Here is a 57,514-nt window from a genome sequence, read left to right as displayed (position 1 = left end):
ATGCGCCGCCCGCGCTTGCTCGAGGAAGTAGCCGAACAGCCGCTCGCCCTCCTCCGGCGGCGCTGCGGTGCCGAAACTGGGCCGGGTGCCCTTCCCGGTGTCCGCGGCCAACGTGAACTGCGGAACCAACAGCAGGCCGCCGCCAGTGTGGCGCAGCGAGCGATTCATGCGGCCCTCCTCGTCGGGAAAGACCCGGTAGCCCAGCAGGCGTTCAAGCAGGCGATCGGCCTGGGCCGAGCCGTCACCCTTCTCCACCCCCACGAGCACCGCGAGGCCGGGCCCGACGGCCCCCGCTACTCCGCCGTCGATGACCACCTCCGCCGCCGTTACGCGCTGCAGTAGTCCAATCACTGGCGGCACCCTTCAACGGTTATACGGGGAAGACATTGTCCGACTTTGTCTACAACGTCTGTCGTTCCCCTTTCGCAGTACGCCATCGTTGTTGTTGCCTCACCCATATTGCCTAGACAGGATTGCAGAAAACTTGTCCTGCAATTCGGCCTCCCGCTTGGACAGAAATCCGTATCCGCACAAGGCGCAATGCGGACGGCTGGACAGAAGGGGACTCCATGGCACGCTTCCGTTTCCGTCTGCGGCTTCCGGACTACCGCATGCTCACCAGACTGGGCCTGGGCGCCAAGCTGGCCCTGATTCCCGCTCTCGCCGTCATCGCGCTGATCGGCGTCTATGCCATCACCCGCCTGAATCTGGCCGAATACCAGGACCGCGTCGACCAGGCCGAGGCCTCGGGCCGCCTGGAAGCCCTGGCCCTGCAGGCCCGCGTCGCGGGGCTGAGCTACGTGCGCTGGGACCAGGCAGGCAAGGCCGACAAACGGCAGGCCGCCCTGGAAACCTTCCAGAAGGCCACCGGGCGGATCGGGACCCTGGCCGGCGAGAAGGTACAGGCCCTGGAAGGGGAGCAAAGGCTCCATGAACAGGCCCGGAAGATCCTGGCGGCCAATCGCCGCTACACCGAGGCCTTCGACAACCTGGTCGCCCGCCGCCGAGCCCTGGCCAAGGCCTCGCGTGCCATGGGCAAGGCCGCCACCGGCATGCAAAAAGGCGCGGCCACGCTGGACAAGACCCAGCAGGGCCGCTTCGAGGTGCTGCTGCAGAGCGGCGAGAAGCCGGAAACCCTGATCAAGCGCATGAACCAGATGGGCTCCGGACAGCATACCATCGCGCTGGTGCGCAAGGCCCGCATGGCGGCCAAGGAGTACATGCTCCAGGGCAATCCAGCGAATCTGAAGACAGCCCGGCAGTCCATCCTGGAGGTCAAGGAGATCACCGAGAAGACCAAGGGGCAGCTTAGCCGGATCAAGGACCGCTGGCGGATGGATTCGGTCCTGGAGGCCGCGGACGCCTACCTAGCCCGGCTGAAGGATTACGCTGCCGCCCGCCGGGAAGGCGAGGCGCAGATCGCGGTCATGGTCGAGGCCGCACGATCCCTGGAGAAAACGGCGGCGGAGCTCGGCAGGCGGGAGCACACGGCGCAGCTGGCCGTTCGGGACACCCTGAAGAGCAGCATCCTGTCGGTGAACCTTGTGGCCATCCTGCTCACCTCGCTGCTGGCGTTCCTGATCACGCGCAACATCCGCAAGCCCATTCGCGCGGTGAGCGCTGCGGTCCAGCACATCCAGGCAAATAACGATTTCACCCGGCGGGCGGAGGTCCACGGGAACGACGAGATCAGCGGCATGGCACGCTCCTTCAACACCATGGTGGACCACCAGAGCGGCCTGCTCGCCGGCATCCAGGAGCAGGCGGCGCAGGTGGCCACCTCCAGCGAGGAGCTAACCGCCACGGCGGACGAGATCAGCCATAGTGCCCGGACGTCGAGCCAGCGCGTGGAGGAGGTGAGCGGATCGGCGAATGAGGTGAACAATGTGGTGCAGGAGGTGGCCTCCAACATCAACGAGGTTTCCACCACAGCCACGGAGGCCACCCGGATCGCGCGGGAGGGCATCAATACCGTGGAGGATGCCTCCGGCAAGATCGACGGCCTGAAGCAGGCCAGCGACCGGGTGGAGGAGATCATGGAGACCATCCAGGCCATCGCCAAGAAGACCGACCTGCTGGCCCTCAACGCCGCCATCGAGGCGGCCAACGCTGGCGAGCACGGCAAGGGCTTCGCCGTGGTGGCCGACGAGGTCCGCAAGCTCGCCGAGCAGACCTCCGAGGCCACCTACCAGGTGAACCAGATCATCTCCGACCTGCAGGGACAATCCGAGGCCTCGGTGCGGGCCATGGGCGAGGTCCAGGAGCGGATGAACCGGGTCCTCAGCCATATCCAGCGGAACGACGAGACCGCCAACCAGATCGCCGCCTCGGCGGAGGAGCTGGCCGCCACCATGAGCGAGACCACGGAGAACATGACCCATATCAGCGGCAACGTGGAGCAGGTGACGGGGAGCGTCACCCAGATCGAGAGCGCCGCCCAGCAGCTGGGCGAGCTGGCCGCCTCCCTGCGCGCCTCGGTGGACCAGTTCCGGATCCGGGCCGAATAGGGAGAGGGGAGCTCACACCAGCGGCAGGACCGCCCGTCCGCCCTCCCGGGCATCGCCGCTGAAAAGCCAGCCGCTCTGTCCCAGCCGGGCCCAGTCGGGGTCGCCCAGGCACAGGCTGCCGGCGGTGCCCGGCGCCAGCCGGAACACCAGCTCGCACTCCAGCGGCGCCTTCAGGTAGGCGCGCACCAGACGCACCATACGCCGCCATTCCACCCGGTCATTCACCCACCGTGCGAACGTGCCGGCGTCCACCGGTCCCACCTCCACCTGCAGCTTGCCCTTGCGCTCGCGAATCTCGTCGCCCACCACGGTGGTCTGCCCCAGACGGTTCGCCTGCCGACCCAGGGAGAGGCGCTGGCTGGCGGGCACCCGAACCCTGCGCGGCACGCACTCGCGGACGCGGAATTCAACGCCCGGGAAGGCGTCGCGCAGGAGGGCGGCAAGCCCCTGGGCGGAGCGCTGCCGGGGGCCCAGGAGCTTCACGTAGCGCAGTGACTCGCGGGCCGGCAGGCTGTCCGACCGCTCCCCCTCCGCCTCGAAGCCCACCAGGGCGGCCACCAGCCCGCTGAAGCGCCGGTCCCCTTCCTCCGCGGCAACCGCCGGCCGTCCGTGCAGCCGGGCCCGGTACCAGAGGTGGTAGAGCCGCGCGTGCAGCGCGTCCAGCAGCAGCCGTGGCGCCGGCTGATCCTCCTGGTTGGCGGCCAGCAGGTCCTCGGTATAGAACCGGGGCAGGGGGGAGCGCGCCCCGTAGAGTCCGGGCAGGTTAACGGTCACCCAGTAGGTCCCGTCGGCGTCGCGCTCCACCGCTTCCACCGCACGGGCGGGACGTGCCTGGGACAGGTCCGGCCGGATGCGGATGCACTGCTCGGGATCGCGGCCCTCACGGCGCAGCGCCCGGCGCAGGATCCGCAGGGCCTGGAGGAAGCCGAAGCTGCCGGGGGAATTCTCGAGCTGCGCGATCATAGCAGGGGCTCGGTGCCGAGGTGGGCCGGCCAATGGGTGCGCTCGCCCGTATTGGGATCGCGGAAGCTGAGCGCCACGAAGGAGTTGGCCTCACACACCCCGCCGAAGAAGGCATCCAGCAGGCAGCCGAAGAGGTACTGGTCGCCGCGGCTCAGGAAATGGTCCTGCCGGACCTCGCCTTGGAGGGCGGTGCCGCGCACGAAGTAGCCCCCGAACAGGCGCTCCTCCCGGTGACCGGTCAGCGTCTGCAATCCGTTCACCCGCTTCTGGTTCAGGCCCTCCTGGTCGGCGTTACGGCGGGCCATGCGCACGTTGTGGGTCAGGAAGGTGCGCAGGTTCTCGGCGTCGGCGAAGGACAGGTAATTGAAGGAGAGGTCGGAAAGGAGGTGCCAGAGGGGCTCCTCGTCCAGGTGCAGGGCAGTCCCCGGCTGCGGGCTGTCCAGATTCCGGAAGCTCACCAGCTCGGGGACCTCTCCGGTGGGAATACGGATCTCGCCGGGCGCCAGGCGCTCGGCGCCCTGCCCCTGGGTGCAGGTGAGCCGCGCCACCAGCACCTCGTCCCCCGGCGTGGGTCCGCCTTGCGGATAAGCCACGGAGAGGGCGGGCCGCGCCTCCCCGGAGCGCGGCTCGGGACGCAGGTGCACCTGGTATGTCGGGCTCTCCGCGTCCCCTTCCATGGCGCTGAAGGCCTTGTAGCGCCGCCGCGTCCCCTCCGCCCGTGAGACCCCCTCAAGACCGTCCACGGAATAGACCGCAGGCCTGGGGTCGGCCTCCCGCGGCCGGAGCGGCAGCTCCGTGGCCGTGTGGTCCACGGTGACCGGATCCGACTCGGCCTCGAACAGGTTCACGGCGGGGGTGGCGTGGAGGGCGAAATGCTCGGGCTGGAGATCCGGCACCGGAAAGGCGGGCTGCTCGCACAGGAACCGCACTTCCAGCTCGGTGGCCCCCGGCTCGGGCATCCAGCCCGTCAGGTCCACATCGAGGTAGAGGTGCTTCCTGGGGTAGAGGAAATACTCGTGCGCCACCCGGAACGCGGGGAGCAGGTTGCCCGGCTGCGGCAGAAGCGCCTCCTCCGCGTCGAAGCCCACCGCGCGGACGGCTTCCGGCCCTCCGTCGTGCCGGCTGCCGCCGCCCTCGATGGCGACCCCTCGGAGGTAATGCCGCAGGAAGAAATAGCGGTCCGCGGCCTCGGCGTACTCGCCCGCGAAATGCAGTCGGATGCGGTCCAGGGCCAGCTCCGAAAGGGGCACGCCGCCGGTGGAAAAACGGAAGGCTACCGGGAGGGAACGGCCGCCGTCGGGGGTTCCGACGGCCTCCCCCACCGCCACGGTGGAGAGCTGCAGGGGCTGCACCCGCACGTCGAAGCAGGTCCGGAACCGGAACTGTCCCGCGCCGTTCGTCTCGGAATCCAGATGGGTGCCGGCGGGCACCGTCAGGGGCTCGCGCAGTCCCGCCGCCGGCTGGAAGGCGATGGTGGTGGTGGCCGGTATGGGCCGCAGGAAGTGCGGCGAGACAATCTGGAGCAGCTCCTGGACCAGGTCCGGGAACCGGCCGTCGAGATCCCGGCGGATGTCGCCGGCCAGGAAGGCGGTTCCCTCCAGGAGCCGCTCCACGTCGGGGTCCGTGGATCCCTCCCGGAGCAGCCCGGCCAGGGTGGGGTTATCCCGTCCGAAGTCCGCCGCGACCCGGCGGAGAAGGTCCAGTTCCTGGCGATAGTATTGATCGATCACCGCTGTTATACCGTTTGGTCGTGGAAAGCCCCGTGGGGCTGCATTTGCGTGCGCATCCGGAAAGGAACCGACCGGCCGTCCACCTCCAGCGTGCCGGTAATCCGGAACATCAGCCCCAGCAGGTCCGGATCGGCGCCGCCGAACTCCACGGATACGCCCACCAGGCGCGGCTCGTACCGTTCCAGGTATGCGCGGATGGCCGCTGCCAGCGCCTCGCCCTCGGGCGCGCTCACGCTACCCGCCAGGTGCGACCAGTCCGGGACCCCCATTTCCGGGTCGGTAGCCACCGTGCCCCGCCGGGTGTTCAGGAGGCGTCCGAGGTGCGCAGTAACCGAGCGGCGCAGGCCGTGCTCCGGATCGGGCCGCCCCCAGGCCGCCGGCAGCTCCGACTCGGTCAGTCGCTCGAACAGGCGTTTCTCCCGCATGGCCGCTACCCCCCCTCTCCGCTCCGCCAGGTGTCCTCGAACTCCACCTCGCCGCCGGGACCCCAGCTCCAGATGATCTTTTCGTAGGCGAAGGAAACGGCCTCCATGTGCCAGGCGTGGTCCGAATGCGGGTCGAAGGTTTCGGGCATCCAGGGCTGCATGCGGGTGATGCGGCCGTTCTCCAGCCGTACCGTGTAGAGCACCTCCTCCTGGCCCGAGGCGTTGAAGTGGTACCAGGTGAACAGCGCCTCCGCCAGCGGCTCCTCCTCCAGCAGCGCCTGATACAGCCGGGGGGTGGCCCGGTCGAGCCATTTCTTGATCCGGACCTGGCCATGCACCGGCTTGCCGTAGGGCACCCCGGAGCCCCGTCGCGGCGGGATCTCCACCACGTGCTCGAAGGCCAGGACCTCGACCTGGCCCTCCCGGTCGGTAACCGTGCTGGAGCCCTCGATGGCCCCCTGGCTCTGGCCGCTCAGGCTGAGGAAGACGGGTGTGGGCATTAGCGCGGCCCCAGGGAGGAGTGGAGGGTCAGGGCGAACCGGGAGCTCAGGTACTTCAGGTGCGGCACCAGGCGGAGGGTCATATCGAACCGGCCGTCGGCCCCGGCGCCGTCGGCCACCTCCACCCGGGCCTCGCGAAAGGGACGGCGGGCGCGCACCCCTTCGCTGGGATTCTCCACGTCGGAAACATAGCCGCTCAGCCAGCTGTTCAGCTCGGACTGCACCTCCACCGGGCTCTTGAGGGTGCCCAGATTGTCGCGCTGGATAACCTTCAGGAAATGCCCGACCCGGCAGACCAGGAACTGATACGGCAGCTGGGCCGCCACCTGCTCGTCCATGCCTTCCCCTTCGGCGCCCGGCGCCCGCCCGCGCCGGGCGCCCCAGGCCAGGGAGGGGGCGGCGTGCACCACCACCTGGCCGGGCACTTCCCGGCTGGCGCTCAGCGGGATAAACCCCAGTTCCGCGAGATCGCGCTCCCGGGTCTCCGAGATCTGCACCGGGGTGGCCATGCCCGTGTCCATCCAGTCCAGGTCCCGCCCGGGGGCCAGCCCCCGAACCGCCCCCCCGGGCTCGCCGGCAATGTCGCTGCACAGTCGATATCGCTCGAAGCTCTCCAGCAGATTGGCGCCGAAGGCGAAGGCGGCGCTGCCCGTCAAAGGCCCGTGATCCGCGGTGGCCCTGCCCTCCCGGTAGGCCACGAGCGGGATGTCGTCCCGGAGGTAGTCATACCGGCCGCGCAGCACGATCTCCGGAAAGCCGAGCCCCAGGAACCGGGCTTCCGGACTGGCCGCGAGATCGCGCCAGGCGCGGCCCACGGCGCCGGCATGGGCTTCCCGCAGGTCCGGGATCTCGGCCACCTCGGCCGCTTCCACCGCACCGAGCACGGCGCATCCCGCCTGACCGATCACCGGGCACTGGCAGGCGGCCCCGACCCGGGCGAGGCTCCGCAGCAGCCCGGCATCCTCGCTACCGGGCCCGAAGGCATAGGTGGTGATCAGCGCACCGAAGGGCACGCCCCCGTATTGGCCGAGCTCGCGGACGTACATGCGATCGAAGAGGACCGATTCAGCCAGCTCCGGCTGGCCCCGGAAATCCTCGTGCAGGGTCTCCCGGTCCATGTCCAGGAGCACCACCTGGGCATTACTCTCCGGGTGGATATGCCCCAGGAGGAAATGGACCCCCAGCCAGTTGGCCTCCAGGGTCCGGAATTCGGGATGGTGCAGGATCCGGTCGAGCTGACGCTCCAGCCGGCCGGAGAGCTCGGCGAAGGCGACCCGGCGGTCACCGCCCGCCGCGCGCAGCACCTCCTCCCGGAGGGCCGTCTTCCGCGCTTCCTCGCCCTCCGTCGCGGGCCCGTCCTCCCCGGCCAAGCCCGCCAGCACTTCCCACGCCGCGCGCAGCTGGGGCACGCCCTCCAGCAGGCCGCGGGGCGTGAAGCCGGCAGCCCCGTCGATGGGGACCTCCAGCGCCTCGGTCTCCTCTCCCGTGCCTCCCAGGCAGTTCTCCACGGTCAGCTGCAGGCGGATGCCGCGCGCGCGAAGCACCTCTTCGAAATTGGCCGGGTTCACGGCCACCGGCTCGCGCTCGCCCGCCGGAGTCCTGCGGTCGCCGAAATCCCCCAGCACCAGCAGGCGAAACGGCAGCTCGCGGCCCGAGCCCCCCTCGCGCAGGGACTGGAAGGTGAGCGCCAACGGATCCCAGGGGGTTTGCTGCAGGAAGAGATCGGCCACGGATGTTCCCCCGTTCAGGCCTGCGACCAGCAGCCGACGATATTGGTGGGCGGGGTCAGGGTCGCCTTGTCCTGCGAAGCCAGCGCCGCCTTGTGTCCGTCCATCCGGAACCGCACCTGTAGGTACTTCACGCCCATGTCACGCAGTTCCTTGCGGTGCTCCGGGAAGTCCGCCGGCGTGAAGCGATGAGCGCCGGAACGGAAGGTTTTCAGGAGTTCGAGGAAGCCCTTGGGGCCCTCGAAACGGTGCTCCACGCGCAAGCCGTTGATTTGCATTGCGATCAGGGCGTCCCCGCAGTCGGGGCTCCACTTGAAGGTCTTCTCTGCGGGGAAGTTGTAGTTGACCAGCCGCTGGGTTGCGGTGGGACATTGCAGCTCCGTCACCGTCTTCCCGGGTGGGTAGGCGGCGCCGGAATTGGCGTCCGTGGGCAGGGCCTGGAGCTTGACCTTATAGGCGTCCCGGCGGGCCTGGGAGGTATCCCAGCCGCGCGACAGGAAAGCCAGGAACTCCTCGCGGAAGGGGATCTTCAGACCCTCGGCCTTCACCGGAACGTAGCCCGCGCGGTACTGCTTCTTTACGAAGGGCGCCAGCTCACCGTCCAGAAACTTCCATAGCTCCCCGCCCTCGCCGTAGATCATCTTCGGCAGCTTGTACTCCGGCACCCCCTCCAGGGCCGCCAGGAACCGGTCCGTCCACCGCTGCTGGAGGACGCAGCCGGCCTCCCGCTTCATGAAGCGCTTGGCCAGGGTGACCGGGCCGTTATAGATCTTCCAGAACGCCCGATTATCCCGGTTGGGAAGCCCGGCGAACTGCTGCATCTCCTTCACCGCCGAGACCGCCTGGGACAGCGGTCCCTTCCCCTGGCCCACGGCATGCGGATCGTTGAAGTACCCTTTCATGGCCTTGAGGGACACCGAGCGTACCTCCGCGTTGACCACGATCTCCTTCATGGCCTTGCGGTACTTGTCCAGGAGCTTTCCCGCCTCCTCCAGGGCCTTCACCCGGTCGCTGGGGCCCTCCGACCCGCCCTTGTCCAGCTTCCGCTGGGTCTTCATGGCCTTCTTGCCGGTCTTCGCCAGCTTCTTGGCCCCGAGCTTCTTCATCACCTTCAGGCCCAGCTTGCTCAGGACCTTGGAATTGCCGCCCCCGCTCTCCTGCGCGGGCGCGAAGGTGCTGACGTCCTGGTAGTAGGTCACCAGCCGGGCCCAGGCCGGGGGTGCCTCGTTTCCCAGGACGGGCGCGAGCTGCGCGTTCATGCGGTCGAGAAGCTGGAAGTACTTGTTGCGCGGCGTGGCCAGATTCTGGAGGGAGAAGATCCATTCCTCCCGGGTCTGGAGGGTCCGGGCGCCCTGCTGAAAGTCGGCGGCGAACCGTCGCCAGGCAGCCAGATAGCGCTCCCGATAGCTGCCGCGGAAACGCTTCACCAGCTGGCGGATCACCTCCGAATCCGGGGCCACATCCTCCAGCTGGCCGAGGAAGCCCTGGATCCGCTCGCGGCCCGCCAGGGTGAAGGCCGGGGGCACCCCGATCCCGCCGGGCGCGCGCCCGGAGCCCTGCCAGAAATCCTTCAGGCCCACCCCCTGCTCCGGCAGCATGCTGTTGGCCCAGGACACCACCCAGTCCAGGTTGTCCGACTCCTCCCGGAGCAGGCCCAGCAGCATCTCCTGGAGCCGGTCCCGCTCGCTCATCAGGACCTCCCGGTCCTGGATCCAGGCCACCCGGGTGCGGTAGAGATCGTTGAATTGAGCCACCCGCTCCGCGGACATCTCCTCGGGGAAGAACAGCGCCGGCCGCGCAAAGGGCTCGGGCAGCCCCCCGAGACCCCTCTCCCCCATGCCGTCCAGGCGTGCGTTGAGCACGTTCAGGCGAAATACCAGGCTCAGCAGGAAATCCGATAGACCGGGCTCGCTGTCGCTGCCGGCCCCGCTACCGGGGCTCAGCGCCTCCATCTCTGCATTGAAGCGCTTGTCCACGGGCTCCAGGAGATCGGAGCGGAAGCGGGCCGTGAAGATGTTCTTGAGCTTGCCCACCGTGGGCGCCGGGCCCAGCGCGTTGTGCCAGGGAATCCACGTGGCGGCGGTCTCCACCTGCAGCTCGCGGGCCATGCTCCGCATCTTCATGAGCACCCCCACCCGCTCGGAGAGGGTCCCGGGCCGGACGAGCTCACCGGAATAGCGCTGCTGCAGACCTTCCAGGGAAGCCTTGTGGGTGTAGTAGCTGACGCCCATGCCCACGAAGGCGACGGTAGCGACCAGGGTGAGCACGGCGGCCCAGGCGCGCTGGTACCGGCCGCGGGAGCGCTGAGCGGAGGCCAGGTCCCGGACCGCGTCGCGGTCGCCGGGCAGGATCTCCGTGAAGAACTGGTGGGAGAAAACGCCCGTACCGGCCACGTCCCGGTCCGCCTCCTCGCGCTCCTCGCAGTCGGGACCGGCGAAATAGAGGCCGCGTATGAGCGGGGTCTCCTGGTAGACGTCCGCCTGGAAAAGGCCGTCCAGGAAGCCGCGCAGCGGGCGGCCGAGCTCCTGCAGCCGGCTGGGGAACCGGACCAGCTCCGGGGAGGCCTGCCCCTGGTGGAGCGCTGGCATCATCAGGTCCTTGACGCGCTCGCCGATGCTGCGCACCGCGTCCAGGGCGAACTGCCGGGGATCGGACTGATCGCTGCAGCCATAGCCCATGGCCTGGAAACGCTCCTCCCGGGGCACCGTCCGCACCCATTCGGCGAAGCCTTCCAGGCGGTCGGACTGGGTAACCAGAACGTATACGGGCACCCGGACCCCCAGCCGCTCCATGGCCTCGTCCACCCGCTTCCGGTTCTGCTGGCCCTCCTCGAACAGCTCCTCCAGATCCGCCTCCACCAGACGCTGGGCGGAGACGGTAACCACCACGCCGTTGATGGGCTCCCGGGAGCGGTAGCGGCCGAGGCCCTGGAGCAGCCGGCGCCACTCCGTGCTCGGACCGGGCTTCTCCTTCTCGTAATACTCCCCGGGCGTGTCCATGACGATGGCCTGGTGATATAGCCACCAATCGCAGCTCCTGCCGCCGGAGCTGAAGGCGCTCTGGTCCAGGGAGGGAATCGGTAGCCGGGCCTGGTGCAGGACGGAGGTCTTGCCGCTTGCCGGCCGCCCCAATAGCAGATACCAGGGCAGGACATACAGGGGATCGCCCTTGCGACGAAGATCGCTTTTCCGCAGGAAACGGACCACGGAGCGGAACCGCTCCGGAAGCGGTGAGCCGGCACCGCTCTCCCCCGGCGCTTCGCCACTCCCCTCCGGTTCCGCAACGTTCACCAGCCGCTCCGTGCGGCGCTTGGCCCGCTGCCTCCGGATGAGCTTCCGCACTCCGAGGAAGAGGAGCCACAGCGCCAGCAGGACCCCGGCGAGCTGTAGGCCCGCAAGCGGGGAATAGCCCAGCATCACGGCACCGGCCACGGCCAGCGCGGCGATGGCGACCCAGATGCCGGTTATGAGTAGAAATTTCAGAAATTTCTTCACGGTACGCACCGCTTCCTACGGAATGTCCCAAGATCGGATCCCGGGCCCGGAGGCTCCGGAACCCCGGCGGCTAGACCGTCCTGAGCAGCGATTCGGCCGTTTGAACCAGGTCCATACGGAAGAAAATATAGGCGCCGATCAGCAACAGCAGGGGGATGCCCACATACACGGGAAGCCACGAGGCGGAGGCATGGACCCCGGGGCTGTCCATGGGGGCCGGATCGGCCCCGGGGAACAGCCGATCCCCGTCCTCGGTCCCGCTTTCCGTCCGCCTGGCCAGGGACTCGAATAGCCCGGAGCGCAGCTCGGCGAGCTTGGCCTTCCCCCCCGAGTATTCGTACCGCCCCGTGAAGCCCAGGCTCAGGCAGTAGAAGTAGACTTCCCGGATGTCGTTCTCGGCGGGGTTGAAGGGGTTGAGGGCATCCAGGCGCGCAAACAGCTCCTCGCCGGCATTCGCCGTGCCGAAATGGGCCCGCTGCAAGGGGGACCGGGCCCATTGCTCCTGACCGGGCCAATCGGCGCTCAGGAGCACCTCGTCGATGAACGCCACCACGGCGAATTTGGCCGCCTCGAACTGCTCGGGGCTGAACTTGCCCCCCGAGCAGGTGGCCGAGGCCTCCGCGAGGAGCTGCTCCACCTGGCTGCGGACTTCGTCGTAGCCCGGGCCTGCGCCAGCCTCGAGCCCATTCCTCGTCTCCAGCGCGAACCCGAGCAGGTCGGCGAAGCAGTCGGTAAGTCGCATGGTCAGCCCCTCACTACCAGCAGCTCGATGCTCAGGTCCGCGGGCGCCTCATCCCAGAGCAGGTCCAGCTCGCCGCGCCGCTCCACGGCGGACCAAGCCTCGCCGCCGCGGTCCACCCGGAAATAGGTGGCGTTGGGCCGGTAGGGAAGCCCCTCGGGGCGGACCTGGACGTGCTGGAGGCCGACCCCCGGAAGGGCCCGTCGGGCGAAGAGCTCCACCTCGTCGCCGGCGCCGAGCTTGGCGAAGCGCAGGAACGGCTCCAGGTGGTCCTCGAAGTCTTCTTCGGTGCGCAGCACCAGGTACAGCGTGTTGCGGCGGTCCAGGAAATCCTCGGGGATGTCGCCGTGGAAGCGCCCCTCCCCAACGGGCTCGAAGTGGATCAGCTCCTCGGGGCCCACGGTGATCTCATTCATCGCCCGCTGGAGGATCCGTATGGCCGCCGAGAAGGAGGCGCCGGGGTCAGCGTGGGAATAGACCGGCAGGCCGTCGCTCCGGTCCGGACTGGCCCCGGTTACGTCCACCTGGGTGGAGTAGATGCTCAGCTCCCCTACCAGCTGGCGGAGGGTCCGGTAAGCCTCCCAGGGGTGAACCGCGGGCTCTTCCAGATAGTGCACGAGCGTCGGAACATGGCGTCCGAAGGCCTGCAGGGCGAGCAGATAGCGCATATAGCGGGGACTGGAATCGGAGCTGACCGCGTCGCTGGAGACTTTGTAGGCCTCCAGCTGGTGCGCCCGGCCCACGAGGTCGTCACGCACCCCCCGCAAGAGCCGCATCAGGCCCGCCGAGGCGCCGATACTGAGGCAGGGCGGCGAGAACGCGGGGTCCACCCGGATCATATCGCCGTCCGAGATCAGCTGGGCCAGCGGAATCAGGTGATAGCGCCCCTCTCCGCCTTCCTCCTGGACCTCCGTATCCCAGAGGATCCGGAGGACGTGGTCCAGGGTCTGCACTTCGCCGCGTGGACCCTCCTGGTACAGGTCCGGCATGCCGTCGGTGTTCTCCGCCGCGGCGACGAAGCGGGTCCCGCCGCCCTGCCCGTCGCTTCCCACGGCCACGTTGGCGTCCGCCGCCGAGAGCTTGGGGAGGCCGAGGAAGACCCGGAAGGGCCGGTTCCGGTCCGTCCACGCCTGCTCGAAGCTCCGCGATTCCAGGACCGCGCTCTCCGGATGGAACACATGGGTGCCGTCCTGGAAGAGGAAGTTGCCCGAATGAACCTCGAATACGCCGTTCTCCAGGGCCTCCTCGTTCACCTCCAGGGCCCCGACCCCCCACAGATGCGGGGCCAGCTGGCGATGAAGGTCATAGGACAGCTGCCGGGCCCGCATGTCCCCGTACTGGAGGTGCTGCGGCTGTAGGAACAGGCCCTGTTGCCAAAAAATCGGTTTCCGAAAGTTCAATCTTGACGCTCCGGTGTGCGGCCGCGTGTGAGAACAGGTTTCCGGGCTAGTGGGCGCGCACCTCCACCCCGTCTATGGCGGTGGAGCCCAGCTTCACCCAGCCCTTGAGATGGGCCGGACGGGGACGGGGCGGCGGACCCGTGAAGGGCACGTAGGGTCGGACGGCACCCACCGCCTTCTGGAACAGGCTTTTGCGATCGTGCATGGGCGGAATGGGGATAAGCCGCGTGACCTTCCCGGCATCCAGGTCGTAGTAGCCGGCCACGATCCCCAGGAATCGGGCCTGCTCCGCCCGGTCCAGGGTCAGGGCCTGCCCTTCCCCCGGGTAGAGGGTCACGGTCTCCCTGGAGAGCACCGCTCCCAGCTCTTCGTCGGTGAGCAGGCGGCCCAGCCCCGTGGGCGTGCCGCGAAGCTCGTTGAACTTGGCCGGCTTGGCCAGCTGGATCAACGTAACCCGCAGGGAGTGAGACCGGCCGCGGTACGCGTTCAGGGTCTCGGCACCCTCCAGATGGAAGGCCAGCGCCTTGTCCTCGTACACCCAGTCCCCCTGGGGAACGACGGCCTTGTTCTTGTCTCCCTTCCAGGCGGCGGGGAGCCGCCATTTCTCCCGTCCGTCATTCCAGACGGGGTACTCGCCCCCTTCCGCCCGAAGACCGGGCTCCGGGCCGATCAGCCCGGTCCATTTGGGCTGCGGGGAAGCACAGCCCCCGAGGGCCAGAGCAGCGAGCCCCAGACAGAAAGCCGCTGCCGGACCCGCCAGCCTCCTTGCTGGAGACTGGTCGGCCATCACTCACCGGACCAGGTGTCGCTCGCGTTGGTGGAGCCCACCTCGTGCACCCAGTCGATGCCGCCGTAGAGGAAAGTCACCACCTCGTAGGGCATGAAGTCGTCGTTGCGCGGATCCAGCAGGTTGGGCGAAGTGGTCTCGATGCTGACGATCTTCGCCTTCTCCAGGGTGATGGTGTAGTAGTGCTGCGGCTCGCCCTCCCCGCCGGCGTCGGAGGGCCGGAAGAATTCCAGCTCACAGTCCAGCTTGGTGGGGTTCACGAGCTTGGCGTGAAGCAGCGGCGAGCTCTTGTCGATCAGCTTGGTGATGGTGAGGTACTCGTGCCGCCGATTGCCCACCACGCCACCCGTCTTGCGGTCCGTGGGCAGGGACAGGCGCTGCTGGAAGCCGAGCACGTAGATCTTGTCCTCGTGCTGGGCCTTGCTGAACGCACCGATGCTGTCCTCGCTGGAAGCGCCCTCGCTGAGAGTCTCGCCTTCCTCCGTAGCTTCCACCGTCATAAAGATGTCATGGGGCATCTCACTTCTCCTTATTCATTCCCGGATCACTCGTGGGGCAGGGCTCCCCCCTTACACCCGCTCCAGCATGCCGCTGAGGGACAAGGTGAAGTTGACCCCCATGAATTTGAAATGCGGCGTCACATCCATGGAAACCTTGTACCAGCCGCCCTCGCCGGCCACCTCGTCGACCTTGATATTGGCCCGGCGCAGGGGCCGCTGGCTGCGCGTGGCCGGCGCGGGATTCTCCTGGTCGGCCACGTACTGGCGGAGCCAGCGATTGAGCTCGTTCTCCAGCTCCGCCCGCCCCTTCCAGCTGCCGAGATTCTCCCGCTGCAGCACCTTCAGGTAATGGGCGAGCCGGCTGACGATGAACAGGTAGGGCAGCTGCGTGCCGAGGCGGTAGTTGAGCTCGGCCTGCTTGCTCTCCTCGTCGGCGCCGAAGTATTTGGGCTTCTGCACGGAGTTGGCGGAGAAGAAGGCCGCGTTGTCGCTTCCCTTGCGCAGGGTCAGCGGGATGAAGCCCAGTTCGGAGAGCTCGAACTCCTGCCGATCGGAGATGGGCACCTCCACGGGGCCGAACAGCAGCTCCTGGCCCTCCTTCACCACCGTGTCCACCGGCATGTCCTTCATGGCGCCGCCGGAGGTGGGCCCGATGATGTTGGGGCACCAGCGGTAATTGGCGAAGCTCTCGGTCACCCGGGTGGCGAAGGCGTACGAGGCGCTCCCCCAGAGGTAGTTCTCGTTGTGCCCCTCGGTGGCCTCCGAGTAATTGAAGCGCCGGATGGGGCTGTCCTCCCCATAGGGGGTGCGGAGCATGAACCGCGGCAGGGTCAGACCGATGTTGTTGGCGTCCGGCGAGTTCCGGAGGGTGTTCCACTTGGCGTAGCGGGGCCCCTCGAAAATGGACTCCAGGTCCTTGAGCTGCGGAAGCTCCTCGAAGCTCTCCAAGCGAAAGAACTCCTCACCAGCGTTGCCGATGAAGGGAGCGTGGAGCATGGTGCCGAGGCTGCCCAGCTCCTGCAGGAGGCGGATGTCCGCGCCGGCGGGCGTGAAGCTGTAGTCACCGACCATCACGCCGACGGGCTCGCCGCCGAACTGCCCGAAGCCGTTGGTGTAGGCATGGCGGTAGAGCCCGGAGCTGGTGTTCTCCCCGGCCTCCTCGAAGTCCTCCAGGAGATCCTGCTTGGAGGCGTTCATCACCTCGATCCGGATGTTCTCCTTGAAGTCCGTGCGGTCCACGAGGAAGCGGAGGCCGCGCCAGGTGCTCTCCATCTCCTGGAAATCGGGATGATGGAGGATCTCGTCCATCTGGGCCCCCAGCCGGCGGTCCAGCTCGTCGATCATTTCGTCCAGCACCCGCTTGTCGACGCGCTCCTCCTCCACCTCGCCGCCGAGCAAACGCAGCAGCAGGGCCTGCACCCCCTCGCGGGCGAGCTGGTAGCCCTCCTCGTCCGGGGCGAAGCGTGTCTGGTCCAGAATCTGCCCCACCAGGGGCATCTCCGCGGTATCCGTCCCTTCGGCCATTCCATGCACCTCGCAAAAAAACCGCGGCTACGGGCCGCGGCCTTTCGTGGTTACTTGATGCCCAGCTCACTCTCCAGCTGGGAACGGGTCTCTTCGTCCTGCAGGAGGCGCTGGATGGTGCGGCGGACCTCCGGGATGTTCCCAATGGGCCCCTTCAGGGCCTTGAGGGCCTCGCGCACCGCCAGCGTCTTCTGCATCTCCGGGACCGCTTCGAGGATCCGATCGGGGTGGAAGTCCGCCAGCTCCTTGGGGTTCAGCTTCACCTCCACCTCTTTTTGTCCCTGCTCGGTGAGCCGGTTGGGGACGGAGAAGGAGAGCTCCAGGTCCATGCTCTCCATGACCTCGTCGAAATTGTCCGGGCCCACCTGGACCGGCTCCCGCTCCTCGATGGAGCGGTCGTCGGCCCGCTTGGTGAAATCCCCCAGGACCAGCGCCCTCAAGGGCAGCTCCACCCGCTCCGTGGCTTCGCCGGTAGCCGGCTTGTAGACGATATTCACCCGTTCCTTCGGGGCGACGGATCCCTGCGTTGGCTTCGCCATGACCTAACTCCTGTTGCCGGCTGGCACCGGGCGCCGCGGCGATTAACAGTTCGATAACGGAACCATGTTTATACTTAGCCTCGAAAATCGGCGGGGATCAGGCCCCTCCGTCCGGTTTTTGAACCTTACGCATTGGGTCCCCCCCAGTAAATATGAACTTCCATCTATGCAGGGCCTGCTATTTCCATCCGTCTGTGAAGTCGGGGGATATGATGAAAATACTATTAGTGGACGACCATCTGCTGTTCCGGGAGGGGATGCGCCATCTTCTCCTGGATTTGGAGGAGCGTCCGGAAATTCTCGAGGCTTCGAGCTGCGAGGAGGCGCTGGAGTATATTGCCCTGCATCCGGACATCGACATCGGCCTGCTGGCCCCGGATCTGCCCTGCGGCGACAACGACCAGGCGCTGCGGTATCTGGCGGGCGCCGCCCCGACCATTCCGTGGCTGGGGATCTGCGGCGCCGAGGACCAGGCCTTGATGACGCGGATGTTCGAGGCCGGCGCGCGCGGCTACGTCCCCAAGACATCCAGCCGGAGACAGATGATCCAGGCCATCGAGCAGGTGCATGCGGGCGGCTTCTATTCGCCGCCGGCCCTGGCCGGCCCCGTGCTGCTCGGAGAGCTGGCCGAGGAGGAGGCCCCGCGGACCAGGGAAGAGGCCCAGCACCTCCTGAGCCCGCGTCAGCGCGAGGTCCTCAACTTGGTGGCGCGCGGCCTCCCCAACCGGCTGATCGCCGATGAGCTGGGGGTGGCGGAAGGCACCATCCGCATCCACGTCAGCGCCATCCTGAAGGCCATGAAAGTACGGACCCGGGGCGAGGCGGTCTTCCTGGCCCTGCAGAAGGGATGGGTAGCCTCCTGAGCGGCGCCCTTCGCGCCGCTCAGGTACCGTAGCCGCCCGTTCCGGAGCCCTGACCCTGCGCCTGCTGCTGGGCCTGGAGGCTCTGCTGCAGCTGTAGCTGGGCTTCGTGGAGGGCCTGCTGCAGCTTCTGCTGCAGGTGGTAAGCATTGGGGATCGAAAGGACGATGCGGTTGCCGATGGTCACGTGGCCGGGCATGCCGCGATGGTGGTTGGCGAGCTCCAGCACCACGTCCCCCCGCCCCACGAACACCTCGAAGGCATCCCGGTACACGTAATCCAGGTCCGGGGGCACGTGCACCTGAACACCCCCGTCCTGCTCCTCCTGCTGCGCTTCTTCGGACTTTTCCGCCAATACGGGCTCCTGTCAGGCGAGAATGAGGGATTTGAACTGTCCGGGCACGAGCGTGAGGCCGAAGGCCCCGGGCGACAGGCCGTCCTGGCCGGTGTTGTCGAGCATCCGGGTAGCCGGCAGGCCGCCCGAGAACACCTTGGTGCTGCACCGGAAGTGGCGGTAGGGACCCATGAACATGCCGGATATCGGGTTGAGCCAGACGCCCCCCTGGTCCCCCATGCTGATTGTCCCCATGGTCATCATGTTATGCAGCGGCATGCCCAGATTGAGGAGCTTGAACTGCGAGGGCACGGCCGTGGCCGACATGGCGATGTTGGGATAGGGCACGGGAACCGCGAAGGGCGGCGTCAGGCATACGTCCGGGATCGCGAAGTTCATGCCGGGCATCTGCGTATTCTGGAACATGGCCGCTCCTTGGGGCCCTTCAGCCCATGTGGATGTGCTCGCCGTCGATGCTCAGGTCCTTGCTGGTGCGCAGGACGCCCCAGCGGGCCCGCAGGTTGAGCTGCTCGCGCACGGTCTGGACGAGGCTGCCCACGTGCAGCGTCTCCACCTGCTCCACCTGACGCACCACCGCTTCGGCGCGCTGGAAGACCCGACCGATTACCGTATTGCTGCGCTTGGCGGTCACGCTCACCTCTGTGGCCTGCGCCTGGAGGGCACCACCACGCGCCGACAGATGCTCGGCGTAGACGTCCATCTCCCGGGACAGCATGCGGGTCCGCTGGGCCGTCACCCGCGCCTCCGAGCCCGTGAGGTCCACCTCCCGGTCCGAAGTGAGGCGCAGGTCGCCGTTGGGCGCCTGCATATCCACGTTCCCCGGGAAGCTCAGGCGCGTGTCCTGGGCGCCCTGGCGCTCCAGAACCGCGAGGATGTAGGCCGCGCCGGCCAGCTCCGCCACCAGGACGCGGTCGCCCCACCGGGGCTCCACCAGGCAGCTGAAGGCCTTTTCGGCCCGAATCTTTCCGGTATCCAGCGCCACGCTCCAGCCGCCCTGCGCGGCGGATTCCACCACCCCGGCCCGCAGCTCCTGTGCGGGCGGTACCTGCGTTCCTTCCACGGTGCTTCCTTCTTGCATGGCCGGTGCCTCCGATCGACCCATTTCAGCCCTTTCCCGCCGGACGGAAATCCTCCGCCTCGGCGCGCTTTTCGTCGGTCTCCTTCGCCTGGTCCCGCGAGGAGCCGTCCCAGATGGTCTTTTCCTCCCGAATGCGATGCAGCTTCGCCTGGTAGAGCTCCGCGCGGCTCAGGTCGGCGCCCGTGAGGTCGGCCTGGGACAGGTCCGCGTAGCGGAGCCGGGCGCCGACGAAGCCCGCCTCGGGACAGCGGGCCTCGCGCAGCATGGCCATCTCCAGGTCCGCCCCCGCGAGCTCGGCTCCGGCAAGGTTCGCGCCGATCAGCAGGGCCTGCTGGAGGCCGGCACCCCGCAGGCTGGCCCGGGAAAGATCCGCTTCGAGGAACATGGCATACCGGGTAACCGTCCGGTCGAAGCGCGCGCCGGTCAGCTCCGCCCCCTTGAACCCGCACTGTCCCAGATCCAGTCCGCTGAAATCCGCGCCGGGCAGGGAGGCCTCCAGGAACTGGCAGTCCGAAAGCGCCATATCGCGGAAGTCATAGTCCTCCAGGGCCAGGTCCTGGAAAGTGCCGCGCTCGATGGCGGCCCCGGACAGGCGCAGCCCCCGCATCCCCGTGCTGGCGGCCAGGTTGGGCTCCACGAGCCGGGCGCCGGAGAGGTCAACGTCGTCCAGGCGGCAACCGGCCAGGACCATCTTCTCCGCCCGGATTCCCGTGAAGCGCGCCCCGGTAAGGTCTCCGCCGCCGAGCACGCCGTTGTCCATGCAGGCCTCCGTCCAGACGCTTCCGGCGCCCTCCGTTTCCGCCAGCACCAGGGACTCCGCAGCGCAGCCGGAGCAGTCCGCCTCCCCGATGGTGCCCTGCATGAGCTTGGTTCGGCTCAGGTCCGCCCCCCGCAGATCGGCGCCGGTGAAATCGCAGTCCATGAACAGGGACTCCCGCAGATCGGCGCCGCGCAGCACCGCGCCCCGGAAGGCGGTGCTGTAGAAGATGCCCCCCTGGAGCTGCGCGCCGGCCAGCTCCACGCCGGAGAAATCCCGGCTTTCGATGACGGGATGCTCGCCCTCCCGCCCCTGGATGCGCGCCTCCAGCTCCCGGCGATTCATTGGTCCGGCACCCAGTCCTGCAGGATGGTGCCCGCGAGATTGGCGCCCGCCGTCTCCGTGGCCCCCATGGTGATGTAATAGAGGTTGGCGCCGTAGAGGCTGGCGCCGGACAGATCCGTGCCCCGCAGGGTGGCCTCCTGCAGCCAGGCCTCCATGAAATCGGCCCCCCGGGCGCTGCAGCGGTCCAGGTTGGCGCGGTGGAGCATGGCCTGCCGCAGCCGCGCCCGGTCCAGGCGGGCCCCTTCGAGCCGGGCCCCGCCGAAATCCGCTTGGTCCAGGAGCGCCTCGCCGAAATCCGCCCCGGTCAGATCCGCCTCCCGGAAACCGCCCATGCTGCAACCGGCCCCGGAGAAGTCCGCGCCGGGAAGTGCACAGCCGCCGAGGAAGCGGCCATTGGCCAGGGCGGCGCCGTGGAAGCTCGCTCCTTCGCCGCTGGCCTGGAGGAAATTGGCGCCCTCCAGGGTCGCGCGGTCGAAGCGGGTCCCCGCCAGCCCGCATTGCAGGAACTGACATCCCGCCAGATTGGCTTCGGTGAGGTTCACGGCGGCGAAATCCAGCTCCTGGAAAACCCCGCCGGCCAGATCGGCGCCGGTAAAGTCCGCGCCGCGCAGGACCACCTCCCGCATGGGCTCGGCCGGCTCCTTGAGCACGGCGTTGCGGAGTGTCGCCTCCACCAGGGAGGCCCGGGGCAGAAGCGCACCGGTGGCGTCGCAACCGGTCAGATTCGCCCGGTCCAGGCAGGCGCCGCCGAGGTTCGCCTCGCGCAGGCCGGCCCCCTCCAGATTGGCCCCCTCCAGGTTCGCGAACACGAGGATGGCCCGGTCCAATCGGGCACCCCGCAGATCGGCGCCGCGCAGGTCGGCGTGCTCCAGGAACGCCCCGCTGAAATCCGCCCCCGTCAAGGCGCACCCGGACAGATCCGTGAAGGCGAAATCCCCGCCGGCAGGCTGGATTCCCGCGGCCAGGTTCCGCTTCAGCCGCTCGACGATGGCCGCCTCCTCCCCCGGATGCGGCGAGGAGGCCGCCGACTGGTGATGGGCGGACTGCCGATAGCCCCCGATCGCCGCGTCGAGGGCCTTCCGCAGCTCCTCCTCCAGGGCGTCGAGGTGCTCCTTGGCCTTCACCAGCTCCTCGGCACCCAGGCCCAGGGCATGCAGATTGTGGATCCGGATCCGCAATTGCTCCCGTTGGGCGTCGTACTGCTCCCGGACGTGCCCGAAGCGGGGCAGCGGCGCCGCTTCCTCGCCGCGCAGGAGCCGGATCTGGCGCTCGATCCGCGCCAACGGCGCCTCCTGCTCCTGGGCGGGCAGACGACTCCGGATCTCTTCCTTCTGCGCCTCCAGCTTCTGGACGGCCCCCTCCAGCTGGTCGTCGGCCACCTGCTGGCCCAGCTCCATCAGCTCATCCAGGGCCGCGAGATCGAGCCGCGCGGGATCCACCGCCCCGGAGCCGTCCGCCTTCTTCGGCAGGGCCCGGTCCAGGATCTCCTGGACCTTGCCCTCCGAGAGCGGGGACACCTGCTCCGCGGCCTCTTCGGTTTGACCGTGGACCCCCTGAATGCGCACGCGGGGGGCGTCCGGGCTGGCCGCCAGCCGATCCTCCGCCCGCGCCTCGGCCTCCTTGACCTGCTGCTCCACCTCCTCCCGCTTGCGGTCCCCCAGGGCCTGCAGGTTCCCGGTTAGGGCCGATTCATCGGTATCGGGCTGCCGTTCCTGGAGCACCTCGAATTCCGTGGCGAACCCTTCCGGTATGAGGGGGCCGGTATCCAGCTGGTAGCGGAAGCTTTGCTCCGGGTCGCTCACCCCGCGGTAGAATTCCCGATAGTGCGCCTTGGAGCGCCGCGGCTCCGAGTCCGCCTCGTGGGCCACCAGGATCCCCAGCACATCGTCCTCGTCGCGCTCCACCCCTTCCAGCAGCCCCCGGTGCACCACCACGCCCATTTCCCGGTCCGGAAACAGCAGCACGGTGTCCAGCCTCGCCGGCAGCTCCACCAGCTCCTCGCCATTACCCCTTTCCCGCAGGACGAAGATCCGCGCCCGGATGCCGGGCAGCGCCGTTCGCAGCTCCCCGCGCTCCGGGTGCATATTGACGAGGCGGATCCGCTCGGCGCCCTGGAAATACCCGGGAAGCCACTGGTCCCGCGCCGCCTGCATGAAATACGACCAGTCCAGGTCGGGCGGGAAGCCGGGCATCCATTTCTCGATGTAGGTGCTGTCATAGGTTCCGGCCAGCTTGCGCCGTGACTCCCAGTCCACGCCGGTCTGGCCGAAGGCAACCGGCGTGGCGCCCGTCGCGCCGGGGGCCGACTCCTGGACGGCCAGGAGATTGGGAAGGGGCAGGTGGCGCTCGCCCTCCCCGCCGTAGACTTCCGCCGCGCCCTTGCCCACCGGGTTGTCCGCGAAGCCCTCGCCGCCGTAGGCGTGCGTGTATCCGAGGGGCATTTCCCGGAAGGGCGCCGGCCCCTCCAGGCCACCACCCCGCCGGAACCGATCCCCCCACACCTCCACCACCTTCCGGACCCCGGCCACCTCCGCCTCGGCCCGGCACTGCACCGCCTTTCCGCCCGGCGGGTGGCAGCTGCCCATCACCAGGAACTCTCCCTGCGGCTTGGGGTAGCCGGTGTCCACAGGCAGGTAGGCGCCGTCGTCCGCACCGGCCATGGCGGGCAGGAAATCGGTTTCCAGCAGGGGCCGATCCCCGCACAGGTCGAAGGGCCAGAGTGCGGAGACGGTCAGGAAGGTCCGGTCCTGCCACAGGAGGTTGCTCTTCAGCAGGGAGGCCCTGAGCGATTTTACGAAGCGCATGGCGCCCCGCCGGGCAAGCGCCCCGCTCCCCGCCGCACGTACCGGGTTGCCGGATCAGCTAGCAAGGTGGATCCCGCTGAAGGTTTTCAGATTGAATCCGGCGAGCTTCAGGTCCAGGTGGCCCTGCTCCGTGTCGATGGCCAGGAACGGGGTTCGCATCTTGAAGTGGCCGTTTTCCATGTACAGGTGGGCAGCATAGCCCGCGACCTCGAGCTCCCCGTTGGCGGCGTTCAGGTCGATCTCCAGGGCCTTCGCGGAAATATTCAGGGCCACCGCCGCGTTGAATTCCATCGCCAGCTTCGCGGCGACCTGGAGGTCCACCTCCAGGCCCGCGGAAGCGTGGACACTGATCTCGCTGGTGGCTCCGGCGAAAACGTTCAGCGTATTGGAATTGGCCGCGTAGATATTCGTCGAGCTCATGGACGACAGACTCATGTTGAGGCTCATGGAGGCCATGTTGCTCCACTCGAACCAGTCGTCCATGCCGCCCCAGCAGTAGCCCTTCTTGAAGTGGTAGGCCACGCCGTTGCCGTCCCACTTCTGCTCCTCGTAGTCCGTTCCTTCCTTCCAGGCCTGGCTGCGCAGGGTGCCTTCCTTGTCGTAGGCCAGCTCGTAGGAATGGCCCTGGCGGTGCTCCTCGCCCGCCCCCCGGTGGACGGCGATCACGTCCGCCTGGACGAAGTCGAACACCCCGCCCACCTTGGTGCCGGTCCCCGCTCCGCCGCCCGTGGCCTCCGGGTCCACGGTCTTGGAGATGGCCGCCTTCCCGCCGTCGAGGGCGATGTGCTTGCCGGTTACGTCGTTGCCGGGACCGGGCTCCGCCTGGAAATCGGGAAGATCCCCCTTGCTGATCTTCCCGGGGTCCTCGTTCACCCAATCCACGTTCAGGGGCCAGCTGCCCTCGACGGCGCCGAGCAGGGCCTCCTCGTAGCCGTTCCCCAGGGCGTAGTCGCCGTTGCCGCCGTAGTCGTACACGTTGCCGTCCACGGCCTTGATGGTGTCGTAGGCGCCCAGGTGCACGTTGGCGTGCCGCTTGACCTCGGCCCAGTCCTCGCCGGCGTTCATGGCCCCGCGGACGCCCGGACCGCCGTCCTTGCCACTTTCGAGGATGGACAGCCCCTCGAAATCCGCGATCAGGGAGGCCGCGGGCCAGCCCCCTCCGGCGGGGCCTTGCTTGTAGTGGGACTCGTTGGCCACATGCACCGTGAACGAGCGCCCATAGCGGAAATCCCGGTTGTCCGGACCTCCCCAGGTATAGCTGTCCCCCACCAGATGGCAGTAGAGATCGGCGTTCCTGCGGACGAACCGGTAGCGGACCTTGGTATCCCCGGATGCCGCGGTATAGGCGGCAGGGCTGTCGGTATAGCCCGTGGGCTGGACGGGCTCCGGATAGCCGTTCGCCCCGATGTCCCGGGCATCGTCGCCGTAGCAGGCCGAGCTCAGGCTGCCCGCGTGGTCCCGGGGCCGGAAGGGCTCGGTGTTGGGCGGCCGGCTCACCGCCCCGGAGCCGGCGTCCGCGTCATAGGCGGTGGTATTGACGTCGGAGGTGAACTTTCCGGAATCCCCCACCTGCGTCTGCCAGCTCGCCCAGAGCAGGGTGTCCATGCCCTTCTCTTCCTCCGAATCCGTGAACCGGATGGCCACCTCTCCGGGGGTCTGCAGCCAGTGCTTGGTGCGGTCCCCCTCCACCTGGCTGGCGGTCTGCTCGCGGTTGGTGGCCACGCCGGATATCACCGGCCGGTCCGGATCCCCCTCCAGGAAGGTCAGCAGCACCTCGGTCCCGGCCCGCAACCGGAAGTGCAGACCCTCCTCTCTACCGCCGTAAGGGGTGGCGGTCCGTACCCAGTGGGAGGCCTTGCCCGATGGCCGGTCTCCGCCTTTGCGGTCGAAGGGCAGGCGCACCTTGTAGCGCCCCTGGTCGTCCACGAAGGCATACTTGGCGTCCTCCTCCTCGGACTCCACCCATGCCGTCATGGCCCCGTGGAAGCGGGGCTTGTCGTGACTCCGCTCCGGGCGGTACTGGACGTCCCCGGGCACGGCCGTGAGACTGCATGCATAGGGCGGCTCCCCGGCCGGCTCCGACTCTACCACCAGCAGGCTCGGCTCGTGACCGCTGTGCTCCAGCTCCGTCACCAGGAATTCGCGATTGAAGCGCTCGCGGAAATGCCCCTCCAGGGCGAAGCGCGCCCCGGCCAGCAGCCCCACCGCGCTGCCCTCGCCGAAGAAGCGCCGGCGCCGGCACTGCAGCGCCTCGGCCCGCACGCGGCCGAGGCGCTCGCCTTCCTCCGGGTCCAGCACGCTGTCACCGTACTCATACACGGAGCCGCCGCTGCCCCCCGCCACCATGCCTTCACCGCGCGCCCCAACGGCGGGCTGGTCGGGGTTGTGGTCCTGCACCACCACATTCGCCGGCACCGGATTGTGGTGGGAAACCAGCGAGCGCAGGATACGCCCGTAGCCGTCCACCTCCTGCCCACGGTCGGGGGCGAAGGTAACCGCCGACTCGGGCACCCGGGGCTGACGGCCCCGATGGTCAGTGATCACCAGCTTCTCGTGGCTGCCTTCCGGATCGTGCTCGAAAAAGAAGCAGATTCCCTCCCGCTCGAGCAGCCGCACCAGGAAGTGGAACGGACTTTCCCCGAACTGGCAGCGGTAGGGCCATTGGCGGTAGTCCGTCTGGAGGTCGAGCTCGTAGTCCTCCCGGGTGAGACCCGCGTCCTCCTCCAGCAGGTCATGCACCGTTTCCGCCACGGTCTGGTGAAGGTAGACGCCGCTGGTGGGGCCCTGGTCGGCGCGCCACAGGCGCGGCACCAGGGTGACCCGATAGAGCGCGTCGGGGCCCGCCATCCCCAGCTCCTCGAACCCCCAGGCGATGCCGTGGACCACCCGCTGCTCGCCGCCCACGTTCATCTCCAGGGTCCAGGGCTTGTCCAGGACCTCCTCCGGCGCCAGATCGGGGTCCGCCGAGCGGAGCTCCACGCGGAACCGGTAGAGCCGCGATATGCCCTCGGTGCCGGAGAAGCGCACCACCTGAAGGGGCTCCCCGTCGAAGCGTCCTCGGCAATGGAAGCGATAGCTAACTTTTTCACTCATGCACAATGCTCAAACCAATTAACTCAAACTTTAATTTCCATGGCGGAGGGCATCTCTATATTTACCCCCAAGACCTTGATGGATCTCTCAAACATATTGGAATTCAGCTCCAGTCCCGGGGCCTTCAAATATACACCACCAGTGATCGCCTCCGTATCAATCTCCACCCCTGGCCCCTCCACTCCGATCTGCATATTTATAAGGTCGAGCGCGACATCCAGAGAGGCAACAAAAATATTTATATTCGCGGCGGCATTGAAATTTAGGTCCAAATTGACCGCTGCATTGGCTGTAAGCGAGAACCCGGCAGAGGCTTTTACGGTTATTTCACTCTCCGCACCCGCAAAGACATTCAAAGTATTGGAATTGGCCGCGTAGATATTCGTCGAGCTCATGGACGACAGGCTCATGTTGAGGCTCATGGAGGCCATGTTGCTCCACTCGAACCAGTCGTCCATGCCGCCCCAGCAGTAGCCCTTCTTGAAGTGGTAGGCCACGCCGTTGGGGTCCCACTTCTGCTCCTCGTAGTCCGTCCCTTCCTTCCAGGCCTGGCTACGCAGGGTCCCCCCGCCGTCGTAGGCCAGCTCGTAGCTGGATCCCTGGCGATGCTCCTCGCTCTTGCCGCGATGCACCTCGATCACGTCGGCCTGGGTATAGTCGAAGACCCCGCCCGCCTCCGACGGATCCACGGTCCTGGAGACCAGCGTCTTGCCGCCGTCCAGATTGAGGAATTTACCGTTGACGTCGTTCCCCGGACCGATGGTGCTTTGGAAGGCGGGCATTTCGGTTCCCGCCTTGCCCAGCCAATCCGCATTCAGCGGCCACTCCCCGGAGCCGTCCCGGGCCAACAGGGCCTCCTCGTAGCCGTTGCCCATGGCGTATTCCCAATAGCCGCCGAAATCGTAGACGCTGCCCTCCACATAGTTGATCTGGTCATAGGCGCCGAGATTCACGTTGGCCAGCTTCTTCACCTCCGCCCAGTCGGCATCCGTACCCAGATTGCGCTTGTCCACGATCCCGCCGGATTTGACGGACTGCCCCGCCAGCGTATCGATCAGGTACTCCGTGGGCGCCGCTTTTTCGTGGTTCCCCTCGCTGGCCACGCTAATCTGGTATTGCCGCCCGAACAGGAAGTCCCGGCTCTCGTTGTCCCCGTCTCCCCAGGTGAAGCTGTCCCCGACCTGGAAGTGGTACTCGTCGGCGTTGCGCCGCACGAAACGGTAACGGACCTTGGCGCCGCCGCCGTCCTGGGCCTCGAACTGCGCCGGGCTCTCCGTGTAATCCTGTGGACTCCAGGGATCCGACTTCTGGTCATCCTGGAGCCCGCCCTTATGATTGCGGGGCAGGAAGGGGTCGGTATTCGGCGGACGGGTCGGGTCGCTGGTCCGCCCGTCCGGCGAATAGGCCTGGGTATTGATATCGGAGGTGAACTTTCCGGAGTCCCCCACCTGGGTCTGCCAGCTCGCCCAGAGCAGGGTGTCCATGCCCTTTTCTTCCTCCGAATCCGTGAGCCGGATTCCCACTCCGCCCGGCGTCTGCAGCCAGTGCTTGGTGCGATCCGACTCCAGCAAACTGGCACTCTGGTCCCGGTTGGAGGAGACCCCCGAGATCACCGGCCGGTCCGGGTCCCCTTCCAGGAAGGTCAGCAGCACCTCGGTATTCGGCCGAAGCCGGAAGTGCAGGCCCTCCTCCTTGCCGCCGTACGGGGTGGCGGTCCGCACCCAGTGGGAGGCCTTGCCCGATGGCCGATCTCCCCCTTTACGGTCAAAGGGCAGGCGGATCTTGTACCGGCCCTGATCGTCGATGAAGGCGTACTTCTCGCTGCTTTCCTCCGACTCCACCCGCGCCGTCATGGACCCGTGGAAGCGGGGCTTGTCGTGACTCCGCTCCGGACGGAACTGGACATCCCCGGGCAGGGCCGTGAGGCTGCACGCGTAGGGCGGCTCCCCGGCCGGCTCCGAATCCGCCACCAGCAGGCTCGGCTCGTGGCCGCTGTGCTCCAGCTCGGTCACCAGGAATTCGCGATTGAAGCGCTCGCGGAAATGCCCCTCCAGGGCGAAGCGCGCCCCGGCCAGCAGCCCCACCGCGCTGCCCTCGCCGAAGAAGCGCCGGCGCCGGCACTGCAGCTCCTCGGTACGCACGCGCCCGAGGCGCTCGCCCTCTTCCGGATCCAGGATGCTGTCGCCGTATTCGTACACCACCTGGCCGCCCCCGCCTTCCACCTCACCTTCCCCCTGGGGATCCGCAGCGGGCTGATCGGGGTTGTGGTCCTGGACCACCACCTGCCCCGGGACGTGGTCATGGCGGGAAACGAAGGCGCGCAGCAGGCGTCCGAAGCCGTCCACCTCCTGCCCCCGGTCCGGGGCATAGGTCAACGGCTCTTCCGGGGCTTCGGGCTGACGGCCGCGGTGGTCGGTGACGACCAGCTTTTCGTGCTTGCCGTCGGGGGGATGCTCGAAGAAGAAATAGATCCCCTCCCGCTCCATCAGGCGAGCCAGGAACCTGAACGGTGTTTCACCGAACTGGCAGCGGTAGTCCCATTTGCGGTAATCCGTCTGCAGGTCGAGCTCGTAGTCCTCCGTGGTGAGTCCGGCATCCCCTTCGAGGACCTCCCGGATAATCTCCTCCACGGTCTGATCCAGGTATGCGCCGCTGGTGGGATTCCGGGTCGCCCGCCAAAGCCGCGGCACCAGAACCACCCGGTACAGCGCATCGGGACCCGCCTGCCCGAGCTCCTCGAAGCCCATGGCCAGCCCGTGGACCACCCGCTGCTCGCCACCCACGTTCATCTCCAGGGTCCAGGGCTTGTCCAGGACCTCCGCGGGGTCGACGTCGGGGTCCTCCCAGCGCAGCTCGACGACGAACCGGTACAGCCGGGAGATGCCCTCCGTGCCCGTGAACCGGACCACCTTGGGCGCTTCCCCCGAAAAGCTCCCCCGACAGCGGAAGCTGTAGCTCACCCCTTCGCTCATGGCGATCACCCCGCCGCTTTGGTCGATACACTCAAGGACGGACGGCTTTCAGGCGACTAGTAGAAGACGAAGAAGCCGAGCCCGGCCGTAGTAATGGTGTCCGCGCCTTTCGCCCTGGGCTCGGTGACCTCGTAGCCCGCCTTGATGTTGGCGCGGCTGCCCTTGATGAAATAGGTGAGGCCGTAGCGGTAACTGGTAAAGCTCCCCGCATCGCCGTCCGCCTCGCTCGTCCACTCCTCGTATAGGGCCCAGGGCTGCCAGCCGCGGCTTTCCCGGTCGCCCTGCTGCACGAAATATCCGGCCTGGACGTAGAAGCCCTCCCCCGCGGCCTGCTCGGCGGTGACGGCGTCGTCGTCCAGGCGCACCTGGGGCAGGCCGTCGTCTGCCTCCCACAGAAAACCGGTGGTGCCGTCCAGCTCCATGCTCTGCCAGGCGGTCTCCGCGCTCAGGCTGCCCGGCCCCAGCGGCTGCTCCAAAAACAGGTCCACGGTATACGCGGCGTAGTCCACCGGATCCCCGGCGGCATCGGCGGCCACGCCCCGCTGGCGGTCGAAGGCCGCCCCCAGCGCCACCGTCCGCTTGCGGCCCAGGTAGGTGGAGCCTTCGTAATAACCCGGCTCGGGGTCCCCGAGATTCACCTGGACCCGCCCCGAGAACCGTTCCTCGTCCTCGACGCGGTACTTGGAGCCCTCGTAGGCGCCCAGGTAATACTTGGCGGACAGCGCCCCGATCAGCGGGCCGCTGCCGAACAGGGTTACGCCCTTGTCACGAACCCCGGCACTGGTGCCGAGCCCCGCGTCCGTTCCGGGCAGGGTACTGTTCTGGAGCGCCGTTTTCGCCTTGGAGCCCCAGGCGAGCTCCTTGTTGATGATGGCGGGGCGGTCGAAGGCCAGCATGCTGCCGTGGCCGGTGAGATGCTGGCGGGTCGTGGGAGCCATGTTCTCGCCCACGTAGAACCGCGCCCAGGGATGCGGTGTGTACCGTATGAAGGCGTCGATGAGGCGCATCTCCGCGCCCACGCCGCCCTCGGTGGTGCCGTATTCCGTTTGCAGGAAGGCGCCGACCTCCTCCGTGACCTGCATCCCCAGGCGGAACCGGGCCCGCCGGACGGTGAACCGGTTTTCGTTGGCGGGATCCGCTTCCAGGTCGGAATCGTTACGGAGGTAATGGGCCTGCAGGGAGAGCCCCAGATTCAGCCTGCTCTCCCCGTCGATGTCGATTGCGCCGCCCGCCATGGCGGGCGCGGCGACGAGGCCCGGCAGGAGGGCAGCCCCCTGCAGAATCCGTTTCTTCTTCATGCGAATCCCTTTTCCATCATCCGTGAAAATTCCGGTTCTCGCCCGGGCCGGAGGCCGTCGGCCCGTGACGGTTCATTGCTGGACCACCTTGGCGAACTCCAGAACCGGAACCGGGGGGAAGTAATCCAGCTTCCGGGCCGTTCGCATATTGACCAGGATCGTGTAGCGCTCGAGGGTCTCGATGGGGATGGAGGCCGGGTCCTTGCCGTCCACCAGGATCCGCGCGGCCTTGTGTCCGGCGAACTTCCCCACGTTGAAGTACAGGCTCACGATGCCCACGAACGCCCCGGCGTCGCTGATGGGCCCCTCCGTGGCCGAGAACGTGATCATGCCCCGGTCATGGATGGCCTGGACGACCGCCTCGGCGTTGGAGATCAGGAAGGAGTCCGAGGGCAGATAGACGAAGCGCACGCCCTTCTCCGCCAGCGCGGCCACCTTGTGGGAGATGGAGGAGCGCTGGGGCTTGGCGTCGCGCACCCGTACGTTCACGGAATGGAATTCCATCCCCCGCTCCCGGGCCAGCCGCGCCAGCTCCTGAACCGCCAGCGCCGAATTGCGCTCCAGGGGGTTGTAGAGCGCGCCCAGCTTCTCCACCGGCTCGATGCGCCGCAGGGTCTTTAGCTGGCTGGAAAGGGGAACGGAATGGGAGGTCCCGGTGAGGTTGCGTCCGGTGCGCTCCAGGGAGCGGGTCAGTCCGGCCCCCAGGGGGTCGGCGACGATGTTGAAGACCACCGGGATGTCCGTCACGTACTTGTCCGCATGCTCCCGCCTGGCCGTACCCGCTATGCGGGAAGTGACGGTGGTCCCGAAGGTGTATACCAAGTCGGGGCGGACCCGTTTGATCTCCTCCCGGATGCCCTCCAGCCGGTCCAGGTCCTTTGCGGCGTTCCGCACGATGTACTTCACGGGGATGTCGTTCTCCCGGAAATAGGCCTGGAAGCCCCGTTCCGCATCGGTCATGCCCCGCCAGAGGACCATGAAGATGGTGGGCGGCTTTTCCCCGGTTGCCGCCGGGGCGGCGGGCGGGGCGGCGAGCCCGCCCACCCCCAGGGCCACGGCCGCGAGCCATCCCCGAATCCGTGCGCTCCAGCCGTGCCGCCTCATACGGCGTGCACCTCCATCCGTCGGCGGTCCTGGATCTGGAAGAGCAGGTACAGGAGGCTGAACAGCAGGGCGCTGCCCAGGATCAGCCCGCCGAAGCCCATGAATACCCCCCGGAATCCGAAGGCCGCGCTCAGCCCCCCGGCCAGCAGGGGCCCGGTGATGTTCCCGATCCGCTCGGTAAGCCGAAAGATGCCGATGGTCTTGCCCGTGGAGAGGCCTTCCCGCGCCCCGGGCGCCAGCTCGGTGATGAGCGAGAGCTGGGGCGAAACGCCGATGGCGTGGGCCACCCCCAGCAGCACCACCGCCGAGAGCATCCCCCAAACCCCCGGGATGAGCAGGGTCATGAGCAGGGAAGTCCCGCCCAGCAGGCCGCCGGCGATTATGAAGGGGGGCTTCCTGCCCACCCGGTCCACCACCCAGGCGCTCAGGGGGGACAGGAAGATGATGGCCAGACCGTAGGCCATCAGGATCCGGCCGGTGGCGGACTGCGTGGCGCCCAGCTCTTCCAGGTAGAGCGGCCCCGTGTAGTAGAGGATGCCCGTGAGCGCGGTCTTGGCGGGTATGGCGGACAGGAAGGTGATGATCAGGAAATACTTGTTGGTCAGCAGGGTCTGGAAATCCTTCACCCTGAGCTTGGGACGCACCGTGCCTTCCTCTTCCTCCCGCCGGTCCACCAGGAAGCGATAGACGAACAGGGCCGCGGCGATGCCCAGCACCGCGGAGACCAGGAAGGTCGGCCGGTAGCCGATGCGGTCGGCCAGCATGCCACCGATGGCCGCCCCGCACAGGGAGCCGGCGAAGAATCCGGACAGGAACAGCGCCATGCCCTTGGTGCGGTTCTCCGGAGTGGTGTTGTCGGAGATGTAGCCCTGGGCGCTGATGAACACCATCCCGTAGCCCACGGCGGTGAGGGAGCGGAACAGCAGGAGCTGCCAGAGGTCCTGCGACAGGCTGGTGAGCACCAGGCCCAGGGAGGTGACCACCGCCCCCAGCATGAAGGCGGTGCGGCGTCCCCGCCGGTCCGACCACTGTCCGGCGAAGGGCAGGGAAACCGCCCACACCAGCATGAAGATGGAGATCGGCAGGCCGATGACCAGACTCTTGGAAACGCCGGCCATGGGGGTGTAGAGCTGGTCCACGAAAATGGGGAAGAAGGACAGGCTCATGGACTCGGCGAAGATGAGCAGGAACAGCGGCGGGCGGATGTAGCTGATACGGGCCGTGCGCACCGGCTTCGGGTCCCGGGTGCCGAAGCGGTATTTCTCCGCCATGGCCTCCTGGGTCTCCTCACCCAGCTGCTGCAGCCGGCCATTCACCCGCCTTACCAGCCGGTTCACCAGCGACGCCAGCCGGTTCACCTCATGGGCCCCGGTGAGCGGGGCCACCCGGTAGAAGTCCCCGGCCCGCACTGACCGGAGGACGTCACGGACGGTATTCAGCGGCGAGGCCAGGGTAAAGGTGGTCAGGAAAAGCAGCAGCTCGAAGGTCATGAGCCCGGAAACCACCAGCACGGTGAGGATATCCACCCGGATGGCGTCGAGCTTCTGGCTCATGTAGCCCCGGTCGGCGCCGATAACCACCTCCCCGACGACCCCGCCCTGATGGCGCACCGGCACCCGGGAAAGGTAGAACCGCTCCTTCAATGATTCCGGGGCGGACGCCGATTCGGCGAAGTGCCGGTACAGCACCTCGCCGCTGTCGTCGCGGATGCTGATGAAGCCGATGTCCGGATTGTTGGCCGTCACCGACCGGAAGATTTCCTCGATGTCGCGCAGGCGGTCCAGGGGGACGCCGTAGTCGAGCATCTTCATGGTGAGCCCGGAGAGCGACTCGCCCACCACCTCCGCCTTGCGCTCCATGGCGGGCCGCAGGGTCTCCTGGAAGGTCTGCAGGGAAAGCACCGAGATCGCCAGGGTGGCGCTGAGGAGGATAGTCAGCGCGATTCCCATGACGAACGCCTGAAAGCCCTTGTCGCCGGAAATCTTCACCGGGCCGTCTCCTCTGTCCGCTCCTCCGCGGGGATATCGGCCTCCACCGCCTGGACATCCCGCTGGAACCGGTCGAAATCCGCTTCCAGGCCCATCCAACGTCCCTTCGACAGGGGGTGCATCCGTCCGGTCCGTTGGAATTCGTCGAGGCCCCGGGAGATGCGGGAAAGGCGCCGCACGAAGCCGCCGAGCGCCAGCCAGATGACCAGCGCCCCCACCAGGCCCGACACCACGAGCACGCCGAGGGCCTGCAGCATCAGCCGGCTCCGCACCTTTCCGACCACCCCGGAGACCGCGTCCCGGGAATAGGAAAGGGCCAGGGTGCCTTCATACTGATTGAAGGGATTGAACAGGGGGTAGCCGAGGACGAAGGCCCGGTCCTGCTCCCGGCTCCAGAGGCTTTCGCGCCGGTCCCCCGAGCTGCCGGGCCAGGTGGACGGCACCCGGCCCCGGTCTTCGCCCGCCTTGCTCGAGAAGAGAATGTTCCCCTCGTCGTCGTAGACCAGCACGCTGCGGATGTAGGGATCCTCGGCGGCGGACTCCCGGATCAGGGCCCCTATGTTCTTGGCCTCGCCGAGGCTCAGCCCCAGGCCCAGGCTCAGCTCGATGCTGCGGCCCATGTCCTTGAGGCTGTACTCGTAGCGGGAGGCCACCAGCTCCTCGTAGCTCTTCTCGAAGCTGAACTCGTTGAGCAGGGCGCTGAGCCCCACCGCGAAAGTGACGATGAAGAGCACCACGCCCGTGAACGTGGCCACCAGGGATAGCCCCTTCCTCGGCTCCTCCAAGCGGTTATCCCTCCGTACCCGTGCGGGCCTCCTCGGGCCGCTCCCTGTACACGGCGCTTCCATGCTCCATGCGCCACTGAAGCTGGCTGATCACGTTGCCACACTCCTGCAGGAAGACGTGGAACAGGGTGGTCTCCTGCACCCCGGTATGGGCGGTCTCCTCCAGGCCCCGGTATTTCACCTCGAAGGCCTCGTCGTAGTAGCGCTGCAGGGCACGCAGATCCTTGGTCTCCTTCTGCGAGCGCTCCAGCCAGGCGAGCTGGGCCATGAGCCGCTCCACGGACTCCCGGCCCTTGCGGAGCTTTTCCCGGGCCTTCTGCTGGCTTTTCTTGCGCCACTCGTAGAGGAAGACACCGATGCCGATGAGGCCCAGCAGGATCATCTCCTTGAACCGGTCCACATAGGCGATCAGGTTCGAGAACACGCCCAGGCCGGAGTAGGGCTCGTAGAAGCTCTTGGCCGCGGCATGGAGATTGAGGAAATCCTCGAAGCTGTCGGTTACCGGGTTGCGGTCCGTCAGATGGGGGGCCTCGGAGCGCAGCTCCCCCGAGTAGAGGACATTCATGACGGTCTCCACCATGCGGTCGGGGACCTGGCTGGTGCTGGCGAGCACCGCCTCGGTGGCGATGGTATCGGTGGGCTCGGCGGGCCGGGGGATGCCGCTGGTGGCGTACACGCCGCGCGGGATTGCCACGGTGCGGAAGTAGATGTTGTGGAAGGCCACGCCCTCCAGCGCCGGCAGCGACAGCAGACGGAAGCGGCCGCTGGCCATGACGTCCTGCAGGTCCGGGTTCATCAGGCTGGTGGTGACGATGGCCCCCTGGAGGGAATCGTTGGTCAGCAGCTCCTTGAAATAGGCGGTGTTGTCCGCCACGTCCGCGGGCTCGATGCCGTAATGGCTCAGGATGAACTGCGAGCTGGCCCGATAACCGGAGCCTTCCGGACCCAGCACGAAGGGCTTGCCGGAGATGTCCGCGGGGCTGGCGATCCCCGATCCGTCGCGGACGATGAAGTGGATGTAGTCGTTCCAGAGGGGCGCCACCACCCGCAGATTCTCCATGGACACCGCCGAGGTCTGCAGGATCGCCATGTCCGCCTGACCCTTGAGAAGCTTGGACCGGTTGTCCACGGACCCCTTGGTCTCGAGGAGCTCCACCTGGTATTCCGTGGCCTTTTCCACATGGCGCTTGAGGATGGTGCCGAACTGGTAGTAGTAACCGCCCTTTCCCGCCGTGGCCACCTGTACCACGCGGTCCTGGTTGGCCCGCATGTAGCCCCAGGTGAGCAGGCTCAATGCGGAGACCGCCACGATGGCCCAGCCGATCCACGAGCGGACATCCTTCATCCGTTCCCAGAGATCCATGATCCAGCCCAATTTCTGTCCCTCCGGCTCGGTCCAGGCAGCGGTCGCTATACCCGGTGTTTGTTGAATTCCCGTCCCATCGATCCCCGCCGTGGCCCAGGTCCGCCGCTCAGTACCTGCGCACGAAACCGGTCTGGAAGGTGAAGGCGTCGCCCCCGAAGCCGGCTCCCGAATAGCTGGAATAGCGAACACCGATATCCAGCTGGAAATCCCGGCGCTCGCCCACGCCAAACCCCAGACTGATGCCGCGCTCCGTGGGCCAGAAGGGGTAGCTCGACCCCTGGAAGGGGCGCGAGCGCCACACCCCGGCGCGGTAGCTGAGCTCCAGCGGCACCGTGGCGCGGAAGTCCTTGACGTGGGCGTATTCCACGCCCGCCTTCAGGGTCCGGTAACCCGCCTTGGCGCCCCAGGCGGCGTTCGTCGCCCACTGGTGGATGTCGAGCTGAAGGCTGGCGGTAAAATGCCGCAGCGCGCTCAGGTACTCCTCCCAGGCCACACCCAGACCCAGGCTCTTGGGCCGGTTGCGCAGAACCTCCTTGACCGCCTTCTCGCTCGGATGGAGACGGCCCCGGCTCGTGGCGCTGGTGCGCAGGACCCCGCCCAACCGCACCGTCCGCTCCCGCATGGGCCCCCGGTAGAGGTCCCAGAGAAGCCCGAGGGAGCCGGCCAGGCCGATCTTTTCCGTGGTGCTCCTGGGAAACGTCCGTAGGTCATTGCCGGCGGTCCGGTAAGCGAGGTCGTTACCGGCCACCGAAACCCGCGTGATGTCCGCCGTAAGACCCAGCTTCAGGCCATACGAATGAAGGTTGACGGCGTAGGGCACGCTGAGCTGGTCGAAGGTCTGCGACACCTTTCCCGAGGCCGTGCCCGACCTTCCGGCATCCGCCAGCGTGTAATCCACGCGGTACGGACGGATATAGAACAACCCCGAGCTCATGGACTGCGTGCTGCCGCTGCCCCCCACCAGGAGCCCATTGCCGGCCGACCGGGCCTTTCCCTTGGGGCCAAACCCCACGCCCCGGCTCCAGTCGACCGCCAGCTCCGCCTTTTCCCGGCCCACCAGACCGGCGGGGTTGTGCCACACCGCCGAGGCATCGTCGGCGACGGCCAGAAAGGCGCCGCCCATGGCCGCGGAGCGCGCCCCGGGCTCGTTGACGAAAGGAGTCGCCGTTCCCCTTCCCGCCGCCAGGCTCAGCGCGAGGACCAGCACGCCGGTCAGGCTGTGGCGCTTCCCTTTCCGCATCCAATCCTCATGGTGATTCGCCGGATTCCAAGGACACGCCCGCAGCCATAGCGAGATTGCCGATTCCTGGTGACGGCTCTGTCTTGCCGAGGCCCTTGCCCCGGGACTATGCAATAGCGGCGACGCGCGAATGCCGGATCCGAAATTGCTGGGCGACTATGCAACAAACGGCCGGGGAATGCCCCGCAGTCTCCTACCAATCAGGAAAGAACGGCTCGGCCGCGACCGAATACCCGGAAAACAAAAAACAAAAAGCCTGCATATTTGAAAAATGCGCTTTTATGCTATAAACACTGATGCAATACACGCACCGCAGAGCACAGACCCGGACCGCTTCCAAAAGCGGGGAATACCACGTTTCCCTGGAGCCGATCCGCTCCGGCCACCGCCCCCACCGGAACCAGCCCGTCAAATCTAGGCAACCCCCCGCGGGGTGTAAATATGCATTTCCTTCTATTACATATGTTTAATTTCCGCTTTCACGCTCTTTCGTGATTTCATTCCGGGAAACTTCGGAGAAAAACATGCAGGATTTTGATCCGGCCAGGCTGGAGATTCTTCAGATCATCACTGCGGAGGGTTGGCTGGCCAAACATCGCGACGGCAACGGCCGGCTCTTCCTGACGCCCGTGTCCTGCTGGGCATTGGCCCGCGACCCCGACACCGCGTCCACGGGCGTCATGGGGCTGGGCCATGCGGCCTCCGAGCCGCACGGCCGGCCCGGCCACTGGGGCTTCCTGGAGAACCTTCCGGGGTTCGAGGGATACGGCTACGATCCGGAGCGTGCACGCGAGCCGCACCTTGCCGACGAGGCCTTCGCCAATCCCTATTATCGGTAAGTCCGGCGGACACACCCCCGGCACCGGCAGCCCGGAAACTGAAAAGCCCCGGCCGTAGGGGCCGGGGCTTGGGGGGATGCAGCGCTGGGACCATGCACCGTTGTTGCGATTGCCGGCGCGGCTATTCCTCGCCCACCGCCTGGGTCGGGTCTCGCCGACCCTGGGCCCTGCCGAGAAGCCAGCCGCCCGCGGCCGTGGCCGTTGCGAGACCGAGCCAGGCTACCGCCAGCAGCCCCCAGGGGAAGGTCACGGGCAGACTCCAGAGGAAGGACTGGTCGTTGACCACCTTCACCAGGAGCCACGCCACCGCCGCGCCCACCGCCATTCCGAGGATGCCGCCGAAAGCCCCGGTCAGGCCGGCCTCGTAGGCCTGGGCACGGGCCACGTCCGCCACCCGGAAGCCGAGGAAGCGCAGCATGGCCAGCTCGCCGCGGCGCTCGATGGCCTGCACCGCCAAGGACTGCAGGGTACCCACCAGCCCCACACCCACCGCCACCACCACCAGCACATAGGTCACCGCGAAGCTACGGTCGAAGATCTCCAGGCTGGTGCCGCGAATCTCCCCGGCGTCGGCGATCTCCAGGGCCGGGGCGTCCGCGAAGGTCTCCTCCAGCCGCTTACGCACCGCTTCCTTGTCCGCCCGGGGGGCGAGGTACAGGGCGATCTGGTCCACCCGCCGGTCCCCGGCGAGCGCCGCATAGGTGGCGCGCTCCATGAGCAGATGCCCCCACTGGTAGGAGTAGTCCCGCCATACCCCGGCCACCTCCAGGCGCCGTAGCTCCCCGCCCAGGGGCACGCGCAGGACATCCCCCACCTCCGTTCCGTACTTGCGGGCGAAGACCTCGGATACCAGTACCGCCCGGTCCTCGCCGGGCTGCGGCCAGCGTCCGCGCATCACCTCGATGGCGTTCCGGGTCTCCGCCAGATCCAGACGCCGGGCGGTGATCTCCACCGGTGCATCGGGTCCCGAGGCTCCGCCCGGCGCCCAATCCAGCTCGGCCCGCCGGAAGGGGTCTAGGTGGCGGACGTCCCGCCAGCCCGCGATGGCCTTCCAGGTCGCCTTTGAGATGTAGGTGGTCTGCCCGCCCGGCCCGCTGCGCACGTAGAGGTCGGCGGCCAGGATCTGGTCCAGCCACGCCACCACGCTGCCCCGGAAGGAGTGGATCATGGTGGACATGGCCACCAGCAGGGCGAAGCTCACCAGCGCGGCGCTCACCGCCAGTGCGGCCCGGCGTGGCGCGCCGAGAAGCTGTGAGCGTGCCACCAAGGCGGCCACGGCGCGCCGACTCACCGGCAGCCCCCGCGCGAACAGGCGCAAGGCCGGGGGCGCCAACAGCAGTCCGGCCCCCAGCACCAGCAGGATGGCCACGTAGCCGGCCACCGGCAGGCCGTTCCAGGCCGGGAACCGGGAGAGCGCGCCCGCGGTAGTCAGGGCCAGGGCCGCCAGCCCGAGGCGTATCACCGGTCCCGGGCCACGCCGCTCCTCCGCGCCGCCCCGGCGCATGGCCGCCTCCCCGGCACCCCGGACATTGTCCACCACCGGGGCCAGCGTCCCCAGCACCGCGGCCAGCACGCCCAGGGCCCCGAGCCCGAGCATGTCCCACCACTGGGTATGGAGCCGGGCCCGGATGTCGCTGAAATAGCCCGCCCCCAGATCGCCGCCCAGGGCCTCCACCCCGATCCAGGCCAGGGTCAGGCCCAGCACCAGGCCCAGCAGGCCGCCCAGCAGCCCCAGCACCAGCCCCTCGCCCAGCAGCCACCCGGCCAGTCGGCCGCGCTCCATGCCTAGCACCCGCAGCACCGCGAACTGGGTGCGGCGGCGGCGCATGGACAGCGTTAGCAGGCTGTACACTAGGAACGCGGCGGTTAGCAGCCCCACCAGGGCCAGGACGTTGAGGTTGGTGCGGTAGGCGCGGGTCATGGCGTCGAGCCGGTGCGCCTCCAGGCCGGGCCGGGAAAGGCGCACGCCCTCCCCCGCCACCCGTTCCAGGCGCTCGGCGAAGGCCGCCCGCAGGTCAGGACTGCGGAGGACCACGTCGATGCGGTCCAGCTCGCCGAGGCGATTGAAGGTCCACTGGGCGGTGGCGATGTCCATGACCGCGCCGTCGGACCAGAACGCCTCGTCGGGAAGCAGGCCCGCCACGCGCAGCACCACCGGCTCCGTGCCGATCTGCACCCGGAGGCTGTCTCCGGGCCCCTTGTCCAGCCGCCGGGCCGCCTCCCGGCCCAGGAGCACGGCCCCCTTGCCCAGCAGGTCGTCGAATTCGATCCCCGTGCCGCCCAGGTCGGGGAGATAGCTGCCGCGAACGGCGGCATCGCGCAGCAGATCCACCCCCAGCACGGGCAGCGCCCGCTCGGGACCCGTGGGTACCTCCATGCGCAGTGCCGGGAAGGCGGCGGCCACCTCCGGCATGGCGCGGATGCGCGGCAGCAGGCCCTGGTCCAGGGCGCGGCTGGTGGGCTGGACCGTGGTTCCGGCCCGGCCGGAAAGCGCGGAGATGCCCTGTTGGAAGCTGTACAGGGCCGAGGCGTTGACCCAGTGGATGGCCGCCACCATGGCCACGCCCAGGGCGATGGCCAGGACCATGCCGACGGCCTGCATGGGGCGCCCGGAAAGCGGGCCCCAGACCAGCGCCCGGAACAGCAGGCGGACGGGGCTCACGGCTCGCGGTGCAGGCGGTGGTGGGAGAGGCGGTAGCGGGTATGGGAGCGGGAAGCCACCTCCGGGGCGTGGGTCACCACCAGGGTCGTGGTGCCCAGCTCCTCCACCGCCTCCACCAGCAGATCCATGACCGCCACCGCCGTCTCCTCGTCCAGATTGCCGGTGAGCTCATCGGCCAGCAGCACGGGCGGCCGGTGGATGAGCGCACGGGCGATGGCGGCGCGCTGGGCCTGACCGCCGGAGAGGTGGCGCGGATAGGAGGCGGCCTGCTCTCCCAAGCCGAGGCGCTCCAGAAAGGACCGCACGGCCTCCTCCTCCCAGCGCTGCCCGTTCAGGGCCAGGGGCAGGGCCACGTTCTCCGACACCGTCAGGTAGGGAAGCAGATGGAACTGCTGGAATACGAAGCCGAGGCTGCCGCGCCGCCAGCGGGCGGCCTTCGACTCGTTCAGTCCGGTGACCTCGGTGCCGAGCACCTCCACCCGCCCGGCACGCGGAACCGCCAGGCCCGCCACGAGATTGAGCAGGGTGGACTTGCCCACCCCGCTGGGGCCCAGCACCGCGGCCAGCTCTCCCCGCTCCAGGGCAAGGTCCAGCCCCGCCAGCAGGGGCCGGTCCGCCCCGGGATAGGCAAATTCCACCCCCTGGATGCGGACGGCACGGGAATCTTCTGCGGCTTCGGGCACGGATCGCTCCTGTGCGGGCGTGGAGAGACTCGGGCCGTTCCGGCAAGGCGAAGCACGGCCGCCGCGACGGATCGCCTTCGCCGGACGCCTCGGTCGGGGGAAATCACGCTACCGGGGGGCCGTCCGGGTTGCAAGGCCGGGGGCCCGGGCGGAATCTGGAAGAAAGGTGCCCATGCAGCCAACGGAGGACAGGGAGCGGTCCATGAGCGAATTCCCTCCGCATTACCGACACATCAAGAAAGAGTTTCCCGGCTACCTGGAGGCCCTGGAGGACCTGGGCAAAACCACGCGGGGCGTGGGCCCCCTGGAGGAGCGCACGACCAACCTGGTACAGCTGGCCGCCGCCGCGACCCTGTGCTCGCAGGGAGCGGTGCACAGCCACACCCGGCGCGCCCTGGAGGCCGGAGCCACCCCGCAGGAGGTCCGGCACACCATTGTCCTGCTGACCAGCACCATCGGCTTCCCCCTCACCTCCGCCGCCCTGAGCTGGGTGGAGGATGTACTCGGCGAGGGATGAGCGCCGCACATAAAAACGCCGGGGCTCACGCCCCGGCGTCCGGCCGTGGGGGGAATGCGGCCTGAAAGGGATCAGGCGGCGTTGCCGCGACCACACTGCTTGTTGGCGGGAACGGCCTCGTCGATCCGCTTGGGATAGGGCAGATCGAGGTTGGCCATGATTTCCAGGAAATCCGCCCGGTCGTTGCTCAGGCCGAGGCGCGGGTTGCGCTCCTTCTCCTGGCCGATGGTGGAGACATGGCGGAAGTTGTAGTCGTGGCCCGGATAGACCAGGGTCTGCTCCGGGAGCGTGAACAGCTTGTTCCGCACCGATTCGAACAGGTCCCCGGCACTGCCGTTCTGGAAGTCGGTGCGGCCGCATCCATCGATGAGCAGCGTATCACCGGTGAGCACCCGGTCTCCCACCACGTAGCAGTGGCTGTCATCGGTATGGCCGGGCGTGTACAGCGGCTCGATACGGATTCCGCCCACCTCGACGGGCTCGCCCTCGCGGACCTTGAAATCCGAGCAGTCCACGCCGCTCTGCTCGGGGACGCCGACCCGGCAGCCGGTCCGCTCCCGGAGCGTATTGTCGCCGGCCACGTGGTCGGCGTGGACGTGGGTCTCCAGCACATATTTCAGGGTGAGGCCGTGCTCCTCCAGGACCTCCAGGTCCCGATCAACCATGGCCGCCACCGGGTCGATGAGGACCGCCTCGCGGGTCTCCTCGTCGCCCAGCAGATAGGTATAGGTGGAAGTCTCGGACTCGAAGAGCTGACGGAAGATCATGGCTGCCCCCTCGTGGCTTTCCGGCTCGTTGCTTTCCAGTCTGTTCCAGCGCTGAACCGGCTTCAATATTAGTGAATCAGCGTGTACGAATATTAGATAGCTGATCGGGCCCTTTGTTCCCGCCCCGCGGAGCCCCTTTCAACCGTCCCGATCCGCACCGGGCTAGGGGAAGCGGTAGCCCATGAAGAGCCGGAAGGCCTTGATATCCCGATCCGCGTCGGGCTGCGGCCCCACGTCCAGATTCTTGCCGTGATCGATCTGCACCATGACATAGGTACCTTCCGCGAGACCGGCCCCCAGGGAGGCGCTGGGCTTGGTGCCCAGACTGAGCCCCCAGCCGAACCCGCCGCCCTTGCGGGTCGCGTCGCTGTAGCTCACCTCCTGGACATAGTAGCCGCCGTGCAGGCCCATGAAGAAGCTCCGGTACCAGACCCGACCCTCCAGGGCCGCGACGCCGTTGTTCACCGAGGCCCGGGAGCTCGCCGCGTTGTCCGAGTTCTCCAGGGAAAGGGCCGTGAAAGGCACGATGGAGAAGACCGCGCTCTGCGGAATCTGATAGTCGAGGCCGAAGCTGAGGCCCGTGCTGCCGTAGGAATCCCCGGACCGGTTGCCGGAAGGCTCGGTATGGTGAAAGGAGAGGCCACCATAGACGCTAGGCCCGAGCGCGGGCTCCGCCACGGCCGCGACCGGGATCGCCAGGGACACCGTTGTCAGCGTAATGCGCAGGGCCCGGGAGACACCCATAGCCGCTCCTTGCATGGGAATTCCTGCCAGTCGGCGCGCAGTCCGGACGGACTGCGCCGCTCTCGTCCCCCCCTCACCGGACCGACCTGCCGGACCGGCGGACAGAGGATTTTGTGATTCAGGACAGTAGGCCATTTCCTCCTTTGCCGCAACGACCTCTTGTCCCGCGCCGCATAACCCCGTATCTTGGGCCTATGCTCCGGCTCACCCCCCAAATCTTGGGGTGACGCAAGAGGGAACCCGGTGCGATTCCGGGACTGACGCGCAGCGGTATTGGGGAGCGAAAGCCGCATGGGCCGCCGAACCGGGCGGCCCGGGCACTGCCCTTGGGGGTGGGAAGCCGCGGCCGTAGATGGCCCCTGAGTCCGAAGACCTGCCGGAGGGCCTCCGTCCACGTGATGGAGGAGAACCCGCGAGCCTTCGCGTCGCAGTCCGGTTTTCCGGACCAGGGCTCCGGGATCGGCGGGCCGCCGCATCCCCCGTTATCCCGGCTCCTCCGCGTTGGCTCCAATCGACCGAAACGCGCTACCGCGGCGATTGGAGATCCCCATGAGCACTCCCCCTTCCCGGCCGGCCTCCGGCTTCGGCCCTCTCTGCTCCCGAGCTTCCGATTCCGCCACCCTGCACTGGGCCGCCCAGCATCTGGGCCGCGTCCTGCGAATTCACGAAGGCTCCGGACCGGCTGCCGACCAGCGCATCCGGACCCGGGTCCGATGCCTTCTGGACCGGGTGCGCGCCGAGCTACCGTCCGGGACCGCACAGCCCGGAGAGCTCACCGACCACCTGTGGTCCGCCCTGCTTCGGAACGGCCAGACGGAAGCCGCCCGCTTCTTCCTTCCCTATCAGGCGAGCAGGGGCCCGGTACTCTGGATCTACCGCGGGGAGGCGGGCGCGGACCCGCTGGCCCGGAATCGCGTGGAGCGATTGCTGGACCGTCGCTGTCTGGAGCTGACCGACCCGGACCTGGACACGGCGCGCATCCAGCGCCACTGCCGCGCCCGGCTGCGCAACGGCATGGAGGAGCGCGAGCTGATCCGTGTGCTCTCCCTCACCAGTCCGGCCGAGGCGGCGATCCTGGACCGCCTGGAGACGGCGGCCTAGGGCCCTGTCCCAGACAGGACATTAGAACCCCGCCAGCCGGGCGGCAACCTCGGCGCGCACCAGAGCGACGGCCCGGCCCACCGTCTCCTGCCGGGGCTCGGAGCCCGGGTCCGCCTCGACTCCGATGACCACCCACTCGGGGAGCTGTCCCAGCCGTTCGGCGAGGGCCAGCCCCTCGGCCAGCCCGAAGCCGTGGGAGGACAGGGCATCCGTAACGGGCAGCCGCGCGCGGTCGGTGATGCGGTGGAGCGTGCCCGGGGCCGCCCCGGTGCGTACCGCGTCCACGAGCACGGCGTGGTCCATCCCCTCCAGATGGGCCACGAGTCCGGCACCCGGCCGGTCCAGCGCCCGGAAGCGGACCTCCGGCCAGCCGTCCCGGGCTCCCGCCCGCAGCGCCTCCACCACCGCCCAGCCCAGCCGGTCGCCGCCGAAGGGCGAGCCGATGCCGAGCACCGCCACGCTGGTCATCGGCGCCGGACGGTCAGGTCCAGAAAGTGGGTGGCGCAGGAGATGCAGGGATCGTAATTGCGGATCACCCGCTCTCCCAGGAACCGTAGCTCCGCGTCCGGGGCGTCCAGTCCGCGCGCCTCCAGGGTGGCCCGTAAATCCTCCTCCATGCGCGCCTGATTCTGGCTGGTGGGCGGCATAATCCGGGCGGCGGTGACGCGTCCGGACCCGTCGGTCTCGTAGCGGTGCCACAACAGCCCACGCGGCGCCTCGGTGGCGCCGTAGCCGACCCCCGCCCGCGGCGTCACCTCGGCGTGGGGCCGTTCCGGAGCCCGATAATCCGCGAGGAGCCGCACCGCCTCCACCAGGGCGGCGTGGATCTCCAGGGCCCGGGCGGGCAGGGAATGGAAGGGATTGGTGCTGGGCAGCGCCGGCCCCGTTTCCCCCAGCAGGGCCCGGGTCTCCGTCGGCAGCAGGTCGGCGTTGAGGTTCAGACGGGCCAGCGGACCCACCAGGTAGGGCTCGCCGTGCAGGCGGGCGTGGAAGGCCGTGGAGTGGGGCACCTGCTCCTCGGCCACGTGGTCGGCGAGCTCGGAGACGGGGGCGTCCAGTCCCGTGGAGGCGCTGAGCCGTCCCCGGTTCATGGGATAGTCCGCGCCGTTGCGCAGGGCCAGATAGGGGAAATCCTGGCCATTATCGGGAAGGGGGAAGCCGGCGGCCCAGCGCACCAGCGCCTCCGCCTCCGGGAGGGCGGCCTCCAGCCGGGCGCGCAGGTCGCGTACGGCCGCCGCGGCGGGGGCGTGGTGAAAGCCGCCCACCCGCGCTCCCACCGGGTGCACCGCCCGGGCGCCGAACAGGGCCATGACCTCGTTGCCCAGAGCCTGCAGGCGCATGCCGCGACGTACCTCCCCCGGGTGGTCAGCGGTCATGGCCAGGGCGCTTTCGTAGCCGAAGAAGTCCGGGGCCGCGAGCAGGTGGATGTGCAGGGCGTGGCTCTGGATCCACTCGCCGCAGTAGAACACGCGACGCATGGCGCGCACCCACTCGTCCGGCTCCACGCCGAAGATGGACTCCAGGGCCTGCACGGCGCTCATCTGGTAGGCCACCGGGCATATGCCGCATATGCGGGCCACGGCGTCGGCCACCTCCGAGTGGTCCCGGCCCACCAGGAACCGCTCGAACAGCCGCGGCGGCTCGTAGATACGCAGGCGGAGGTCGGTGATACGGCCGGCCTCGGCGTGCACCTCCAACGCGCCCTCCCCCTCCACCCGGGCAAGCACCGGGACCCGGATATCGATGCGGCGCCCGGCATCGCTCACGGATCGTCCGCCCCCCGGTCCTCGCGCCACCGACGGCCGGCGGAGCGCAGGGGCTCCCGGTGGCTGTGGATGAAGTGGAAGCGGCGCGCCACCTCCTCGGGCAGCAGACCCAGCCCCCGGAAGCGACGTCCCAGCGCCTCCGTATTGGGGTTCTCCGCCGGCCCGTAGCAGCCGTAGCAGTCGCGGCCGAAGGCGGGACACAGGGCGCCACAGCCGGTGACGGTAACCGGCCCCAGGCAGGGCGTCCCGCGGCTCACCAGAACGCAGACGTTGCCGGCGCGCTTGCACTCCATGCACACCTTGTCCTGCTCGGGCACCGGATCCACCCCCCAGAGCAGCGCGCGGACCGCCGCGAGCACCTGGCGGCCGTTTACCGGGCAGCCCCACAGCTCGTAGTCCACGTCCACGTTGTCGGCGATGCCCGTGGAGGTGGCCAGGCTCTCCACGTACTCCGGGGAAGGGTAGACCTCCGCCAGCCACTTCTCCCCGTCGTGCAGATTGCGCAGGGCCTGGATGCCGCCGGAGGTGGCGCAGGCGCCGATGGGCACCAGGTAGCGGCTGTTGGCCCGGATGCGCTTGATCCGCGCCACCTCGTCGGGGGTTGCGATGCTGCCCTCGACGAAGGCGATGTCCACTTCGGCGTCCGGGTCCACCGGACCCGCCTCGGCGAAATGGACGAAGTCGACCAGCTCGGCGAGCCGCACCAGATCCTCGCCCAGATCGAGAAAGGCGAGCTGGCAGCCGTCGCAGGAGCTGAGCTTGTGGACGGCCACGCGCGGCCGCGCCCCCGGTTTCGCCGCTCCCATTGCCGTCCTCCGTGGTGGCGAGATTCGCCCCCTCACCCGGTCACATTACGCAAACCCGGCCGGTCAGGGAATCCCCGGGTCCGGACGCGGCGCGGCCGTGCTATCCGCGGTAGAGACCGGCACCGCCCTTGCCGGCCACCGTTATATCTGATCGAATATAGCGAAATTCCACCCGGAGCAGCGCACCGTGTCCCAATTGTCCTCCACCCGACCCGCCGGGCGCCTGTGGCTGGAAAAGGAGGCCCGCGGCTTCCTCGGCCAGGGTCGGGCGGAGCTGCTGGAGCACATCGACACGCTCGGCTCCATGGCCAAGGCCGCTCGGGCCATGGGCATGGGCTACAAGCGTGCCTGGGACATGATCGAGGCCATGAACAATCTGGCCGACGCCCCCCTGGTGGAGCGCGTTTCCGGCGGACGCGGTGGCGGCGGAACCCGGCTCACCGACCACGGGCGGCACATGATCGCCGAATTCCGAGCCGCTGAGGCCGCCTACGTGCGATTCCTGGACCTGCTGGCCGCCGAATCCGGCGACCCCGAACGCCTGCGGGCGCTTATAGGGAGGATGGCCATGAAGACGAGCGCGAGGAACCAGTGGTGGGGCCGCGTGATGCGGCTCCAGAGCGGACCGGTGAACACCGAGGTGGCACTTCAGCTGAGCGGGGGCGAGACGCTGGTGGGGGTGATCACCAACCACAGCGCCGATGAACTTGGGCTGAGCGAGGGCAAGGACGTCATGGCCCTGGTGAAGGCCACGCACATCATCCTGGCCGGCGGGGAGGACGGCCAGCACACCAGCGCGCGCAATCGCCTGTGCGGCACCGTGGAGCGGGTAGAGCACGGCGAGGTGGAGGCCGGCGTCACCCTGCGTCTGCCCGGGGGTGGCACCGTGAGCGCGGTGGTGACCAACGAAAGCGCCGACGACCTGGGGCTCCGCGAGGGCGCGGCGGCCTGCGCCCTGATCAAGGCCTCGCACGTGATCCTGGCGGTGAACGGCTGAGCGAGCTGAACCACCGAGGGCGCCAAAACGCCAGGCAAGACAAGAGAGAAAGGACGCCCATGGCAGCGTTTGCCGCCTTCAACGGGCCGCCCCATCACGGGGCCCACCCGAGCCTCCCCTCCTGCCTGCGCCGTTTCCTCGGCGCCCTTGGCATCCTGGGCGGTTCGCTGGTCGGTGGCGTGCTCCCCGCCCACGCCGGCGAGGTGAAAGTGGCGGTGTCCTCCAACTTCAGCGCCGCCATACACGCCATCCAGCCCGATTTCGAGGCCGCCACCGGCCACCATATGCGCATCAGCACCGGCTCCACCGGCAAGCTCTACGCGCAGATCCGCAACGGCGCGCCGTTCGGAGTCTTTCTTGCCGCCGACACCCGCCGGCCCCGCAAGCTCGAGGAGGCCGGGGAAGCCGCGCCGGGTGGCCGCTTCACTTACGCGCGGGGACGCATCGCGCTTTGGAGTCCCGACCCGCGCCAGGTGGACGGTCCCGGAACCCTGGCCAAAGGCGATTTCCGCCACCTGAGCATCGCCAACCCCGAGACGGCGCCCTACGGCCTCGCGGCCCAGCAGACCCTGCAGGCCCTTGGGCATTGGGAGGATCTGAAGGGAGCCATCGTGCGCGGCGAGAACATCGGGCAGGCGCATCAGTTCGTGGCCAGCCACAACGCCGAGCTCGGCTTCGTCGCCCTCTCCCAGATCAGCGGACCCAACCGGCCCGGGGAGGGGTCCCGCTGGCTGGTCCCCCAGTCCTACTATGATCCCATCCGCCAGCAGGCGGTGCTGCTGGCGGACGCGGCGGACGAGCCCGCCGCCCGCGCCCTGGTGGACTATCTCAGGGGGCCCGAGGCGGCGGAGGTGATCGAGGCTTTCGGCTACGCCATCCCGAAGGGGGACTGAGCCGCTCGCTCGCGGGATGCCGCGCCGCCTCCTGCGCGGTGCGCTCCAGGAAGGAGAAGAATGGGCGTCCTTTCCGCGGCCGATATCGAGGCCTTCCGCATCACCCTGGCCCTGGCCGGCGTAACCACGCTGGTGCTGCTGGTGCTGGGCACGCCTCTGGCCTGGTGGCTGGCGCGCACCGGCGCCCGGTGGAAGGTGGTGGTGGAGGCGGTGGTGGCCCTGCCGCTGGTGCTGCCGCCGACCGTGCTCGGCTTCTATTTCCTGGTGGCCCTGGGGCCCCACGGACCCATCGGCGGCACGCTGGAAGCACTGGGCGGCAATGCCCTGGCCTTCACCTTCACGGGCCTGGTGGTGGGCTCGGTGGGCTACAGCCTGCCTTTCGTGGTCCAGCCCCTGCAGGATGCCTTCAGCAGCGTCATCGGCCGCGGCGCCATGGAGGCCGCGGCCACCCTAGGCGCCGGCCCGCTGGACCGCTTCTTCACCGTTGCCGTGCCGCTGGCCCGGCGCGGCTTTCTCACCGCCGCCACCCTCGGCTTCGCCCATACCCTGGGCGAGTTCGGCGTGGTCCTCATGATCGGCGGCAATATACCGGGCGAGACGCAGGTGCTCTCCATCGCCATCTATGACCACGTGGAGGTCCTGGAGTACGGCCAGGCCCACCTGCTTTCCGGCCTCCTGCTGGCGTTTTCCTTCCTTCTGCTGCTGGCGGTCTATGCTCTGAACAACCGCTTGAGGGTGGTGGGGGTATGAAGCCGCACCAGACGGAACCTCCGATTACAAGCGGGGATCCGCCGCCCTCCAGCCCTTTCCTCCAGGCCCGCTTCCGCCTTGAGCGCCCGGGCTTTCTGCTCGACGCCACTTTCGATGCCCCCGGCGGCGGATTCACCGCGCTATTCGGTCCGTCGGGCTCGGGCAAGACCACCCTGCTGCGCTGCCTCGCCGGGCTGGAGCGGGCGGCGGGGTATCTTATCGTCGACGGGGAAGCCTGGCAGGCGGACAAGCGCTTCCTGGCCCCCCACCGCCGCGCCGTGGGCTATGTGTTCCAGGAGGCCAACCTCTTCCCCCACCGCACCGTGGCCGGGAACCTGCGCTACGGGCGGGACCGGACGCGCCGGACGCCCCCGAGCCGGGACGAGGTGGTGGCGCTGCTGGGGCTGGAGGCCCTGCTGGACCGGCGCCCCCACCAGCTCTCCGGCGGGCAGCGGCAGCGGGTGGCCCTGGGACGGGCATTGCTGGCCGCGCCGCGCCTGCTCCTGCTGGATGAGCCCCTATCGGCCCTGGACCGGGCCAGCCGCGAGGAAATCCTGCCGTACCTGGAGCGGCTGCGGGACCAGCTGCACCTGCCCGCCATCTACGTCAGCCACAACCTGGAGGAGGTCACCCGGCTATCGGACAGGCTGGTGCTGCTGGAGGAGGGCCGGGTCCTCGGCGCGGGTCCCCTGGAGGAGATGACCACCCGCCTGGATTTGCCCCTGGCCCATGACCGGGAGGCGGAAGCCGTGGTCGGCACTCGGGTGGCGGGACACGACCGGCGTTATGCCCTCACCGCCCTGGAATTCCCGGGCGGCGTGGTCCACATCCCCCTGCTCGACCGGCCCTACGGGGCGCCGGTCCGGGTGCGGATCCCCGCCCGCGACGTGAGTCTCACCACAGAGGAGCCGCGGGCCAGCTCCATCCTCAATGTGCTACCGGCCCGTGTGGTGGAGCTGCAGCCAGACGGTCCAGAGGCCATGATGGTCCGGCTGGAGGCCGGCGGGCTGCCGCTGCTCGCCCGCGTCACCCGCAAATCCTGCGACACCCTGGACCTGCGGCCGGGCCTGGCGGTGCACGCGCAGATCAAGAGTGCGGCACTGGCCGGCTGAAGGCGCCCTCCGGCGCCCGCAGCAGCTCGGCGAGCTCCTCGCCCGGCAGGGCGGGCGCGTAGAGGAAGCCCTGCCCCACCTCGCAGCCCTCCCGCCGCAGGAGCTCGGCCTGCTCTTCGCTTTCCACCCCCTCGGCCACCACCCGCATGCCCAGGCTCTTGCCCATGGCCAGGATGGTCCGCACCAGGGCCATGTCGCTTAGGTCCCCCGGAATGTCGCAGACGAAGGATTTGTCGATCTTCAGGGTGTCCAGGGGCAGATTCTTGAGGTAGCCCAGGGAGGAATAGCCCGTGCCGAAATCGTCCAGGGCCAGCTGGATGCCCATATCCCCGAGCTCGGCCAGGATGCGGGCAGCCTCGTCGGTATCCTCCATGAGCGAGGCCTCGGTCACCTCCAGCTCCAGGCAGTCGAAGGGACAGCCGAAATCGGCGCTGATTCGCTGCAGCAGCCCGGGGATATCCCGCCGCTGCAGCTGAACCGTGGAGAGATTGACCGCCAGCCGCTCCAGGTGGATCCCGGCATCCCGCCACCTGCGCTGCTGCGCGCAGGCCTGCTCCAGGACCCAGTCCCCCATGGGCAGGACGAGCCCGGTTTCCTCCGCCAGCGGGATGAACCTCCCGGGCGAGACCAGGCCGCGCTCGGGGTGGCGCCAGCGCAGCAGCGCCTCGGCCCCGCAGATTCGGCCGCTGTGGAGCTCCACCTTGGGCTGATAGTGCAGCTCCAGCTCGTCGTTCTCGATGGCCGTCTCCAGCTCCCGCGCCAGGCTCAGCCGCTCCGTGGCTGTGGCGGTGAGCTCCCGGGTGTAGAACCGGCACTGGTTGCGCCCCAGCTCCTTGGCCCGGAACAGCGCGGCGTCGGCGTTCTTGATCAGGGTCGCACCATCCGCGCCATCCTGCGGATACAGGCTGATGCCGATGCTAGCGCTCAGGGAAACCTCCCGGCCCTCCAGGTGCATGGGCTCCTCGAAGGCGTCGAGCAGATCCTGGGCCACCCTTTCCGCGCGCAGGGGCCCGGAGATGTACTCCAGGAGGACCAGGAATTCATCCCCGCCGATGCGGGCCAGGGTGTCCTCGCGGTGCAGCACCCCGCCCAGCCGTTTCGCCGCCTCCACCAGAAGCTCGTCCCCAACCGGGTGCCCCAGGCTGTCGTTCACGCTCTTGAAGTCGTCCAGGTCGAGCATCAGCACGGCAAGGCATTCGCCGTCCGGGTCTCGTTGGTCCAGGGCATGGCCCAGGCGCTCGTGGAACAGGCGGCGGTTGGGCAGCTCGGTGAGCGGATCGTGGTTGGCGAGGAAGTCCAGCTCCTCCCGGGACCGCTTCATCTCGGTGATATCCGCGAACACGGCCACGTAGTTGGTGAGCGTCCCCGCCTCGTCCCGCACGGCGGTGATGGTCAGGTGCTCCGGGTATACCTCGCCGGTCTTGCGGCGATTCCAGATCTCCCCCTGCCAGGCGTCTTCGTCACGCAGTTTCCGCCACAAGTTCTGATAGAACTCCGGACCCTGGGTACCCGAGGAGAGCAGCCGCGGCGTGTGACCCAGCACCTCCTCCTCGGTGTAGCCGGTGATGACGGTGAAGGCCCGGTTCACCGCCACGATCCGCTCGTTGGGATCGGCGATGATCACCCCCTCGCCGCTGCTGTCGAACACCACGGCCGATTGGCGTAGCCGCTGCAGATGGCGCTCCCGCTCGGTGCGGATGCGGCGTTGACCCACCCCCATGGCCAGGTCGGAGGCAAGCTCGCTCAGTAGCCGGATCTCCTCCCGGTCGAAGGAGAAAGGCTCGTGGGCGAAGATCACCAGCGCCCCCTCGAAGCCCTCGCCGGAGAACGGCAGGGCCACCAGGGCGCCGAGGCCGTCGGCGCCCGCCTCCGCCGCCCAGGCGGGCGCATGCGGGTGATTGGGCAGGTCCTGGAACAGGACCGCTTCCCCGCGCTGGAGGGCGGTCAGGGCCGGGCATTCGCCGGGGTCGCCCACGGCCTTGCCCAGCCGGTCCAGGATTCCCGGGGACTCGCCGGCCCGCGCCATACCCCGCAGGGCTTCCCGGCCACCCCCCTCCGCCAGGCCGATCCAGGCCAGGGGATATCCCGCCGCATCCACGGCCGTCCGGCAGATCTCCTCGAACAGGTCCTGCTCGTTCTCGGCATACAGGAGGGTCCGGTTGGACCGGCTCAACGCCTGCAGGATGCGGTTGGCCTGCTGGAGGGAGGCCTCCACCTGCTTGAAGGCGGTCAGGTCGGTGAGGAAGGCGCCGATATACGGATCGCCGTCCTGTTCCTCGCGGAAGGGGGTAGCCTGCACCAGGACGGCCACCCTGCGGCCCCGGCGCGTCAGCAGGGTCAGCTCGTAGGACTGCCCGGACACCTCCTGGATCCGTTCCGACTCCACCTCCAGGATCCGGCGGGTCTCCGGTGCAACGAAATCGAAGGGCGTGCACCCCACCAGCTCCTCGGGGGCATAGCCGAGCATGCGGCAGAGCGCGCGGTTCACCTCGCGGATGGAAAGCTCGGCATCCAGCAGCCAGAACCCCTCCCGCGTACCGTTGATGATCTCGCGGTACTTGCGCTCGCTGGCCGCCAGACGCTCGCTGCGCTCCGCCACCCGCTCCTCCAGCCGGTCCCGCGCTTCCTCCAGCTCCCTCCGGGAGGCCTGGATACGGCGATTAAGCCGGAGCATGCCCATGGTCACCAGCACCAGCACCCCGACCACCGCGGCGCCGGCCGCCACCCAGTACCAGTACTTGCGCAGGACGTCCGTCACGCCAAAGGGTCCTGGCCGCTCGTACGGGCCGATCCGCAGCTCCGCCATGAGGTCGTGCACGGGCCCGTAGCCGGCCGGGACGGTCCAGCCCTGGCTCCGGGCGGACGCCGCGGCAGGGCTGCCGACGGGCATCTCCAGCAGGGCCACGGCCACTTGGCGGGCGAGCGACGACTCCGTATGGGCGAGCCGGGCGAAGGGCCATTCGGGATAGAGGCGAGTGCTCACGCGGAGCGGGAAGCCGGGCACGCTGCGGGGGTGGAGGACCCGGAGCCGGTCGAGGTCGATGCGGCCCTCGGCGGCCATCCGCTCCAGGGTGCCGGTGCGAACCGTCCCGGCCGCCACCCAGCCGGCGGCCACCGCTTCCACCACGGCGTCCTGGGCACCGCCGAAGCTCAGCTTCAACCGCTCGGTGGAGACCCCTTGCGCCTCCAAGAGGCGCTGCGCCATGCGGTATCCCCCTAGGGAGCCGGGCTCCACGGCCATGAAGGTCCGCTCCCGCAGGTCCGCCAAGTCCCGCACCGAATCGTTGTCGGCGCGGGTAAAGACCACCCCGCCGAAGCGGGTCAGCTCCTTATCGCCCGCCCGGTTGCGCAGGGTAACCAGACGCGAGGCGCCGAAGCGCTCCGCCATGTCCACGTAGATAGCCGGATTGGCGAGCAGGAAATCCACGCGCTGATTCGCCACCGCTCCGGCAACGGCGTCGAAGCCGAGCGTTACCACCTCGAAACGATGGCCGGGAATGGTGCGCGACAGATAGCCGGCGGTGGGCGCCCACCTGTCCGCCGCCCGCTGCCCCACCCACTTTTTCAGCACGCCGATCCGGTGGACAGCCTCCCCCGGTTCCGGCACCGCGGGCTCCGGACAGACGAAGAGACTCACGAGGATGGTCAGGAAAAGACTCAGAGGACGGCGGCGGGTGAGAGGCAGGCGATCTTCAATGAAACCATCTGGATGCAAAGGCCGATCCACTCATTGGGGGATTTCCGCGGGCACCTCCCCCGGCTCGGATGTCCGCTCTTCGGGAACCGCCATGTGCGAGAATAACAGAATTACCGTTCTAGTAATCCCCTAAAAGGTGGTAGGCAGGCACGCCCGCCCCCGGGGCGGCAGGACGGAAGCCGCTTATGGGACCCGCTTTCCGGCACGAAGGAGGCTTCCGGACAGCCGGACCAGCCCGGCAGTTGCCAGGAGCACGGCCACGAGTACCGGCCCGAAGGGCTGGTCCCAGGCCATGGCCGCCACGAAGGCCGCCAGGTAGGCGCCGACGCCCAGGCTGGTGCTCACCAGCAGGGCGGCCCGCCACCCGGAAGCCAGGCCGAAGGCCGCCCAGGCGGGCAGGAAAGCCAGGGCGAAGGCGCCCATGAGGCCCACCGTGGCCGTGCCCAGAGCCATGCCGGCCGCCGCCAGGAGGTCGAAGGCCAGGTGCCAGCGCCAGGCCGGCAGACGATTGGCGCGCTCGTGCTCGGGGAAGAAGCGTGCCCGAATCAGCCGGGGCGTGATCCAGGGAAGCGCGGCCAGGGTGAGCAGGGCGAACATCCCCAGGCCCAGCAGCTCGGGCCAGCCGGAGAAATAGAGCTGGCCGTCCACCATGGCGTGGGCCAGGGATTCCCCCAGGGCGGTATTGGCGGCCAGAACCAGGGTGGTGCTCCATCCCAGCAGGATCATCTGGGCGTAGGCGGTATTACCGCGCGCCGCCGCGAATCCCTTGAACAGGGCGGCTACCCCCGCCGCTGCCGGTCCCCCGGCAATCGCCGGAATCCCCAGACCCATGCCACCCAGGGCTCCGGCGGCGGAAATGTGCGCCAGGCCCAGGGCCGCCAGCCACTCCTCCCGCAAGCGCAGCAGGTTGCCAAGCAGCGGGAGCGTGAGCGCGGCCAGCAGGCCCGCGGCCAGGGGAAGACGGAAAAGCGGGTCCGTGAAGGCGGCTAGCGGACTCATGTGCCCACCTCAAGGCGCCGGGTGGCCGCCCGGTCCAGGAAGGATGTCTCATGACTGACCAGCAGCAACGCCTCCTCGCTCCGCCGCGCCTCCAGTAGTTCGACCAGCAGGTCGAGGCTTTCCTGATCCAGGTTGTTGGAGGGCTCGTCCAACAGGACCAGGTCCGCTTCCCCGCCCAGGCAGGCCCAGATGTTCAAGATCTGGAACTGCCCCCCGGAGAGCCGGTCGATGCGCTTCTCCAGCAATGGCCCCAACCGCCCCGGCGGCTCGGTCTTGTCTGCCCCCATGCACCTCAGGAGCTCGCGCCCCTTGAGCGGCATCTCCCCGAGCCGCAACGGTTGCTGGGTCTGGTAGGCAATGCGCAGGTTTTCGGCCACCTCCAGGCGGCCCCGGAAAACCCGGGCGGTTCCCGAAACGGCCTTGAGCAGCGTGGACTTCCCCGCGCCGTTGGGACCCCATAGGCCCACCACTTCCCCCGGGTGGACCCGGAAGGACACCGGTCCGAGCACCGGCTGCTCATAGCCCACCACCAGCTCTTCGGCGACCACCAGCGGCGGGCCGGGCTCCTCCCCGCCCTCTTCGTCTGCCCGGCCCCCCGCATGGGTGGCCTGAACCGTTGTCCGGAACATGCGCATCTCCCTTCGTTCTTGCGGCCAGCGGCCTCCCGGTACCCCCCCGTAACGGAGCGCCGGGACGCCGCTGGCAGCGGCGTCCCCCGCTTACCGGGCGCCGGCGATGGCGCTCACGTAGTCGTCGATCAGACCGAAGTAGTCCTCGGCCGTGGCCCCGAGCGCCGGGTCCAGCGGCAGCGAGGCCGTGTCCCAGCCGGTTGCCTCAGCCACCTTCCGCACCGGACCCCTCGGGTGATAGGGGTGCCGGATAATCACGCCCGGCTCCCCGTCCTTCAGCTTGCGGATCAGACTGCTCAGGTGGGAGGCCGACGGCGGAATGCCGGGCTTGGGCTCCAGGTAGCCGTGGATGGGCACCTCCAGCCGCTGCATCAGGTAGTTGATGTCCTTGTGGAAGGCCACCACCCCGGGCGCATCGGCCACTTGCTCCTTCCATCCGGGAAGCCGCCGCTGCACGGCCGAGCCGAGCTCCTCCGCGCGCTGGCGGAAGGCCTCCCGATGGGCGCGGTCCAGCTCGCCGAGGCGGGCCGCCAGGGCCTCGGCAACGCTGGCCATGCGCACGGGGTCCAGATTCACATGGGGATCTCCGGAAGGATGGACGTCCCCCATGGCACGGTCCGCCCGCTGGTATTTGCCGGTAAGCTCTACCTGGGCAGCGGCTTCGAAGTAGCCCTCCCGGCCCGGCTGGATGGCGGGATTGGCGGCATTGTCCACGGCGGCGGGCAGCCAGCCCACCTCCAGCTCGCCGCCCACCGCCAGCACCAGGTCCGCCCGGCGCAGGACCCGGATCATGGAGGGCTTGGCCTGCAGGTAGTGCGCATCCCGGTCCGGGGGCGCCAGGGTGGTGACGGAGACCTGCTCGCCGCCCACGGTGCGGGCGAGCATGGCCATGGAAGTGGTGGTGGCGGCCACCCGCACCTCCGCGACGGCCGGAGCGGCCATGGCCAGCAGCAGGGCGAGCGAAAACAGCAAACGTTTCATGGTTCTTCCCTTTTTTCGGTTGCAGCCGGCGGACACGCCCGAAAAGGGCGCCGTCCGCTCCTCACGCCGAGCACCCCGCGCCTAGAAATCATGCGCACCGTGCTGGCCCATGCTCAGGATGTAGCGGAGGTAGTACTGATTGGCCGTTTCGTAGCCGTCGCCGGTGGCGATCCTCGGCCGCGACCACTGGGCCTGGATGCGCGTGAAGTGGCTGGGCGTCCAGGTAAGGTTGGCGGAGACCCGGCTGGAGCTGTCGTATTCCGCTGGTTGCCCGGGCTTGCCGACCTTTTTCTCATTGGTCAGACCGACCATCTCGTACCGGGCACCGGCCCGCCAGTTGGCGGCAAACCCATAGCGGCCCTGGACGTAGAAGCCGTCCTCGGTGAATTCCCGTTTGGCGCCCTCGGCGGCCGGATTCGCCGCGTGGTAGGCCACCTCCAGGTCCTTCACGGCGTACAGGTACTCGGCGCTGAGCTTGAGGTCGCCCTTGCCGTACTGGTCCGGGGCGTCGTAGGCATAGACGGCCTCGGCGCCGGCCACCCAGGACTCGCCGCTCAGGATGTGGCTGACCGGCTCGGAATGGAGCTCCTGGTGGTCGGTGGCGAATAGGCCAGAGACCCCGAGCAGCAGCTCGTGGCTGTAGCCCAGATTGGGGGCGAGCTCCGCGAACACCGTAAACAGACGGGGACCG

The 57,514-nt window shown here is 68.4% G+C and carries 47 protein-coding genes and 1 riboswitch (2 of these 48 running past the window's edge); of the genes, 9 read left to right on the top strand and 38 right to left on the bottom strand.

From position 1 onward, the window contains the following. Positions 1 to 351 carry the 5' portion of a D-aminoacyl-tRNA deacylase gene (gene dtd, locus ACERLL_RS05450; RefSeq protein ID WP_373655053.1) on the bottom strand. 105 nt of this gene lie to the left of the window's left edge, so 351 of the gene's 456 nt are visible here — the first part of the coding sequence; the start codon lies at positions 349 to 351; the stop codon falls past the left edge of the window. A gap of 218 nt (positions 352 to 569) precedes the next feature. Here dtd and ACERLL_RS05445 point away from each other — a divergent pair, with 218 nt between their 5' ends. Further along, complete coding sequence (locus ACERLL_RS05445; RefSeq protein ID WP_373655052.1) at positions 570 to 2,507, top strand: methyl-accepting chemotaxis protein; 1,938 nt, start codon at positions 570 to 572, stop codon at positions 2,505 to 2,507. Positions 2,508 to 2,519: 12 nt separating this feature from the next. On the opposite strand, the gene tssG is transcribed toward ACERLL_RS05445, so the two are convergent. From tssG to tssB, 12 genes are all read right to left on the bottom strand, one after another. Beyond that, complete coding sequence (gene tssG / locus ACERLL_RS05440) at positions 2,520 to 3,470, bottom strand: type VI secretion system baseplate subunit TssG (RefSeq protein ID WP_373655051.1); 951 nt, start codon at positions 3,468 to 3,470, stop codon at positions 2,520 to 2,522. Further along, positions 3,467 to 5,200, bottom strand: a complete 1,734-nt coding sequence (tssF, locus tag ACERLL_RS05435; protein WP_373655050.1) for a type VI secretion system baseplate subunit TssF — start codon at positions 5,198 to 5,200, stop codon at positions 3,467 to 3,469. Before tssF ends, tssG begins: the two co-directional genes overlap by 4 nt. A gap of 5 nt (positions 5,201 to 5,205) precedes the next feature. Next, on the bottom strand, positions 5,206 to 5,625 hold the full coding sequence (gene tssE, locus ACERLL_RS05430; RefSeq protein WP_373655049.1) for a type VI secretion system baseplate subunit TssE: 420 nt from the start codon (positions 5,623 to 5,625) through the stop codon (positions 5,206 to 5,208). A gap of 5 nt (positions 5,626 to 5,630) precedes the next feature. After that, positions 5,631 to 6,125 carry a type VI secretion system tube protein TssD gene (tssD, locus tag ACERLL_RS05425; RefSeq protein ID WP_373655048.1) on the bottom strand — a complete coding sequence of 165 codons (495 nt, stop codon included), beginning with the start codon at positions 6,123 to 6,125 and terminating at the stop codon, positions 5,631 to 5,633. Continuing rightward, positions 6,125 to 7,855 (bottom strand): type VI secretion system contractile sheath large subunit, encoded by a 1,731-nt coding sequence (gene tssC / locus ACERLL_RS05420; protein ID WP_373655047.1) that lies wholly within the window; start codon positions 7,853 to 7,855, stop codon positions 6,125 to 6,127. Before tssC (ACERLL_RS05420) ends, tssD (ACERLL_RS05425) begins: the two co-directional genes overlap by 1 nt. Before the next feature lie 14 nt (positions 7,856 to 7,869). After that, complete coding sequence (locus tag ACERLL_RS05415; RefSeq protein ID WP_373655046.1) at positions 7,870 to 11,346, bottom strand: type VI secretion protein IcmF/TssM N-terminal domain-containing protein; 3,477 nt, start codon at positions 11,344 to 11,346, stop codon at positions 7,870 to 7,872. 70 nt (positions 11,347 to 11,416) lie between these two features. Next, positions 11,417 to 12,088 carry a DotU family type IV/VI secretion system protein gene (locus ACERLL_RS05410; RefSeq protein WP_373655045.1) on the bottom strand — a complete coding sequence of 224 codons (672 nt, stop codon included), beginning with the start codon at positions 12,086 to 12,088 and terminating at the stop codon, positions 11,417 to 11,419. A gap of 2 nt (positions 12,089 to 12,090) precedes the next feature. Next, complete coding sequence (gene tssK, locus ACERLL_RS05405) at positions 12,091 to 13,485, bottom strand: type VI secretion system baseplate subunit TssK (protein ID WP_373655044.1); 1,395 nt, start codon at positions 13,483 to 13,485, stop codon at positions 12,091 to 12,093. A gap of 46 nt (positions 13,486 to 13,531) precedes the next feature. Then, positions 13,532 to 14,272 carry a type VI secretion system lipoprotein TssJ gene (gene tssJ, locus ACERLL_RS05400; protein WP_373655043.1) on the bottom strand — a complete coding sequence of 247 codons (741 nt, stop codon included), beginning with the start codon at positions 14,270 to 14,272 and terminating at the stop codon, positions 13,532 to 13,534. Continuing rightward, entirely contained in the window at positions 14,272 to 14,790 is a 519-nt protein-coding gene (gene tssD, locus ACERLL_RS05395) for a type VI secretion system tube protein TssD (RefSeq protein WP_373655042.1), read from the bottom strand. The genes tssJ and tssD (ACERLL_RS05395) overlap by 1 nt, the downstream gene beginning before the upstream one ends. Positions 14,791 to 14,841: 51 nt before the next feature. Next, entirely contained in the window at positions 14,842 to 16,296 is a 1,455-nt protein-coding gene (tssC, locus tag ACERLL_RS05390; RefSeq protein WP_373655041.1) for a type VI secretion system contractile sheath large subunit, read from the bottom strand. Between the two features lie 50 nt (positions 16,297 to 16,346). Continuing rightward, complete coding sequence (gene tssB / locus ACERLL_RS05385) at positions 16,347 to 16,835, bottom strand: type VI secretion system contractile sheath small subunit (RefSeq protein ID WP_373655040.1); 489 nt, start codon at positions 16,833 to 16,835, stop codon at positions 16,347 to 16,349. A gap of 212 nt (positions 16,836 to 17,047) precedes the next feature. Here tssB and ACERLL_RS05380 point away from each other — a divergent pair, with 212 nt between their 5' ends. Next, a complete protein-coding gene (locus tag ACERLL_RS05380) occupies positions 17,048 to 17,698 on the top strand; it encodes a LuxR C-terminal-related transcriptional regulator (protein WP_373655039.1) in 651 nt (216 codons plus the stop codon). A gap of 19 nt (positions 17,699 to 17,717) precedes the next feature. Here the strand turns inward: ACERLL_RS05380 and ACERLL_RS05375 are convergent, their stop codons facing one another. The 13 genes from ACERLL_RS05375 to ACERLL_RS05315 form a co-directional block, all read right to left on the bottom strand. Continuing rightward, positions 17,718 to 18,050 (bottom strand): hypothetical protein, encoded by a 333-nt coding sequence (locus ACERLL_RS05375; RefSeq protein ID WP_373655038.1) that lies wholly within the window; start codon positions 18,048 to 18,050, stop codon positions 17,718 to 17,720. 12 nt (positions 18,051 to 18,062) lie between these two features. Next, positions 18,063 to 18,455 carry a DUF4150 domain-containing protein gene (locus ACERLL_RS05370; protein WP_373655037.1) on the bottom strand — a complete coding sequence of 131 codons (393 nt, stop codon included), beginning with the start codon at positions 18,453 to 18,455 and terminating at the stop codon, positions 18,063 to 18,065. Positions 18,456 to 18,474: 19 nt separating this feature from the next. Further along, positions 18,475 to 19,128 carry a DUF3540 domain-containing protein gene (locus ACERLL_RS05365; protein WP_373655036.1) on the bottom strand — a complete coding sequence of 218 codons (654 nt, stop codon included), beginning with the start codon at positions 19,126 to 19,128 and terminating at the stop codon, positions 18,475 to 18,477. 25 nt (positions 19,129 to 19,153) lie between these two features. After that, positions 19,154 to 20,230, bottom strand: coding sequence for a pentapeptide repeat-containing protein (locus ACERLL_RS05360; protein ID WP_373655035.1), 1,077 nt, complete (start codon positions 20,228 to 20,230; stop codon positions 19,154 to 19,156). Beyond that, entirely contained in the window at positions 20,227 to 23,034 is a 2,808-nt protein-coding gene (locus tag ACERLL_RS05355; RefSeq protein WP_373655034.1) for a DUF2169 family type VI secretion system accessory protein, read from the bottom strand. The genes ACERLL_RS05360 and ACERLL_RS05355 overlap by 4 nt, the downstream gene beginning before the upstream one ends. A gap of 54 nt (positions 23,035 to 23,088) precedes the next feature. Next, positions 23,089 to 26,127: a type VI secretion system Vgr family protein gene (locus tag ACERLL_RS05350; RefSeq protein ID WP_373655033.1), complete on the bottom strand. Its 3,039-nt coding sequence runs from the start codon at positions 26,125 to 26,127 to the stop codon at positions 23,089 to 23,091. A 23-nt stretch (positions 26,128 to 26,150) separates the two neighbouring features. Further along, positions 26,151 to 29,099: a type VI secretion system Vgr family protein gene (locus ACERLL_RS05345; RefSeq protein ID WP_373655032.1), complete on the bottom strand. Its 2,949-nt coding sequence runs from the start codon at positions 29,097 to 29,099 to the stop codon at positions 26,151 to 26,153. Between the two features lie 56 nt (positions 29,100 to 29,155). Beyond that, positions 29,156 to 30,397, bottom strand: coding sequence for a porin (locus ACERLL_RS05340; RefSeq protein ID WP_373655031.1), 1,242 nt, complete (start codon positions 30,395 to 30,397; stop codon positions 29,156 to 29,158). Between the two features lie 72 nt (positions 30,398 to 30,469). Then, positions 30,470 to 31,501, bottom strand: coding sequence for an ABC transporter substrate-binding protein (locus tag ACERLL_RS05335; protein WP_373655030.1), 1,032 nt, complete (start codon positions 31,499 to 31,501; stop codon positions 30,470 to 30,472). Beyond that, positions 31,498 to 33,489, bottom strand: coding sequence for an MFS transporter (locus ACERLL_RS05330; RefSeq protein WP_373655029.1), 1,992 nt, complete (start codon positions 33,487 to 33,489; stop codon positions 31,498 to 31,500). The genes ACERLL_RS05335 and ACERLL_RS05330 overlap by 4 nt, the downstream gene beginning before the upstream one ends. Then, positions 33,486 to 34,274 carry a hypothetical protein gene (locus tag ACERLL_RS05325; protein WP_373655028.1) on the bottom strand — a complete coding sequence of 263 codons (789 nt, stop codon included), beginning with the start codon at positions 34,272 to 34,274 and terminating at the stop codon, positions 33,486 to 33,488. The genes ACERLL_RS05330 and ACERLL_RS05325 overlap by 4 nt, the downstream gene beginning before the upstream one ends. 4 nt (positions 34,275 to 34,278) lie before the next feature. After that, a complete protein-coding gene (locus tag ACERLL_RS05320; protein ID WP_373655027.1) occupies positions 34,279 to 35,649 on the bottom strand; it encodes a TAXI family TRAP transporter solute-binding subunit in 1,371 nt (456 codons plus the stop codon). Positions 35,650 to 35,746: 97 nt separating this feature from the next. Beyond that, complete coding sequence (locus tag ACERLL_RS05315) at positions 35,747 to 36,880, bottom strand: hypothetical protein (protein WP_373655026.1); 1,134 nt, start codon at positions 36,878 to 36,880, stop codon at positions 35,747 to 35,749. 524 nt (positions 36,881 to 37,404) lie between these two features. Here ACERLL_RS05315 and ACERLL_RS05310 point away from each other — a divergent pair. Continuing rightward, positions 37,405 to 37,719, top strand: coding sequence for a hypothetical protein (locus ACERLL_RS05310; RefSeq protein ID WP_373655025.1), 315 nt, complete (start codon positions 37,405 to 37,407; stop codon positions 37,717 to 37,719). Positions 37,720 to 37,840: 121 nt separating this feature from the next. Here ACERLL_RS05310 and ACERLL_RS05305 read toward each other — a convergent pair whose 3' ends face one another. Together ACERLL_RS05305 and ACERLL_RS05300 are read right to left on the bottom strand one after the other, a co-directional pair. Continuing rightward, positions 37,841 to 40,381: an ABC transporter permease gene (locus ACERLL_RS05305; protein WP_373655024.1), complete on the bottom strand. Its 2,541-nt coding sequence runs from the start codon at positions 40,379 to 40,381 to the stop codon at positions 37,841 to 37,843. Beyond that, complete coding sequence (locus ACERLL_RS05300; RefSeq protein WP_373655023.1) at positions 40,378 to 41,064, bottom strand: ABC transporter ATP-binding protein; 687 nt, start codon at positions 41,062 to 41,064, stop codon at positions 40,378 to 40,380. Before ACERLL_RS05300 ends, ACERLL_RS05305 begins: the two co-directional genes overlap by 4 nt. Before the next feature lie 202 nt (positions 41,065 to 41,266). Between ACERLL_RS05300 and ACERLL_RS05295 the strand changes: the two genes are divergently transcribed. Beyond that, entirely contained in the window at positions 41,267 to 41,581 is a 315-nt protein-coding gene (locus tag ACERLL_RS05295; RefSeq protein ID WP_373655022.1) for a carboxymuconolactone decarboxylase family protein, read from the top strand. A gap of 71 nt (positions 41,582 to 41,652) precedes the next feature. On the opposite strand, the gene ACERLL_RS05290 is transcribed toward ACERLL_RS05295, so the two are convergent. Both ACERLL_RS05290 and ACERLL_RS05285 read right to left on the bottom strand, forming a co-directional pair. Beyond that, positions 41,653 to 42,348, bottom strand: coding sequence for an MBL fold metallo-hydrolase (locus ACERLL_RS05290; RefSeq protein ID WP_373655021.1), 696 nt, complete (start codon positions 42,346 to 42,348; stop codon positions 41,653 to 41,655). A gap of 162 nt (positions 42,349 to 42,510) precedes the next feature. Next, complete coding sequence (locus ACERLL_RS05285; RefSeq protein WP_373655020.1) at positions 42,511 to 43,107, bottom strand: hypothetical protein; 597 nt, start codon at positions 43,105 to 43,107, stop codon at positions 42,511 to 42,513. A 168-nt stretch (positions 43,108 to 43,275) separates the two neighbouring features. After that, positions 43,276 to 43,487, top strand: a riboswitch (cobalamin riboswitch). Between the two features lie 154 nt (positions 43,488 to 43,641). Here ACERLL_RS05285 and ACERLL_RS05280 point away from each other — a divergent pair. Further along, positions 43,642 to 44,193, top strand: a complete 552-nt coding sequence (locus tag ACERLL_RS05280; protein ID WP_373655019.1) for a hypothetical protein — start codon at positions 43,642 to 43,644, stop codon at positions 44,191 to 44,193. A 21-nt stretch (positions 44,194 to 44,214) separates the two neighbouring features. On the opposite strand, the gene ACERLL_RS05275 is transcribed toward ACERLL_RS05280, so the two are convergent. The 3 genes from ACERLL_RS05275 to ACERLL_RS05265 are packed head-to-tail and all read right to left on the bottom strand — an operon-like array spanning position 44,215 to position 46,765. Continuing rightward, entirely contained in the window at positions 44,215 to 44,661 is a 447-nt protein-coding gene (locus ACERLL_RS05275) for a hydrogenase maturation protease (protein ID WP_373655018.1), read from the bottom strand. Continuing rightward, entirely contained in the window at positions 44,658 to 45,959 is a 1,302-nt protein-coding gene (locus tag ACERLL_RS05270) for a Ni/Fe hydrogenase subunit alpha (protein ID WP_373655017.1), read from the bottom strand. Before ACERLL_RS05270 ends, ACERLL_RS05275 begins: the two co-directional genes overlap by 4 nt. Beyond that, positions 45,956 to 46,765 (bottom strand): NADH-quinone oxidoreductase subunit B family protein, encoded by an 810-nt coding sequence (locus ACERLL_RS05265; protein ID WP_373655016.1) that lies wholly within the window; start codon positions 46,763 to 46,765, stop codon positions 45,956 to 45,958. Before ACERLL_RS05265 ends, ACERLL_RS05270 begins: the two co-directional genes overlap by 4 nt. A 187-nt stretch (positions 46,766 to 46,952) precedes the next feature. Between ACERLL_RS05265 and ACERLL_RS05260 the strand changes: the two genes are divergently transcribed. From ACERLL_RS05260 to modC, 4 genes are read left to right on the top strand one after another with little or no spacing between them, the layout of a single operon-like run. Beyond that, the gene (locus ACERLL_RS05260) at positions 46,953 to 47,762 is read left to right on the top strand and encodes a TOBE domain-containing protein (protein ID WP_373655015.1); all 810 of its coding nucleotides are present in this window, start codon (positions 46,953 to 46,955) and stop codon (positions 47,760 to 47,762) included. A gap of 59 nt (positions 47,763 to 47,821) precedes the next feature. Next, positions 47,822 to 48,655: a molybdate ABC transporter substrate-binding protein gene (gene modA / locus ACERLL_RS05255; RefSeq protein WP_373655014.1), complete on the top strand. Its 834-nt coding sequence runs from the start codon at positions 47,822 to 47,824 to the stop codon at positions 48,653 to 48,655. A gap of 60 nt (positions 48,656 to 48,715) precedes the next feature. Next, a complete protein-coding gene (gene modB / locus ACERLL_RS05250; protein ID WP_373655013.1) occupies positions 48,716 to 49,405 on the top strand; it encodes a molybdate ABC transporter permease subunit in 690 nt (229 codons plus the stop codon). Then, positions 49,402 to 50,517, top strand: coding sequence for a molybdenum ABC transporter ATP-binding protein (gene modC, locus ACERLL_RS05245; RefSeq protein ID WP_373655012.1), 1,116 nt, complete (start codon positions 49,402 to 49,404; stop codon positions 50,515 to 50,517). The genes modB and modC overlap by 4 nt, the downstream gene beginning before the upstream one ends. On the opposite strand, the gene ACERLL_RS05240 is transcribed toward modC, so the two are convergent. From ACERLL_RS05240 to ACERLL_RS05220, 5 genes are all read right to left on the bottom strand, one after another. After that, positions 50,492 to 54,124 carry an EAL domain-containing protein gene (locus tag ACERLL_RS05240; RefSeq protein ID WP_373655011.1) on the bottom strand — a complete coding sequence of 1,211 codons (3,633 nt, stop codon included), beginning with the start codon at positions 54,122 to 54,124 and terminating at the stop codon, positions 50,492 to 50,494. The genes modC and ACERLL_RS05240 overlap by 26 nt on opposite strands. A gap of 273 nt (positions 54,125 to 54,397) precedes the next feature. After that, positions 54,398 to 55,213, bottom strand: coding sequence for a metal ABC transporter permease (locus ACERLL_RS05235; protein ID WP_373655010.1), 816 nt, complete (start codon positions 55,211 to 55,213; stop codon positions 54,398 to 54,400). Beyond that, positions 55,210 to 55,842, bottom strand: a complete 633-nt coding sequence (locus ACERLL_RS05230) for an ATP-binding cassette domain-containing protein (RefSeq protein WP_373655009.1) — start codon at positions 55,840 to 55,842, stop codon at positions 55,210 to 55,212. The genes ACERLL_RS05235 and ACERLL_RS05230 overlap by 4 nt, the downstream gene beginning before the upstream one ends. 90 nt (positions 55,843 to 55,932) lie before the next feature. Beyond that, positions 55,933 to 56,823 carry a metal ABC transporter substrate-binding protein gene (locus tag ACERLL_RS05225; RefSeq protein WP_373655008.1) on the bottom strand — a complete coding sequence of 297 codons (891 nt, stop codon included), beginning with the start codon at positions 56,821 to 56,823 and terminating at the stop codon, positions 55,933 to 55,935. A gap of 81 nt (positions 56,824 to 56,904) precedes the next feature. Continuing rightward, positions 56,905 to 57,514: the 3' portion of a hypothetical protein gene (locus tag ACERLL_RS05220; RefSeq protein ID WP_373655007.1), read on the bottom strand. 731 nt of this gene lie beyond the right edge of the window; the window shows 610 of its 1,341 coding nt (coding positions 732–1,341); the start codon falls outside the window, past its right edge — the gene reads right to left on this strand; it ends in the stop codon at positions 56,905 to 56,907.

The sequence above is a fragment of the Thiohalorhabdus sp. Cl-TMA genome, assembly GCF_041821045.1.
GTDB classification, from domain to species: Bacteria; Pseudomonadota; Gammaproteobacteria; order Thiohalorhabdales; family Thiohalorhabdaceae; genus Thiohalorhabdus; species Thiohalorhabdus methylotropha.
Note: the sequence above shows the minus strand (reverse complement) of the source record. Positions and strands in the feature narration are given on the sequence as shown.

Bases quoted from the DNA above. Each gene is read 5' to 3' on its own strand.
- ACERLL_RS05445 (WP_373655052.1), top strand. From the start codon at position 570: ATGGCACGCTTCCGTTTCCGTCTGCGGCTTCCGGACTACCGCATGCTC.
- modC (WP_373655012.1), top strand. From the start codon at position 49,402: ATGAAGCCGCACCAGACGGAACCTCCGATTACAAGCGGGGATCCGCCG.
- ACERLL_RS05335 (WP_373655030.1), bottom strand. From the start codon at position 31,501: ATGAGGCGGCACGGCTGGAGCGCACGGATTCGGGGATGGCTCGCGGCC.
- tssJ (WP_373655043.1), bottom strand. From the start codon at position 14,272: ATGGCCGACCAGTCTCCAGCAAGGAGGCTGGCGGGTCCGGCAGCGGCT.
- ACERLL_RS05410 (WP_373655045.1), bottom strand. From the start codon at position 12,088: ATGCGACTTACCGACTGCTTCGCCGACCTGCTCGGGTTCGCGCTGGAG.
- tssD (WP_373655048.1), bottom strand. From the start codon at position 6,125: ATGCCCACACCCGTCTTCCTCAGCCTGAGCGGCCAGAGCCAGGGGGCC.
- ACERLL_RS05350 (WP_373655033.1), bottom strand. From the start codon at position 26,127: ATGAGTGAAAAAGTTAGCTATCGCTTCCATTGCCGAGGACGCTTCGAC.
- ACERLL_RS05235 (WP_373655010.1), bottom strand. From the start codon at position 55,213: ATGAGTCCGCTAGCCGCCTTCACGGACCCGCTTTTCCGTCTTCCCCTG.
- ACERLL_RS05315 (WP_373655026.1), bottom strand. From the start codon at position 36,880: ATGCGGAAAGGGAAGCGCCACAGCCTGACCGGCGTGCTGGTCCTCGCG.
- tssE (WP_373655049.1), bottom strand. From the start codon at position 5,625: ATGCGGGAGAAACGCCTGTTCGAGCGACTGACCGAGTCGGAGCTGCCG.
- ACERLL_RS05225 (WP_373655008.1), bottom strand. From the start codon at position 56,823: ATGAAACGTTTGCTGTTTTCGCTCGCCCTGCTGCTGGCCATGGCCGCT.
- modA (WP_373655014.1), top strand. From the start codon at position 47,822: ATGGCAGCGTTTGCCGCCTTCAACGGGCCGCCCCATCACGGGGCCCAC.
- ACERLL_RS05370 (WP_373655037.1), bottom strand. From the start codon at position 18,455: ATGTTCCAGAATACGCAGATGCCCGGCATGAACTTCGCGATCCCGGAC.
- ACERLL_RS05285 (WP_373655020.1), bottom strand. From the start codon at position 43,107: ATGCAAGGAGCGGCTATGGGTGTCTCCCGGGCCCTGCGCATTACGCTG.
- ACERLL_RS05280 (WP_373655019.1), top strand. From the start codon at position 43,642: ATGAGCACTCCCCCTTCCCGGCCGGCCTCCGGCTTCGGCCCTCTCTGC.
- ACERLL_RS05365 (WP_373655036.1), bottom strand. From the start codon at position 19,128: ATGCAAGAAGGAAGCACCGTGGAAGGAACGCAGGTACCGCCCGCACAG.
- tssB (WP_373655040.1), bottom strand. From the start codon at position 16,835: ATGGCGAAGCCAACGCAGGGATCCGTCGCCCCGAAGGAACGGGTGAAT.
- tssD (WP_373655042.1), bottom strand. From the start codon at position 14,790: ATGCCCCATGACATCTTTATGACGGTGGAAGCTACGGAGGAAGGCGAG.
- ACERLL_RS05345 (WP_373655032.1), bottom strand. From the start codon at position 29,099: ATGAGCGAAGGGGTGAGCTACAGCTTCCGCTGTCGGGGGAGCTTTTCG.
- ACERLL_RS05340 (WP_373655031.1), bottom strand. From the start codon at position 30,397: ATGAAGAAGAAACGGATTCTGCAGGGGGCTGCCCTCCTGCCGGGCCTC.
- tssG (WP_373655051.1), bottom strand. From the start codon at position 3,470: ATGATCGCGCAGCTCGAGAATTCCCCCGGCAGCTTCGGCTTCCTCCAG.
- ACERLL_RS05360 (WP_373655035.1), bottom strand. From the start codon at position 20,230: ATGAATCGCCGGGAGCTGGAGGCGCGCATCCAGGGGCGGGAGGGCGAG.
- ACERLL_RS05295 (WP_373655022.1), top strand. From the start codon at position 41,267: ATGAGCGAATTCCCTCCGCATTACCGACACATCAAGAAAGAGTTTCCC.
- tssC (WP_373655041.1), bottom strand. From the start codon at position 16,296: ATGGCCGAAGGGACGGATACCGCGGAGATGCCCCTGGTGGGGCAGATT.
- ACERLL_RS05355 (WP_373655034.1), bottom strand. From the start codon at position 23,034: ATGCGCTTCGTAAAATCGCTCAGGGCCTCCCTGCTGAAGAGCAACCTC.
- ACERLL_RS05230 (WP_373655009.1), bottom strand. From the start codon at position 55,842: ATGTTCCGGACAACGGTTCAGGCCACCCATGCGGGGGGCCGGGCAGAC.
- ACERLL_RS05290 (WP_373655021.1), bottom strand. From the start codon at position 42,348: ATGATCTTCCGTCAGCTCTTCGAGTCCGAGACTTCCACCTATACCTAT.
- ACERLL_RS05310 (WP_373655025.1), top strand. From the start codon at position 37,405: ATGCAGGATTTTGATCCGGCCAGGCTGGAGATTCTTCAGATCATCACT.
- modB (WP_373655013.1), top strand. From the start codon at position 48,716: ATGGGCGTCCTTTCCGCGGCCGATATCGAGGCCTTCCGCATCACCCTG.
- ACERLL_RS05380 (WP_373655039.1), top strand. From the start codon at position 17,048: ATGAAAATACTATTAGTGGACGACCATCTGCTGTTCCGGGAGGGGATG.
- ACERLL_RS05275 (WP_373655018.1), bottom strand. From the start codon at position 44,661: ATGACCAGCGTGGCGGTGCTCGGCATCGGCTCGCCCTTCGGCGGCGAC.
- ACERLL_RS05265 (WP_373655016.1), bottom strand. From the start codon at position 46,765: ATGGGAGCGGCGAAACCGGGGGCGCGGCCGCGCGTGGCCGTCCACAAG.